Source organism: Actinomyces culturomici (assembly GCF_900499005.1).
GTDB classification, from domain to species: domain Bacteria; phylum Actinomycetota; class Actinomycetes; order Actinomycetales; family Actinomycetaceae; genus Pauljensenia; species Pauljensenia culturomici.
In genome coordinates this window covers 804,547-860,875 of sequence record NZ_LS991316.1, presented here as the reverse complement: position 1 = coordinate 860,875, position 56,329 = coordinate 804,547, and the positions used below count along the sequence as shown (strand labels likewise).

Sequence of the window (56,329 nt, the reverse complement as noted above, 5' to 3'; positions counted from 1 at the left end):
CTGGGTCCGCAGGTCGTCGCGGTACATCGTCGTGTCGATGATCGCGAGGTCGGCTCGCGGTCCGCCGACCTCCTCGATGCGGCGCACGAGCCTGCGCGCGAGTGTGGCGCCGCGCGTCGGGATGCCGGCGATGACGAGGTCGTCTCCCCCGCCGTTGCGCTCGATGATCTCGAAGGCGATGCGGGTGAGGGAGCGGGCGACGTCGTCGGCGCCGAGGACCTCCCTGCCCCGCAGGGCTCGATCGGTGGATGAATGCACTGATCCCATGAGGATCTCCTTCCCCGCCTCTCTGGACGGTCCTTAAAGGAATGCTTCCGCTGCGCAGCCTACCCGCACTCGGTCTCCCGGCGCCCGGGCATCCGCGGTGCGGGATCGTGCACGTGGCCCGTCGCTCCCCTCGACCGACGCCCGCCCCGACCTCGTCGCCCCGCGGCCCGCGGTAGCCTTCGGGGTGAGAGCGAGGAGGACCCATGCCCCTAACCGACGACGTTCCCGTCAAGAGGAAGGTCAACCGCCAGGCGGAGGCGAGCGCGAACCGCCGCGAGCAGATCCTCGACGCCGCGGTGTCCGCCTTCACCGAGCACGGGTTCAACGGGGCGACGATCCGCGATATCGCTGTGCGCGCGGGGATCTCCCACACGGGCCTCCTCCACCACTTCCCCGACAAGAACGCCCTCCTCGAAGCGGTTCTCGATCGTCGACTCGATCGCGGAATGTCGGACACCGTCCTCGATCCGTCCGACGGCGTCGCCCTTCTCCGAGCCCTCGTCGACCTCGCCGTCCACGACATGGAGGATCCCGACGATCTGCGGATGTACCGCATCCTCTCCTCGGAGGCCCTCGCGCCCGGGCACCCCGCGTACGGCTACTTCAGGCGCTGGTACGAGCAGGTCCGCGAATGGGCGCGCCTCGCGCTCGAGGATCTTCGGCGCCGCGGCCTCTACGCCAGGCCCGAGCTCGACGTCGCGACGGCGGCGGTGCAGATCGCGGGGATGCGCGACGGCCTCGATCCGCAGTGGCTCCTCGATCCCGACGCGATCGACCTCGTCGGAGCGGTTCGGGCCCAGCTCCAGATGTACTCGACGGTCGATCTCCTCGAGCCCGCGGCCACGACGCCCGACGCCGACTGAGCACGCGGGAGGGCCGCGCCGCCGGTGGAATCGGCGGCGCGGCCCTCGCGTCTCTCCTGAGCGACTCGGGTCGCCCGAATCCGACTACTTGACGCCGCGGATCGGGATGATGAGGAGCGCGCCGATCGCTCCGGCGACGGCCGCGACGGCGAAGAAGAGCGTGAAGTTCGAGGGCGAGGTCGCGGAGGCTCCGATCGCGAGGAGCGCGGGGGCGACCGCCGGGACGAGGATGTTCGGCAGGGCGCTCGCGAGGTTCATGATCCCGAGGTCCTTCGCCGGATTCGACGGATCCGGCAGCACCTGGGTGATGAGCGCGAAGTCGACGGCGAGGTAGGTGCCCATGCCGATGCCCATGACGGCCGCGCCGACGACGAATGCGGAGAACGCGTGGGCGTGGGCGATGAGCCCGAGCCCGACGGCGAAGACGACGGCGGCGATGATGACGAACAGCTTGCGCCGACCGACCTTGTCGGAGACCTTGCCGAGAATGGTCGCGAAGGCGAGGGCGAGTCCGCCGGAGATGAGGTTGACGAGGAACATCTTGCCGGCGATCTGCTCGGGCGGGATGCCGAGCCCCATGATGAGGTAGACCGCCTGGTAGGCGTTGACGGCGGCGATCGCCCAGAAGACGGCGAAGCGGGAGACGAGCGCGAAGACGAAGTCGGGGTACTGGCGCGGGTTCACCCAGAAGGTGCCGAAGGCTTCGCGCAGGGCGAAGGCGGGGCGGTCCTCGGGGCGGATCGGCTCGTCCTTCACGACGGCGACGAGGGCGAGGTTGCAGACGAGCGCGAGGAGCGCGGGCAGCATGATCATGAGCGCGAGGTTCGGGGAGACGAGGCTCGCGATGAAGAGCCCGAGGATGACGCCGGCCGATCCGGCCACGCCGATGATGCCGGAGACGACGCCGCGCCGTTCGGGATCGTACTGATCGGGGACGATGGCGAAGGTTCCGGCCTGCGCGGCGATCTGGCCGACGGTCATCACGGCCCAGGCGAGGGCGACGAGGGCGAGGTTGGAGGCGCGGAGCATGAGGAACGCGCCGAGAACGATGAGGAGCGAGCCCGCGACGATGTAGGGACGGCGACGTCCGAATCGCCCGAGAGTCCGGTCGGAGAAGCGGCCCATGACGGGGTTGAGGACGAGGGCGACCGCGCCCGCGCAGGCGTTCGCCACCGCGAGGATCGTCGTCGACGTCGCGACGTCGATCTCGGTCGCCTTGAGCGGCATCGTCGTGATGCCGACCGAGAGGAGGGCCGACATCAGGGTGATGGAGGCCGCGCCGATGAGGGCCGTGATCGTGCCTCCGGGGCTCGCGAGCCCCGTGCGCTCCTCGGAGGCGCCCGCTGCCTGCGCGGGGATCTCGTCGAGGGGCGGTTGTTGTGCGGTAGCAGTCATTGTCGAGCTCCTTTGCTTCATCGGGCGCTGCCGTGCCCGTTGGCGACACGGTAGACCTAAGCCGACCGCCTTGACAAGTATTCCCGACCAGTTGTTAACTCGGCGTCACGAACTCGATGATGAGGAAGTGTCGAACGATGAACGCTCAGACGACCCGCGCCGCAGCCCCCGTCGCGTCCCCCGAGGACATCGCCGCCCGCGAAGCCCTCGCGAACGCGACGTGGATCTCGCCGACGGAACCGGAGATCCCCTCGCCCGGCGCCCGACCGGCGTACCTGCTGCGCACGATCTTCGAAGTGAGCGCGGACGTTCGTCGTGCGGTTCTCTCCGCCACCGCCCACGGCGTCGTCGAGTTCTTCCTCAACGGAGCGCGGGTCGGCGACGCGGAGCTCGAGCCGGGCTTCACCGCCTACCGCAAGCGACTCCAGGTCGTCTCGCACGACGTCTCCGATCTCCTCGTGCCGGGCCGCAACGTCCTCGTCGCGCTCCTTGCGGACGGCTGGTTCCGCGGCCGTCACGGCTTCGAGAGGCGCGCCGACGGCTTCGGCGCGCGGACCGCGGTCCTCGCCTCTCTCGCGACCGAGGACGGTCGAGTTCTCGCAGCGACCGACCACTCCTGGGAGACCCGGCGCTCCCACATCCTCGCGGCCGACCTCATGGACGGCGAGCGCGTCGATCTGCGCGAGTACGACCCCGCCTGGTTCACCGGCGGCGGCACCGGGTGGGAGCCCGTCGAGCCCGCCGACGGCCCCCTCGTCGAGAACCGCGCGCGCCTCGTCGCCCCGCTCGCCCCACCGATCCGTCGGATCGAGGAGCTCTCCCCCGTCGCCCTCACGACGCCGCGCCCCGGCACGACCGTCGTCGACTTCGGGCAGGCGATCAACGGTTGGGTGCGTCTGCGCGCGCTCGGCCCGGCCGGCACCCGCCTCCGCCTCGTTCACGGCGAGGCCCTCGACGCGTCCGGATGCGTCACCACCGACCACCTCCGCGCCTTCGTCTTCGCGACCGGCGACCTCCTCCCCGCCGGCCAGATCGACGAGGTCGTGTCCGCTGGCCGACCGGGCGAGGTCTTCGAGCCGCGGTCCACGACGCACGGCTTCCGCTACGTCCAGATCGACGGGTCCGTCGAGATCGGTCCCGAGGACGTGAGCGCCGTCGTCGTTCACACCGACCTCGCCCGCACCGGGGAGTTCGCCTGCTCGAATCCCGAGCTCGAGCGCCTCCACGAGGTCGTGCGATGGAGCCTGCGCGACAACGCCTGCGGCGTTCCCACCGACTGCCCGCAGCGCGAGCGTTCGGGCTTCACCGGGGACTGGCAGATCTTCGTCGAGACCGGCGCGATCCTCGCCGACGTCGAGTCCTTCTCCGAGAGCTGGCTCGCCGACCTCGCCGCCGATCAGTGGGCCGACGGGCGCATTCCGACGATCGTTCCGAACCCGGGAGGCGACGCGCCCTCGGGCATCGCCTTCGAGGACGCCTCGGCGGGCTCCGCCGGTTGGGGAGACGCCGCGGCCATCGTCCCCTGGGAGCTGTGGCGCGCCTACGGCGATCTCGGATCGCTCGGCCGCTCCTATCCGGCGATGCGCCGCTGGGTCGATTACGCCGCGGCCTGCGCCGCCTCGCACCGCCACCCCGATCGCGCGGCGCACCGACCCGAAGCGGCGGAGTGGGAGGAATTCCTCTGGGACACGGGCTTCCACTTCGGCGAATGGCTCGAACCGGACGTGCCGCCGGCCCCCGACGCGAGCGCCGACAACGGGATCGTCGCGACCGCGTACCTCGCGCGCTCGGCGCGGATCGCCGCCGCCACCGCCCGTCTCCTCGACGACCAAGAGGCGTCCGCGCGCTACTCGCGCATCGCCGAGGGCGCGACGCGCGCCTGGACGAACGAATACCTCGTCGACGGCTCCCGCCTCGTCGTGGAGCGCCAGGCCCACTACGTCCGAGCGCTCGCCTTCGACCTCGTCCCCGAAGGAGCCCGCCCCGCCCTCGTCGATCGGCTCGCGCAGCTCGTTCACGAGGCCGGGGACCGCCTCAACACGGGGTTCCTCGCGACGGGAATGCTCCTGCCCGTGCTCGCCGACGGCGGCCGGGCCGACGTCGCCCACCGCCTTCTCATGCGCCGGGGACGTCCCTCGTGGCTCGGGATGCTCGACGCCGGCGCGACGACGATCTGGGAGCGCTGGGACGGCCTCGATGAATCGGGCGAGACCCACGGGTCGCTCAACCACTACTCGAAGGGCGCCGTCGCCGCGTACCTCCACACGCGCCTCGCCGGCCTGCGACTCCCCGAGTTCCCGGACGCCGACGAGGCCGGGTATCGGAAGGTCCTCATCGCGCCCGTCCCGGCGCCCGGGATCACCTCGGCGTCGACCGAGCGCCTCACTCGCCTCGGGCGCGTCTTCTGCGGATGGCGAATCGAGGACGGGCGCTTCCTCCTCGACGTCGAGCTCCCGGAGGGCGCCCGCGCCGACATCGCCCTGCCCGATGGGTCCGCGCGCGCCCTCGACGGCGGCGCAACGCGCCTCCAATGCGACGCGCCCGCCGACCTCACGGCGGTGTCCCTCCCCTGATCGACCGTCCGCTCGAGCCGACGCCCGAGCGAACATCGCGATCGCGATACCGCGATCGAACGCACCTCAATAGACGAGCATTCACACGAAGGAGTACGACATGCCGTTTCCCGAAGGATTCCTCTGGGGCACCGCGACCGCCGCACCGCAAATCGAAGGCGGCGCCCTCGACGAGGGCCGGACCCTCTCGAACTGGGACGTCTTCTCGCTCATGCCCGGGAAGGTATCGAAGGGCTATACGCCCCTCGTCGGTCTCGACCACTACCACCGCTACAAGGAGGACGTTGCACTCCTCGCGGACCTCGGCGTCAACGCCTACCGGTTCTCCTTCTCATGGTCGCGCATTCTCCCCGATGGTACGGGCAGGGTGAACGAGGCCGGCCTTGCCTTCTACGAGTCGCTCCTCGACGAACTCGAGGCGAAGGGCATCGAACCGGTCGCGACGATGTTCCACTGGGACCTCCCCTACGCGCTCCAGGTGAAGGGAGGGTGGGGCAACCGCGATTCCATCGGCTGGTTCGTCGAGTACGCGCGCGTCCTCTTCGATCGCTTCGGAGAGCGCATCAAGTATTGGACGACCCTTAACGAGCCCATCGCGACCTTCGTCGGAAACGCTTTCGGATTCTTCGCGCCGGGCCTCACCGACCGGAAGTACGCCTACCAGGCCCTCCACAACCTCCTCGTCGCCCACGGCGAGGTCGTCAGACTCTTCCGCACGTACGACTTCCAGACCGCGGGCATCGGAATCGTCGTCGACATGTGGCATCACGAGCCGAAGGATCCCGACTCCGAGCTCGACCGCGCCGTCGCGACCCGCGAAGTCGAAGTCGCCGGGTACGGCATGATCCTCGAGCCCCTGTGCAACGGCCGATACTCCGATTACTACCTCGAGCAGCTGGGAGCCGAGGGAATCCTCCCGCGCATCGAGGAGGGCGACCTCGAGACGATGAGTCAGCCCCTCGACTTCCACGGACTCAACTGCTACTCGATGGTCTTCGACTCCGTGAAGGAGGCGCCGAAGGAGAAGGCCGAATTCCTCGGAGGCAATTACCAGGACGTCATCATCGAGTCCGAAGGGGGCTTCGGGACGAGCCTCATCGTCTTCGAGGCCATGCGGGTCAACCTGCGGATCCTCCGCGATCGCTTCCACGTCGAGATCCCGATCCTCATCACGGAGAACGGGTTCCTCGAGACGGGGCTCCCCGACCTCGAGACCGCGCTCCACGACCAAGGGCGCATCGACGCCCTGCGGAACTTCCTCGACGTCCTCGAGACGGCCATCGACGAGGACGCCGCGAACGTTCGCGGCTACTTCGTGTGGACGCTGATGGACGACTTCGAATGGGCGTCCGGATACGACCTCAAGTACGGCCTCTACCACAACGATTTCGAGACTCAGGTCCGCACTCCGAAGGACAGCGCCCGCTGGTATAAGCGCGTCGTCGCGTCGAACGGTGCCGATCGTTGAGGATCGCTCGAACGAAACGGAGGGGCGGCCAGCGATGCTGGCCGCCCCTCCGGCGTTTCGATCGATCGGGAGTCCGGGTCGCTCAGTACTCCCCGAGCAGCTCGTCGAGCTCCTCGAGCTCCTCGGCGCTCAACTCCTCGGAGTCCTTCCGGGAATCGGCGGTCGTTTCCGCCTCGGACTCGTCGTCGGCCTCCTCGACGTCCTTCGGCGCTTCGTCCTCATCGAGGTCGTCGGCGTCCGCGTCGACCGGGAGATCCTCGTCCTCGTCCTTCGGCGCCTGCGCTCCGGCCTCGTCGATCGACGAGCGGCGCGACCACGCCGGCGCCTCGAGGGCGCGGCGAATCGCGTCGAGGACGCCGTTGACGAAGTTCGGAGCGGCGTCGGTCGAGAGCGACTTGACGATCGCGATGGCCTCGTCGATCGCGATGATCGGCGGGACGTCCTCGGAGTTCTCGAGCATCTCCCACACGGCGACGCGCATGACCGCGAGGTCGACGGCCGCGATGCGGTCGAGGCCCGCGACCTTCGCCCGCGCCGAGATGAGGTCGTCGATCCGACGGAGGTTGTCGGCGACGCCCTCGACGATGCGGATCGAGTACTCGGGCAGCGGCGTCTCCGCGGCCGTGATCACGCGGCGCTGGCGCAGGATGTCGCGGAGGACCTCCGGGTTGCGCCCCATGCCGCGCTGGTCGGCCTCGAAGACGACGTCGGCCGCGCGCTTGCGGGCCTTCGTCCGGGAGGTGAAACGATGGGCTTTCGACATCAGTCGGTGACGCGGCCGGAGTAGGAGCCGTCGCGGGTGTCGACCTTCACGCGGGTGCCCTCCTCCATGAAGAGCGGGACCTGGATCTCGTAGCCGGTCTCGAGGGTCGCGGGCTTCGTGCCGGCCGAGGAGCGGTCGCCCTGGAGGCCCGGCTCGGTATGCGTGATCTCGAGGACGACGGTCGCGGGGAGTTCGACGAAGAGGACGGTGCCGTCGTGCTGGGAGACGATGACGTCCTGGTTCTCGACCATGAAGTTGCGGGCGTCGCCGACGGTCTCGGCGGGCACGTTGATCTGCTCGTAGGTCGACTGGTCCATGAAGACGTAGTCGGAGCCGTCCTGGTAGAGGTACGTCATGTCGCGGCGGTCGACCGTGGCGGTCTCGATCTTGAGGCCCGCGTTGAAGGTCTTGTCGACGGTCTTGCCGGAGAGGATGTTCTTGATCTTCGTCCGCACGAAGGCGGGGCCCTTGCCCGGCTTCACGTGCTGGAACTCGACGACCTGCCAGAGCTGTCCGTCGATGACCATGACGAGGCCGTTCTTCAGATCATTCGTCGTTGCCACAGGGGTACCTCAATCTCAAGGGTTCGGGGAATCGCCCGCAAGTCTACACTCCCGGGCGATCTCCTCGGCGATCTCGCGGGGGTCCCGACCCCCGGTCTCCACTGACGAATCCGCCACATCCGCGTACTTCTCGTGGAGCGAGCGGATCATCGTCGCGAGGAGTGCGCGTGGGGCGCCGAGGCCCACCGAGCGCGGCCGGTTGAGCCCCTCGCGCCGGGCGACTTCTGCGGTGTCGGCGACGAGTTCGACGACGCGGGCTCCCGCCTCCTTCGCGGCCCGCAGGCGCGCGGCGGTGTCGGGGTCCTCGATCTGGGACGGGCCGAGCGTCGCGATCGCGCCGGCTTCTGCGAGGACCTCCGCGGCGGCGCTCCTGCGCAGGTCGGGGAGCCTCGGGTCGAGGGCGATGACGAGGTCGGCGACGCTCGCTCCGACCGCGGCCTCGACGCGATCGTCGGCCTCAGCGAGGGGCGCGTCGAGGAGTTCGGCGAGGAGACGGCCGATGGTCGTCTTCCCGGCTCCGGATACTCCGAGGAGGACGAGGGCGGGGGCGGTCATGCGCGCACTCCGATCATGCGGGCCGGCCCCTCGAGCTCGGCCGGATCCACGCGGTGGGTCTTCGGGTTCTGGAGTCCGTCGAGGAGGACGAAGCGCAGCCGCCCGGCGCGCACCTTCTTGTCGGAGAGCATCGCGGCGAGCAGATCGTCGAGCGGCGCGCCGTCGTACGAGGTCGGAAGGCCCATCCTCGAGAAGGCGGCGATGTGACGGGCCGCCGCAGCCTCGTCGAGGAGTCCTCTCGCCTGCGCGAGCCGCGCGGCGAAGACGCAGCCCACGGCGACGGCCTCGCCGTGGCGCCACGTGTAGTGCTCGCACTTCTCGATCGCGTGAGCGAGTGTGTGCCCGTAGTTGAGGATCTCGCGCAGGCCCGACTCCTCGAGGTCGGCGGACACGACGCGCGCCTTGACGGCGACCGCCCGCTCGACGAGCTCCCTCACGGCGGGCGACGCGGGGTCGACGAGTTCGGCGGGATCATGGGTCTCGACGATGCGGAGGATCTCCTCGTCGGCGATGAAGCCGCACTTGACGACCTCGCCCATGCCGGCGCGGAAGTCGGCCTCCGGGAGGCTCGTCAGGCGGTCGAGGTCGCAGATGACGCGGACCGGCGGATGGAAGGAGCCGATGAGATTCTTCCCGGCGGCCGCGTTGATGCCGGTCTTGCCGCCGACGGCCGCGTCGACCATCGCGAGGAGCGTCGTCGGGACGGTGACGAGGTCGAGGCCGCGCAACCACGTGGCGGCGACGAATCCCGCCATGTCGGTCGTCGCGCCCCCGCCGATCGCGACGACGGCGTCGGCGCGTCCGAGGCGCATCTCGCCGGCGAGGTCCCACAGGCCCGACACGACCTCGAGGGTCTTCGCAGACTCCCCGTCGGGGTGGGTGGCGAGGCGGACCTCGAGCCCGACGGATTCGAGTTCGACGGCGAGCGCCCGGGCCGCGTCCTCGAGGGGCGCCGCGTGGACGATGAGGGCCTTCGTCGCCTCGGGACGCAGGGCGCTGCGCACCGCGGAGGCGGGGATCCCGCGTCCGACGAGGACCTCGTAGGGCTTCGCCCCCTCGACGCGGATCGGCGTCCACGGCAGATCGACGAGCGCCGCGATCCGCTCGGCCACCTCCCAGGCGGGGCCGTCGTCGGAGTGGATGCGGACGGACTCGACCTCCGCGTAGTAGGGCTCGCGCTCGGCGCGCAGGCGCCGCAGCGACCCGTCGGGGTCCTCGCGCAGGAGCGGTCGATGGCTCTTGCGAGAGACGCGCCGCACGAGTTCCTCGTGGTCGACGTCGATGCGGACGACGGAGGCGCCGCGCAGGAGCGCGCGAACGGGCTCGCTCGTCACCGCTCCCCCGCCGAGGGACACGACGGCCCTGGACGCGAGCGCCTTCTCGACGGCGCGCACCTCGAGGGCGCGGAAGACCGCCTCGCCCTCGCTCGCGAAGATCTCGGAGACCGGTTTGCCGGCCTCGGCCTCGATGAGGGCGTCGGTGTCGACGTGGTCAACGCCGAGCGAGCGGGCGAGGAGGCGCCCGACCTTCGACTTCCCGGCGCCGGGCAGTCCGACGAGCACGAGGGGAAGGGAGAGCCTCATGCCCGCTCCCCCACTCGCTCGAGGTAGGCGGCGAGGTTCCGGCGCATCTCGGAGACGGAGTTCCCGCCGGCGTGCGCGTCGAGGGCGTCGGCGAGGACGAGGGCGACCTCGGCCTGAGCGATGACGGCGCCGGGGACGACCTGGCACGTGTCGGAGCGCTGATGGAGGGCGACCGATTCCTCGCCGGTCGCGAGGTCGATGCTGCGCAGCGCCCTCGGGACCGTGGAGATCGGCTTGAAGGCGGCGCGCGCGACGATCGGCTCGCCGTTCGAGGCGCCGCCCTCGATTCCGCCGGCGCGGTTGGAGCCGCGGACGAGGCGCCCGTCCGGTCCCTTGAGGATCTCGTCGTGGGCGGCCGATCCCGGCAGCGCCGCCTGGGCGAAGCCGTCGCCGATCTCGACGCCCTTGACGGACTGGATCGACATGAGGGCGGCGGCGAGGCGCGCGTCGAGGCGGCGGTCGGCGGACACGTGGGTGCCGAGTCCGACGGGGACGCCCCAGGCGACGACCTCGACGACGCCGCCGATCGTGTCGCCGTTCCTCTTCGTCTCGTCGACGAGGTCGACGAAGGCGGCGTCGAGCGCGGGGTCGAGGGTCCGCATCGCGGAAGCGTCGAGAGCGGGGCCGTCCTCCGGGCGCGGGAGGACCGGGTCCTGCGCTCGCAGGGAACCGACCTGCACGACGTGGGAGGCGAGGCGGATGCCGGCGACCTGCTCGAGGATCGCCTCTCCGATCGCTCCGAGGGCGACGCGGGCGGCGGTCTCGCGAGCGCTCGCGCGCTCGAGGACGGGACGGGCCTCGGGGAGGTCGTAGGAGAGCATTCCGCCGAGGTCGGCGTGACCGGGACGCGGCCGTGTGAGCGGGCGGTTGCGCGCGATCTCGCGCTCGTCCCCGGTGCCGGCGTCGACCAGGAGGGCGTCGGGGTCGACCGGGTCGGCGGACATCACGACCTCCCACTTCGGCCATTCGGAGTTCGCGATCTCGATCGCGATGGGCGCGCCGGTCGTGAGGCCGTGGCGGACGCCGCCGACGATGCGGACGACGTCCTTCTCGAACTTCTGCCGGGCACCGCGCCCGTGACCGAGGCGCCGTCTGGCGAGGGCCCGCTCGAGGTCGGCGGTCGTGAACTCCAGTCCCGCGGGCGCTCCGTCGAGAACGGCGACGAGGGCGGGGCCGTGGGACTCACCGGCGGTCATCCATCTCAGCATGTCGCCAGTGTCCCACAGGCGGGGCCCGGTCTTCCGGGCGGGTTCACATGCGGACGGGGAATCCCTCGGCCGCGAGGGCCCGCTTGACCTCGGGAATCGCGACCTGCCCGAAGTGGAAGACCGAGGCCGCGAGGACCGCGTCGGCGCCGGTTCGCGCCGCGTCGACGAAGTGGGCGACCTCGCCGGCCCCGCCCGAGGCGATGAGCGGCACGTGGACGTTCGTGCGGAAGAGATCGAGCATCGCGAGGTCGAATCCGCCCCTCACGCCGTCGGCGTCCATCGAGTTGAGGAGGATCTCGCCGGCGCCGAGCGCCTCCGCGCGCACCGCCCAGTCGAGGGCGTCGACCCCCGTCGAGCGCTTACCGCCGTGCGTCGTCACCTCGAAGCCGGAGTCGGTCGAGACCCCCTCCGGGCAGCGGCGCGCGTCGACGGAGAGGACGAGGACCTGATTGCCGAAGCGATCGGCGACGCGGGAGATGAGGTCGGGATCGTGGATCGCCGCGGTGTTGACGCCGACCTTGTCGGCGCCGTGCGCGAGGAGCCGGGCGACGTCCTCGACGGAGCGGACTCCCCCGCCGACGGTGAGGGGGACGAAGACCTGCTCGGCCGTCGCCGAGACGACGTCGAGCATCGTCGCCCGCCCCTGCGAGGAGGCGGACACGTCGAGGAACGTGATCTCGTCGGCGCCCTCGGCGCCGTAACGGGCGGCGAGCTCGACGGGGTCGCCGGCGTCGCGGAGGTTCTCGAAGTTCACGCCCTTGACGACGCGTCCCGCGTCGACGTCGAGGCAGGGGATGATGCGGAGCGCTACGGACATGGGCCGATCCTACTGCGAAGCCCCTGAACCGCTTTGCGCGGCCCGCTCGCCGGATGCCGCGGAGTCGGCGCCGGAGGCGGAGCCGCTCGAGGCGGTCCCCGCACCGGACGTCCCGGACGAGGAGTCGGCGGGTTCGGCGCCGAGCACGTCGATGACGACGCAGAGCGTGTCGTCGCCGGTCGCGAGGTCCGGGGGAATGGAGATCGCGAGGCGCGAGCCGACGCGCCGGTCGACGATCGCCTCGCGGAGGCCCTTCATCGCGCTCGACAGATCGATGAGCTCGGGCATGCCCGTCTCCCAGGTCGAGGAGCGGACGACGCCGTCCGTCCATCCGACGACGGAGAACTGGGCGACCACCCGATCGTCGGAGCCCACCTGCTGCCCGCTCCCCTCGATGAGGGTCTGGACGGTCAGCCCTCCGGGGACCGCGGAGTCGTGCTTGATGACCGGCCCCTCCGGCGTCATCGTCACCTGGAGGGCGCCCGCCTGCCCGAACGTGTTCTCGTCCCCGTAGGCGATGGTGCCGAGCACGTCGACGACGGTGATCTCGGCGCGCGCGCGCGTCGAGCCGTCCGTCCGGGCGACGGGGTGGATCGCGAGGATCCGGGATCCCTCGGTCCGCCCGATGACGAGCGACGCGATGTCGGCGCCGAGAGTGTCGGCGTTCGCGACCCCGACGATGAGGCGGGGGCGCCCGGTCGTCGAGAGCGAGTCGCCGGTGTCCCCGTCGAAGGAGGTGAGGGAGAGGAGGACCGGGGACCCCTCCGTGATGCTCCTGCCGGATCCGGTCGCGAGCTCCTTCGCCTTGACGCCGCCGACCTCGACGGGGGCGGCGAGCGCGACGACGGGGGTCGCTCCGACGCGCCCGGAGACGCTCACCTCGTCGAGCGCGCCGACGATCCCCGACTGCGGCCCGCTCGCCTCGCGGGCGGTGAAGCGCGGAACGAGGACGACGAGCGCGACGAGGGCGAGCGCGAGCACCGCACCGAGGGCCCACACGAGCCACCGGTGCGAACGCGGCGCGCGCCGAGCACGAGATCCGCGCCCGCGCCCGGGTTCGGTGCGGTGGGACGCCCTCCTCGGCGGCGGCGTCATGCGGGCAGGACCGGGGCGGCCCCGGAGATCGCGGCGACGAGGGCGTCGACGCGCGGGTCCTCGTTCGCGAGCGGATCCTGAAGGGAGAGCGGCGCCGCGCTCTGGTCGTCGAGGCGCGCGTGGACCCAGTCGACCGTGAGGTCGGCGCGGGCGTCCTCGGCTGCCGCGATGATGCGCCCGCGCAGGCTCGCGCGCGTGGTCGCCGGGGCCGTGCGGACCGCGCGCCTCACGCCCTCGTCGGTGGTGAGGCGGCGGATGAGGCCGGCCCGCTCCATGCGCGGGGCGAGGCCCTGGGCGGTGATGTCGTGGTAGGAGAGCTCGAGGCGCGCGACGCGCGGGTCGGCGAGGGTCGTCCCCGCCTTCGCGGCGTAGGCGGTGAGGAGCTTCCGCTTGATCGCGATGTCGAGCTCGGTCTCGATGCCGCTCCAATCCCCCGATTCGATCGCGGCGATGCCGCGGCCCCAGAGGTCGGCGACGTACCGGTGGAGATCGTCGAGTTCGGCGTCGTCGAGCGCGCCGAGGACGCGGCCGCGGATCTCCTTCTGGATCGCGACCGCCGTCATGCGCCGACCGCTCGCGAGCTCGACCTCGGCGCGGCCCGTGAGGTCGGTCGAGATCTCGCGGATCGCGCGCATCGGATCGGCGAGGGCGAGGTCCTCGATCCGCAGGCCGTCCTCGATCGCGGTGAGGAGCATCTCGGTCGCTCCGACCTTGAGGGCGGTCGTCGGCTCGGCGACGTTCGTGTCGCCGACGATGACGTGCATGCGCCGGTAGGAGCCGGAGTCGGCGAGCGGCTCGTCGCGCGTGTTGATGATCGGGCGCGAGCGCGTCGTCGCCGAGGACACCGCGTCCCACATCTGCTCGGCGCGCTGGGAGAAGGAGAGCTGCGCGCCGCCCGCCCCGCGCCGGATGAAGCCGTTGCCGACGAGGATCTGGCGGGTGATGAAGAAGGAGACGAGGGCGTCGGCCACCTGGCGGAAGTCGCGGCGCCGGTGGAGGAGGTAGTTCTCGTGGCAGCCGCAGGAGTTCCCCTGCGAGTCGAGGTTGTTGCGGAAGAGGTGGAGGCGCTCGGGGGCGCCGACCTCCATGAACGACTCGTCGGCCTGGAGCGCGAGGTCGGCGAGCATGAGGGCGCCCGCCCGGTCCTGCTCGAGGAGGTCCTCGAGGCGATCGCACTCGGCGGTCGCGTACTCGGGGTGCGCGCCGACGTCGAGGTAGAGGCGCCCGCCGTTGCGGAGGAAGAGGTTCGAGCTCCTCCCCCGCCGCAGCAGCGGGTCGAAGAGCTGGCGCGCCGCGTGCTCGGCGTCCATGGTCGAGGCCCCGCCGTCCGCCGACGCGGCCATGAGCCCGTACTCCGTCTCGATCCCGACGACGCGGCGCCTCACCTCACTGGCCGCCCTTCTGGACGAAGCCCTGGACGAAGGCCTCGGCGTTCGTCTCGAGGACCGAGTCGATCTCGTCGAGGAGGTCGTCGATCGACTGGGTGCGGGCCTGCACCTGCCCGGCCGCGTCGAGGTCGTCGGGCTCGTCGGCCGAGCCGGAGGGCGCGTTGATGCGCGTGCTGTCCATGGTGTCTCCTTGGGTTCTCTCAGAGTGCGTCGGCGACGAGCGCGTCGGCGATCGGGTAGCGGACGAGGTCGCCGGCGCCCGGGTCGACGACGAGGGAGGTCCACGAGGCCTTGACGAGATCGGGGCGGGTGGCGACGGCGCGGCCGCGCGCGTGCGCGCGGGTGTTCGCCGGGGCTCGGTCGGCGGCGGCCTCGACCTCGTCGTCCGTGAAGAGTCGTTCGACGCGGCCGGCCTTCGCGAGCCGGAGGGCGAGCGAGTGGTCGGGCCGCAGGTCGGCCCACTGGAGGTCCATCGCGGCGAGGCGCGGGTCGTCCCATTCGAGGCCCGCGCGTTCCTTCTGCCGCTTGAGGAGGGCGTACTTGCCGACCCACTCGACCTCGGCGGCGACGGAGAAGAGATCGGCGCGCATCCGGTCGAGGACGGACTGCCAGCGCTCGAGGATCATCGCGTCGACCAGATCGGGCGCGACGCCGAGCCGCTCGAAGGTCGCGAGGACGAGGTCGAGGATCACCTGCTGGAATTCGGCGGCCGTGTAGGCGCCGCCCCCGGCGGTCCCGATCCGGTAGTCGAGGTCGGGGTGGTGGGAGACGTTCCACGTCTCCTGGACGGGGTCGTCGAGGGTGAGGGCGTCCCATTCGAGGCCGATCCCCTGCTCGATCGCCCAGAGGACGAGGGAGGTCGTTCCGAGCTTGAGGAGGATCGAGACGTCGAACATGTTGCCGTCGCCGCCGATGACGTGGAGTCGCCGGTGCTTCGCGGGGTTCGCGTGGGGCTCGTCGCGGGTGTTGACGATCGGCCGGTTGAAGGTCGTCTCGAGGCCGACCTCGTTCTCGACGAAGTCGGCGCGCTGGGACATCTGGAAGCCGGGGACCTGCGACTTCTGGCCGAGACCGACGCGTCCGGCGCCGCAGAGGACGGGGCGGGTGACGAAGAAGGGGGTGAGGCCGCGGACGACGTCGTCGAGGTCCGTGTCGCGGCGCATCTGGTAGTTCTCGTGGGTGCCGTAGGCGGCGCCCTTGCCGTCGGTGTTGTTCTTCACGAGGACGAGCGGCTCCCCGGCCTCCTGCGAGGCGGCGATGATCCGCGCGGCGATGACCTCGCCCGCGCGGTCCCACAGGGTCGCGTCGAGAGGGCCGAGGGCCTCGGGCGCCGAGTACTCCGGATGCGCGTGGTCGACGTAGAGGCGCGCGCCGTTCGTGAGGACCGCGGTCGTCTGCGCGGGCAGGGCGAGCTCCTCGGGGGTCGGCCGGGCGATGCGCTCGGAGCCGCCCGAGGGGGCGAGGTGGTAGGGGTCGTCGGTGAGGAGCGAGGGGTCGGCGGCCGCGCGCGACAGGCGCATTCCGCGCAGGTCGTTGAGCGGGTCCTCCGCCGTGTAGTCCCAGCGGACGGGGGCCGCTCCCTCGGCGGGAGTCCCCATGCGGGAACGGTCGGCGTAGAGGCGGACCGCCTGGGAGGAGAGCGCGATGGGGTTCGCCCACGCGTCGCCGGGGCGGTAGACGCCGTACTCGGTCTCGGTTCCGATCACTCGCATGCGGCTCATCCCTCCAGTGGCGCGATCGCCACGATCTCCTCGCGCAGCCCGATGGTGCGCGCCCAGTCGTCCGGCGACGAGGTCGCCGCGAGCTCGATCGACTCGCGCATCTCCTCGTCGACGCCCGCGAGCACGTGCGCGACGGCGAGTCCGTGGTCGCCCCCGCCGAGCGCGTCCTTGATCGCGAGCTTCTTCGCCCGCTCGACGATTCCGGCGATCATCGCGCCGGAGACGACATCGGCGAGGTGGATGCGGCGGGTGCGCCCGGAGGCGAGGGTCGCGTCGAAGAGGGCGGTCGAGGCGTCCTCGCGGAAGAGGCGGTCGACGGCGCCGTCGATCATCGCGTCGATCGCGGCGTCGGTCGAGCCGAAGCGGGCGACCTCGTCGGGGCGGACGGGCAGGTCGGACGTGAGGTACTTCGTGAAGACGTCGCGGGCGCCGGCCCGGTCGGGGCGCTCGACGCGGATGCGGACGTCGAGTCGACCGGGGCGCAGGACCGCCGGGTCGATCATGTCGGCTCGGTTCGACGCGCCGATGATGACGACGTTGTCGAGGGCCTCGACGCCGTCCATCTCGGCGAGGAGCTGGGGGACGATCATCGTCTCGACGTCGGAGGAGACGCCGGTGCCGCGTGTGCGGAAGAGGGCCTCCATCTCGTCGAAGAAGACGACGACGGGGACGTCGCCGGCGGCGAGGGAGCGTGCGCGCGCGAAGATCGCGCGGATCTGCCGCTCGGTCTCGCCGACGAACTTGTTGAGGAGCTCGGGGCCCTTGATCGAGAGGAAGTAGGTCTTCGCCCCGCTCCCCTTGCGCGACAGGGAGTTCGCGACGGCCTTCGCGATGAGGGTCTTTCCCGATCCGGGCGGGCCGTAGAGGAGGATCCCCTTCGGCGGGCGCAGCCCGTAGGCGCGGTAGAGCTCGGGGTGCTTGAACGGGAGCTCGATCGCGTCGCGGACCTGCTGGATCTGCGCGTCGAGGCCGCCGATGTCCGCGTAGGTCGTGTCGGGGGTCTCGGGGGTGAGGAGCTGCTCGACGTCGCGGCGGACGATCCGCTCGACGGCGACGCCCGCGCGCAGGTCGACCATGAGAGAGTCGCCCGGGCGCAGATTCCCGTGGCGGAGGGGGCCGGCGAGGACGAGGTGGTGCTCCTGTCCGGCCTCGCCCGCGACGAGCACGCGGTCGTCGCCGACGAGCTCGAGGATCGAGGCGATCGAGCCGGTCCGCGGGAAGCGGTCGGGGGCGACGGCGACGAACTTGTCGTCGATGCGCACCCACTGCCCGTAGGAGAGCGAGGTGAGATCGAGATTCGGGGCAACCGCGAGGCGCATGTGCCGGCCGTTGACGACTGCTTCGATTTGGCGCATCGCGATGTCGGCGCGGATGAACATCGCGAGGGTCTGCGGGGGCCTGTTGACCTCGAGGAGCTGAGCCTGGACCTTGACGAGCTCGCCGCGGACCTGGGTGAGCGCCTTCGCGAGGCGCTCGTTCTTCTCCTCGAGCGAGACGACGAGGCGCTGCATCTCATCGACCCGGCTCTGGTGGAAGTCCTCACTCATCGTCGCTCCCCCGTCCTTCGACCCAGGTGTCCGCCTTCGCGGTGACGTCCCGGCGCACCTTGCGCAGCTTCTTCTCCGAGGCCGTCCTCGCGCCGACGGCGGCGTCGGTCCAGCCCTCCTCGTCATCCCACTGCCCGCCGAGCCCCTCCGAGGACTTCGCGGGCCGCGTCGAGCGGGCCTGCGGGGCGGTGCCAGGGGCGAGCCTGCGCGTCACGAGGAGGAAGCCGGTGTGAGCGACCATCCGGTGCTCCGGGCGGACGGCGAGGCCGTCGAGGTGCCACTCGCGGCGCATGTCCTCCCACGCGATCGGGTCGGTGAAGCACTGGGCGGCCCGCAGGTCCTCGGTGAGGCGCGAGAGCTGGGTGACGGTCGCGACGTAGCAGACGAGGACGCCGCCGGGCGCGAGCGCGCGCGCGACCGCGTCGATGTTCTCCCAGGGGGCGAGCATGTCGAGGACGACCCGGTCGACTGAGGCCTCCTCCATCGTCGCGAGCTCGTCCGCGAGATCGCCGACGCGCAGGTCCCACGCGGGGTGCGCGGCGCCGAACCACAGCTCGACGTTCGCGCGGGCGATGTCGGCGAATTCCGACCGGCGCTCGATCGAGATGAGGCGTCCGCTCGGGCCGACGGCGTTGAGAAGGGCCATCGAGAGGGCGCCGGAGCCCGCCCCGGCCTCGACGACCGTCGCCCCGGGGAAGACGTCGCCCATATGGAGGATCGTGCCCGCGTCCTTCGGGTAGACGACGGCGGCGCCGCGCGGCATCGCCATCGCGTAGTCGACCATGAGGGGGCGCAGGATCTGGAACTCGCGGCCCTCCTCGGTGCGGATCACCTGGCCGTCGGGCCTCCCGATGACGTCGTCGTGGAGGAATTCCCCGCGACTCGACTGGAACTTCCCGCCGTGCACGAGGATCACCTGGTGGAAGCGGCCCTTGGGGTCGCGCACCTGGACGCGGTCCCCCTCCTTCAGGGGGCCTCGGCGGGTCTGCTGGCCGATCGGCGCGAAGAGGGCCGTGATCTCGGGCGTCGTGTTCATCCCGGCGATTCTATCGCCCGGGCGCCCCGGGGCCGGTGTGAGATCCGCAGACGCCGGTGGTCCGCGCTAGCGTGGACGCATGACGCCCACCGCCCCCGCCCGCTCGCGCACCGCGGGTCTTTCCGGCCCCGCCCTGTCCGCCTCCCGCGCGAAGGAGTACGAGCGCTGCCCGCTGCAGTACCGACTCCACGTCGTCGATCGCATCCAGGAGCCGCCGACGCGGGCGACGGCGCTCGGGACCCTCGTCCATTCGGTACTCGAGCACCTCTTCGACCTCCCGCACCGCGAGCGGACCGCCGAGGCGGCGCTCGATCTCCTCGAGGCCGACTGGCGCGCGACGCGGGAGAAGTCTCCGGAGGTGCTCGACCTCTTCGAGGACGCGTCGGAGGAGGGCGCGTGGCTCGCCTCGGCGCGCGACGTCGTCTCCGCCTACTTCGCGATCGAGGATCCGCAGTGGCTCGCGCCGGCGGCGCGCGAGCGGCTCGTCGACGCGGTGACGCCCGACGGGATCCGTCTGCGCGGATTCATCGATCGGATCGACGCCTCGCCGAGCGGCGAGCTCCGCGTCGTCGACTACAAGACGGGGCGTGCCCCCTCGCCGCGCTTCCAGGACGAGGCGCTCTTCCAGATGCGCTTCTACGCCCTCCTCCTGCGCCTCACGGACAGAATGCCCGCGCGCACGCAGCTCCTCTACCTCAAGGCAGGTCGGGTCCTCACCTTCGACCCGACGCCCGCGGACATCGACCGCTTCGCCGACGAGATCTCGATGCTGTGGGGCCGGATCGAGGCCGACGCGATGCGCGGCGAGTTCGCCCCGCGCCGCAATCCCCTCTGCGACTGGTGCGGGGTACGGGCGATGTGTCCGCTCTTCGAGGGGACGCTCCCCGACATGCCGGAGGACGGTCTCGCCCGTCTCCTCGCGACCCGCGTCTCCGCCTGATCCGCTTCGGGCGAGCGGGCCGCACGAAGACGAGGGGCCCGGCGACAACAAGGGACTAGACGAGGTCGAAGCGCTCGCCGGTCATGAGACGCTCGAGAACCTCGGTGGTCAGTTCATCGAGGTTCGCGAAGCGCGAGTACTCCTCGGACGCCGGGACCTCGACGACGCCGGGGACCACTGCGACGACCGCGCCCGACGCGACTGCGGCGCGGATCCCCGTCGGAGAGTCCTCGACGATGAGGCAGCGCTCGATCGGGGCGCCGAAACGGCGGGCGCCCTCGAGGTAGGCGTCGGGCGCGGGCTTCGGCCGCGCGACGTCGTCACCGGCGACGACCGCGGCGAAGCCGGGGGCCGGGGCGGCGGCCGCCACGACCTCGGTGATCCTCCGCCACGACGAGGTGACGAGCCCGACGGGCACGCCCATTTCCCCCGCGCGGGCGAGGAACCCGGGGGCGGCCTCCATCCACGGGACGTCCTCGCCGACGAGGCGCGCGACCTCGGCGACGAGCCGGTTCTCGATGTCGGCCGGATCGACGTCGGCGCCGGAGAGCTCGAGCATGAGGAGGGCGGTGTCGCGCAGCGGGCCGCCGATCATCTTCTCGCGCGCCTCGGGGGTGAGGACGCCGCCGAGGCTCTCGGTCATCGCGCGCTCGGCGCGCTCCCAGATCGGCTCGGAGTCGATCATCGTCCCGTCCTGGTCGACGAGGATCGCGGCGGGCAGCATCACACCACCGCCGTCGACACGGCCGTGAGGGCGCCGGCGAGAAGGAGGATCGCGACGACGATCGCGAGGCCGATCCGGTACCAGACGAAGGGCATGTACGACTTCGTCGAGACGAGCTTGAGGAACCAGAGGATGACGGCCCAGGCGACGGCGAAGGCGATGACGGTCGCGAGGATCGTCGGGCCGACGTCGACGTGGTCGCCGCCGGAGAACACCTTGTAGACCTTGTAGAGGCCGGACGCGAAGACCGCGGGCATCGCGAGGAGGAACGAGTAGCGGGCCGCGGCCTCGCGCGTGTAGCCGAGCGCGCGCCCCATCGTGATCGTGCCGCCGGAGCGAGAGACGCCGGGGATGAGGGCGAGGGCCTGGGCGAGGCCGTAGAGGATCGCGTCGCGCCAGCTCATCTTCTCGAGAGTGCGGACCTGCGGGGAGAAGCGGTCGGCGAGACCGAGGAGGACGCCGAAGAGCGCGAGCATCGTCACGGTGATCCAGAGGTTGCGGAAGGTCGTGTCGATCCAGTCCTGGAGGAGGAGCCCGAGGATCCCGATCGGGAGCGAGCCGACGATGATCATCCAGCCCATGCGGGCGTCCGGGTCCGAGTTCGGCAGGCGCGTCGCGGCCGGGATGAACGGGAGGGAGCGCCACCAGCGCGAAAGGATCCGCACGATGTCCTTCCAGAACACGATGAGGACGGCCGTCTCCGTGCCGATCTGCGTGATCGCGGTGAAGGCCGCGCCCGGGTCGGCGTCGCCGAAGAGCTCGCCGAAGATCCGCAGGTGCGCCGAGGAGGAGATGGGGAGGAATTCCGTGAGGCCCTGAATGAGACCGAGGAGTATCGCGTCGAACCACGTCATACCGGCACTCTACGAGGTCGCTCCCCTCGCACCTCGGGTCCGCCGCCCCGATCGCGGTGTGGAACCGGACACGGCTAGTGTGGCCGTATGGACATTCGCCAGTGCGGGGCCTCGGGCCTCAGGGTCTCCTCCCTCGGCCTCGGCGCCCTGCTCTGGGGCCGCGACACCGACGCCCCGGAGGCCGCCGAGATGCTCGCCCGCTTCGTCGACGCCGGGGGCACCCTCGTCGAGGGGTCGCCGCTCGACGGAGACGGCCGGGCGACCGATGTCCTCGCGCAGGGACTGCGGGCGATCGGCCGTCACCGGGTCGTCCTCGCCTGGCGCGGAGCCGCCCGCCCACTGCCGGACGGCCGATGGACGGGGTCGGGCGCGCGAGGCGATATGCTCCGCTCGCTCGACGACTCCCTGGCTCGTCTCGACGTCGATGACGTCGACCTGTGGATCGCGCAGTTCGATCCCTCGGTCCCCCTCGAGGAGACGCTCGGCGCCCTCGAAGCCGCCCATCGGTCGGGCCGCGCCCACTACATCGGGCTCGCCGGATTCCCCCTGTGGGACGCGGCGACCGCCCTCGCGATGCTGCGCTCCGACGGTCTGATGCCGGCGGTCCTCCAGCTCCCCTACTCGCTGCTCACCGCCTCCGAGGGGCGCGAGTTCGTCGAGCGGGCGAGCGGCTTGGGGATCGGGGTGATCGCGGCCTCGCCGCTCGCGGGCGGCGTCCTCACGGGCAAGTACCGGCACTCGACTCCCCCGGATTCGCGGGCGGCGTCCCCGCACCTGCGCTCGAGCGTCGACCGCCACCTCGACGCCCCGTCGCGCGCCCTCGTCGAGGGCGTCGCACGCGCGGCCGAGGGCCTCGAGCGCACGACGCTCGACGTCGCGCTCGCGTGGGCGCGCGATGCCGTCGGCGTGTCCTCGGCGCTCACGGGGCCGAGGACGGCGCGTCAGCTCGATCAGATCCTCGACGGGGGCGCGCCGCTGCCCGCCCCGATCCGCTCGGTGCTCGACGAGATCGCGGGCTTGTGAGAAAGCGGATTTCGGTCCTGCTCACGCTACTCAGCTGGGCGCGGCTGAGAAGCACACTCAACGTCGAATGAGATCGGTGACGCGCCCAGGTGGCCGCCCGCCAGGGGTTCGCGGGCGGCCACCTGTTCCGTCGTGTCGGGACCCTCATTCTTTCCGCTTTGACTGCATGAGACGCCCGGCGATGAATACCATGACGCCGAGGGGGATCACGACGTAGGAGGCGATGCCGAGGATTCCGAGGCCGATGTTCGCCCCGGTGTCAGCCGAGAGCACACGCAAGAGGACCTGGACGACGAGAAGCAGGACGAGCCCCGCAGAGCCGAAGAAGATGAGCAGCGAAGCGCAGAAAGCGCTCACCCATGAAAAACGAAAATTTCCACCTCCATCCAGGGGCCGGCACCTTTGCTCGGCCTCCTGGAAACAAGGCTAGTGCCCACAGAAGCGAGGCGATAGTCGACGAATGTCAACACTTCCGCGCCGGAGAAAGGGCATGGGCTCGGCAGGGGCGGGGTTCAGTCGTCAACGTCGACGAACTCGTCGTCGTCCTCGTCGCCCTCCTCGTAGTCGTCGTCGAGGAGATCGAAGGGGAGCTCGACGCCGTAGGTCGTGAAGAGCTCGTCGTCGTAGGTGAAGAAGGCGTCGCGGAGCTTGTCCTCCGCGAACTCCAAGGACTCGACATCCGCTCCCTCGCCCGCACGGGCGATCACGTAGTGCTCGCGGAAGGCGACAATGAGGGCTTCGAGGGCGGCGCCCGGTTCTTCACTCATGCTTGAATCCTACGCGGTCCGGCCCATCGGATCAGGGCAGATTGAGTTGCGACCGGATAACGGAGACCATGAGGTCGGCGCCCTTGATCTCCTTCGTCTGGTCGGCGCCGACGATCCGGGACACGCCCTCGGCGTCGACGAGCTGCGAGGCGCCCATGTTCGGGCCGAGCGGGAGGATCACCCACTCCTTCGTCGGCTCGTAGACGGCCTCGGGGGCCTCACCGGCGATCTGAGAGGAGATGTTCGCGATGACGACGCGGGCCTGCTGGCGGGCGGCGTCGGCGCGCTTCGACTCGCGGACGTCCGTGAGGTCGCCGACCGCATAGGTCGTTTCGTGGCCCGCGACCTGGAGGGTCGGGGCGACCGCGAGGGTCCCGTTCGGGTGGAGCGCGGACTCGTAGTCGGTGCCGGCGAGATATCCGGAGTTGGCGTGCGATCCGTAGCACTGGAACCAGATGTCGCCCTCGACCTCGTCGCCCGCGACCGTCTTCACCTGGAAGTGGCCGAGCTCGCCGACGTTGTGCGGCGGGAGGAACGCGAGCTCCGAGCCGGTGATGACGCGGATGCCGAGCTCGTCGAGCTGCGACGCGATCTCCGCGCGCAGCTCGTCGGAGTAGCCGGGGGTCGCGAGGATCGAATCGCCCTTCTCGACGATCGTGATCGCGAGGTCGGGGTAGGCGTTCGCGAGCTCGCCGGCGAATTCGATGCCGACGGTGCCGCCGCCGACGAGCATCGCCGAGCGGGCGCCCTTGAGGTCCTTGTGGAGCTGGCCGAGGCGTGCCTTCGCGACGACGGACTTCGAGGAGGAGTACTTCGCGGGGAAGGGATAGGTCGCGCCGGTCGCGAGGACGACGTAGTCGGCCTCGATCGGCTCGCGCCCGAAGACGTGGACGGTCGTGCCCTGGACCTGGGCGACGGTGCCGTGGACGAACTCGCCGCGCGAGAGGAGATTCGCGTAGGGCATGAAGATCGCCTGCTCCCACACCTCGTCGACGGCGGCGCGCAGGGCCGCGGCGTGGTGGACGAACTGGTCCTTCTGCTCGACGAGGACGACGTCCGCGATGGGATCGAGCCCCTTGGCGACGGTGACGCCGCCGTATCCTCCGCCGATCACGACAACACGTGCCACTGGTCTTCTCCTTCGTTACGCGAGCTGTTCGTATTGTGTCATCCGAGCGGGCATCGCGCTCGGGACCATCATCACTCCCGGGCGTCGATCCCCAGCGCCCGCGCGACGTTCGGCGGGAAGAAGTCGGGGCCCTTGAGGACCTTCCCGTCCTCGCGGAGTTTGACGGTGCCGTCGGGCATGAGCTTGGAGAGGTTCGACGCCTGAACTTCCGCGAGGACGGCGTCGAGGTCGATGCCCGATTCGATCGCCATCCCGTAGATGACGTAGACGAGGTCGGCGAGCGCGTCGGCGGTCTCGACGAGGTCGCGCTCGTCCTCGTCGGCGGCGACGGCCGCGGCGGTCGCCTCCTCGACGAGGGCGCGCGCCTTCGGCCCGTAGACGGCGCCCATGAGCTCGGCGAACTCCTCGCGGATGAGGCTCATCCGCATGTTGAGCCTCTCGTAGTCGATGGTGGCGGCCTCGCCGGTGCCGAGGCGCACGGGCATCGAGTACGTCCGGTGGAACTGCTCGACGAGCGCCTGCGGGCGCGCGGGGTCGAGGGCGGGGCCGGTGCCCGCGCCGCGTCCCGGCCCGTCCCAGGGGGTCTTCGGTTCGCGCGAATCGGTCTTCAGCAGCCCCGCGCTCCACAGGTCCGGGGCGCCGGCGCGCCGCCGGACGCCCTCGCGGGCGAACCCGTTGCGCCACACGGGCTTCCACGAGCCCCAATTACCGAGGTGGGCGTACCAGTCGACGCGGTCGACGCCCATGACGTCGAAGGCGAAGTCGACGGCGAGGCCGACGGCCTCGGTCATGTAGCCCCTCCCCCATTCGTCGACGCGCATGAGGTAAGCGAGTTCGGCGCTCTTTCCGTCCCGGCCGCCGTGGATGAGCTCGAGGCGCCCGAGGAGGCGCCCGTCGTCCAGAGCCCGGATCGCGAAGTCGGCGGAGCCGGCCTCCCACTTCGCGGCCGAGCCGGCGAGGTTCTCCTCCGCCATCGCGAGCGTGTACGGGTGCGGGACGGTCGTCGTCGCACTGATCCGCTCATCGGCGACGATCTGCGCGAGCGCGGGGGCGTCGGCAGGTCCGATGGGGTCGAGGACGACCCGCGAGCCGGTGAGTTCGCGGGGTTCGAGGGCGTTCATGCGCGGTCCTTTCCGGAGTTCTCCCACGCGGTCGCGAGGATGTTCCCGAGGGCGGTGACGGTCTGGTGGTCCTGGACGACGAAGCGCCGGTCGAAGAGGTACGTGGGCACGAGGTCGATCCCCACCTGGACGCCGATCTGGAAGTCGGAGAAGACGCGCGACGCGTACTCCTCGGAGGCGAGCGCCTCGACGACGCGCTCGGCCGGCAGGCCGATGTCCTGGGCGCATCCGACGAGGACGTCCGGGTCGGAGACGTCGAGCGCCATCTCGAACTGGGCCCTGCCGAGGGCCTCGGCGAGCTTGAGGGCGGTCGTGTCCGGCCCCGCCGTCGTGTCGTTCTCGACGTCGAAGTCCGCGGCGGCGCCGATCGCTCGATGGGCGTTCGAGGTCGGCGCGACGATCGCGTTCTCGAAGTCGAAGGCCACGCCCTCGGCGGCGCCGAGCTTCACGAGGCGCTCGTCGGCGGCGACCGCCTCGGCGACGTCCATGCCGACCTCCTCGATGAGGTAGGCGCGGCGGGGCTTCTCGAGCGGAGAATCGAGTTCGGGGTCGAGGAGGTAGGCGTGGAGGGCGACCTCGACCTCGTCGGCGTGGGGGAAGTCGGCGAGCGCCTCGCGCAGGTGCCGGATCCCGAGGTAGCACCACGGGCAGGCGACGTCGGACCACAGGTCGATGTGGAGCATGGAATCGGCCCTCCTCTCGAGCCGCCGTGTCACGGCGAATACGACGAGAGCCCGGAGCCTTGCGGCCCCGGGCTCTCCCCTTGTGCGCGGAGGGGGACTTGAACCCCCACCCCCTAAAACGGGGACTAGCACCTCAAGCTAGCGCGTCTGCCTATTCCGCCACCCGCGCAGGTGACTCTTTCATTCCCGGCTCGGTTTCCCTCGCTGCGAACGAGGAAGACTCTAACCGATATCGCAGGTGCTCGCCAAATCGGCCCCGCCTCGGGCGGATCGCACCCCCGGTTTTCGGCGCGACCGCGCGGAAAATCCGCCCTCGTCCCCAGATTACGGGTCTCAGGCGCCCTCGTGGCGGAGACGATCGCCGACGGCGGAGAAGATCCGCACGATCTGGCCGATCTCCTCGTCCGTCATGCCGTCGAGGAGGTACTCGCGGACCGTCTCCTCGTGCGCGGCGGTCGCCGCCTCGACAGTCTCGACCCCCTGTGAGGTGAGACACGCGTCCGAGCTGCGACGATCCCGCGTCGAGGCGACCCTGCGAACCCACCCGTCGCGCTCGAGATGGGCGACGAGGTACGTGAGGCGCGAGGGCGAGTAGACGACCCGCTCCGCGAGCTCCCCCATCCGCAGGCACCGCCCCGGCGCCTCCCAGAGGGCGAGGAGGATGTTGTAGTCGGGAAGAGTGAGGCCGAACATCCGCTTGAGGCGAGTCTCGAGGACCCCCTGGAGCCGCCCGGAGGCCTCGAAGAAGATCCGCCACGCGCGCCTGCGCGCCTCGGCCGACTCGTGCGCGCGCTTGGCGGCCGCCCGGCGCGCCTCCTCGAGTTCCTTCATGATGTGAATCATATCGGTCGGGTGCCCGTCTCCCCCGCCGGAACCGGCGCGCCGCCCCGACCTCGTCGATCCGACCGGCGGCGGTCGACGCGCCGAGCGGCGCGAGGGCGCTGAAAAGGTGCGGGAGGAGCGCGAGGACGGGCGCTCGTGCGACGATGGGGCGAACCGAAGCGAGGAGAAGGAATCCCATGACCGGCCGTTCCCAGTGGACCTGCGTGCTCTTCGACGTTGACGGGACGCTCGTCGACTCCGCCCCTCAGGTGACCCACTCCTTCGAAGTGGCCCTCGCGAAGCGCGGCCTCCCCGTCCCCGAGCGCGCGTCCCTGCGCAAGTACGTCGGCCCGCCGCTGTGGTGGTCCTTCTCCGACCTCGGCTACTCGGGCGACGAGCTCCCCGACCTCGTCGAGGGGTACCGCGAGGTCTACCACGAGATCTTCCTCGAGCCGCTCCCCTTCCCCGGCGTCGGCGACCTCGTCCGGGCGGTGCGCGCCTCCGGCACGCCGGTCGCGACGGCGACCTCGAAGCAGCAGTACATGGCGGAGGCCCAGCTCGCCCACCTCGGCCTCATCGACGCCTTCGACGTCGTCGCGGGAGCCCCGGCGGGCCCGTCCTCGAAGGCGCTCGTCATCGCGGACGCTCTCGAGCGCCTCTCCGCGCTCGGGCACGACGTCTCGCGCCCGGTACTCGTCGGCGACTCGATCTGGGACGTCGAGGGCGGAACGGAGGCCGGCGTCGACGTCATCGGCGTCGGCTGGGGCTACGCGAAGGACGGCGACCTCGACGCCTGCGCCGCCCGCGCGGGAACCGTCGAGGAGCTCGGAGCGCTCCTCGGCCTCTGACGCCGGCCGTCACCGGAAGTCGCGCGAACGCACGCCCACGGGCAGGGCGACCGGGCGCATCCGGTACGCCTCGATGTTCACCGCGCCGTCCCCGTACTCGACGCGGCCGCGGATCTCGAGCGCGCGCGAGGAGAGGGCGACGAGCCGGTGCACCTCCCACATCCCCTTCTGGCACGAGACGTTGAGGAGCCCCGTCTCGTCCTCGAGGGTGAGGAAGGTGATCCCCTTCGCCGTGTGCGGGCGCTGGCGGTGGGTGACGATCCCGGCGACGGTGACGAGCTCGCCGTCGAGCCCCTCGCCCACCTCGGAGGCCGAGAGGACCCCGCGGCCCGCGAGTTCGGGGCGCAGGAGGTCGAAGGGGTGGCGGCTCGTCGACAGCCCCGTCGCCTCGTAGTCCGATTGAAGGGCCTCGACCTCGGTCATCTCCGGGAGGGCGGGCGCCCGCGCCCCGACCTCGGTGCCCGGGAGGTAGGGCTGGCCCCAGGAAGCGCGCCCGACCGCGCCCGCCGCCCACACGCCCTCGCGCCGCGAGACGCCGAGGGAGGCGAGGGCGTCGGCCTTCGCGAGGCGGACGATCTCCGATTCGGAGAGCTCGGCCCGCGCGGCGAGCGAGGCGAGAGAGTCGAAGGGCCCGTCGATGCGCGCCTCGACGATCCGCTCGGCCGCCTCCGACAGGCCGCGGACCTCGTCGAGCCCGAGTCGCAGGGCGGCACTGGGATCGACGTCGAGCGGGACGGGCGCGGAGGCGAGCGGGGCGGGCCCAAGATGCTTCGCGGAGGGGAACTCGACCGAGGCGGAGACCCCCGAGTGGGAGACGTCGGGTCCGAGAACGCGGAGGCCGTGCCTGCGCGCGTCGTGGACGAGCGAGGCGGGCGAGTAGAAGCCCATCGGCTGGGCGGCGAGGAGTCCCGCGTAGAAGTCCTCCGGGTGGTGGATCTTCAGCCAGGCAGAGGCGTAGACGATGTGCGCGAAGGAGAAGGCGTGCGACTCGGGGAAGCCGAAGTCGGCGAAGCCCTTGAGCTGCTCGAAGATCCTCTCGCGCGCCTCGACGCCGACGCCGCGCGCCGCCATCCCTTCCATGAGGGCGGGGCGCAGCTCCTCCATCCGCTCCGGCGAGCGCTTCGCCCCCATCGCCCGGCGGAGCCGGTCGGCCTGCGAGGGCGAGAACCCGGCGACGTCGATGGCGATCTGCATGAGCTGCTCCTGGAAGAGCGGCACGCCGAGCGTCTTCTCGAGGGCCGGGCGCATGAGCGGGTGGAGGTAGGAGACCTCCTCGCGGCCCCGCCGCCTCCGCAGGTAGGGGTTGACCGCCCGACCCTGGATGGGGCCGGGCCGGATGAGGGCGACCTCGACGACGATGTCGTAGAAGCAGCGAGGCGCGAGCCGCGGGAGCGTGTTCATCTGCGCGCGCGACTCGACCTGGAAGACGCCGACCGTGTCGGCGGCGCAGAGGAGGTCGTAGACGCGCGGGTCCTCCTCCGGGAGGTTGTGGAGCCCGAGCGGGCGTCCGTTGCGCCCGAGGACCCCGCGCGCGGCGAGGGCGTCGAAGGCGGTCCGCAGTGCGGTGAGCATCCCGAGGCCGAGGAGGTCGAACTTCACGAGGCCGGCGTCCGCGCAGTCCTCCTTGTCCCATTGGAGGACGGTGCGCCCCTCCTTCGCCGACCACACGACCGGGCAGATCCCCGCGACCGGCTGGTCGGTGAGGACCATGCCGCCCGAGTGGATGCCCATGTGGCGCGGCAGCTTCTGGAGGGCGACGGCGACCGAGCGGACGAGGGGCGGCATCTCGCCGACGACCGAGGAGCCCGGCGAAGCGGCGCCGCCGCTCGGAGTCGCCTCCCCCTTCCGGCGCGCGACCTCGGCCTCGTCCGCCTCGAAGCGGCGGCCGGTCCCCTTCGCCCAGGCGGTCGCGAGCCCGACGGGGTAGCCGAGGGCGCGGGCGGCGTCGCGGATGGCGGAGCGGGGGCGATAGGTGATGACGTTCGCGACCTGCGCGGCGCGCTCGCGGCCGTAGAGGGAGTAGACGTGCTGGATGACCTCCTCGCGGCGCCCGGCTTCGATGTCGACGTCGATGTCGGGCGGCCCGGAGCGGCCGGTCGAGAGGAAGCGCTCGAAGAGGAGGCGGTGGCGGACGGCGTCGACGGCGGTGATGCCGAGCGCGTAGCAGACCGCGGAGTTCGCGGCCGAGCCCCTCCCCTGGCAGAGGATCCCGGCCTCGGCGCAGAAGTCGACGATCTCCTTGACGATGAGGAAGTAGCCGGGGAAGTCGAGCGCCTCGATGACCTCGAGCTCATGGTCGATCGTCTCCCAGGCGCGCGGGTGCTCCGCGCGGGTCCCGTAGCGCTCGAGGGCGCCGCGGCGCGTGAGCTCGCGCAGCCAGGAGGCGTCGTCGTGGTCGGCGGGGACGGCGGTGCGCGGGAGGCGCGGAGCGAGCAGGCGCAGGTCGAAGGCCGCGCGCGCGGCGATGTCGACGGTGTGCACGACCGCGTCGGGGCGCCGGGAGTGGAGGGCGGCCATCTCCTCCCCGGTCCGCAGGAAGGCGCGGAGGGCGGGCAGGTGGGATTCGGCGGCCGCGAGGGGCTCGCCGAGGCGGGTCGCGGCGAGGACGTCGCCGAGCGCCTGGGAGGCGGGGGTCGCGCAGCGGACGGCGCCGGTCGCGACGAGGGGGAGGGAGCGCTCGTCGGCGAGGAGGGCGAGGGCGTCGGCGAGGTCCTCGGGGTCGGTCGGCGACAGGGCCGATTCGACGAGGACGGAGCCGGCGCCGAATCGGTCGAGGAGGAGGTCACGCACGCGCCGGGCGGCCCCGAGCCCGCTGTTCCTCAGGGCGCGCCTCAGCGGGCCGCGGCGCGAGCCGGTGAGGATCAGCCAGTCCTCGCCCGCCTCCGCGAGCTCGTCGAGGACGTGGGCGGCGGTCCGGACTCCGGGTCGGGCGAGGGCGTGGGCGCTCATCGCCGAGCAGAGGGCGGTGTAGCCGCGCGGCGAGGAGACGAGGACCGGGAGGCGGACGCCGGGCTCCTCGGCGCCCGTCGCGAGCCCCCATCCGGGCGCGAGGGCGTCGGGGTCGGCGCCGAGGAGGCCCGCCGGATCGAGGGTGAGTTCGGCGCCGTGGACGATGGGGAGCCCGGCCTCGCGCGCGGCCGAGGTCGTCTGGACGGCCGAGTGCATGCCGTCGACGTCGAGGACCGCGAGCGCCTCGAGTCCGAGGTCCGAGGCTGCGGCGACGAGGGCGCCGGGGAGGTCGGCCCCGTCGAGGAGCGTGAAGGCCGAATGGGCGTGGAGCTCGGCGTACGGAGTGCGCGCGATCCTCTCCGCGGCCCCCTCGAGGAGGCGGCGGGAACGGTCGACGTCCGGGGCGCTCACCGGAGCAGTCTATCGAACAGGTGTTCTATTTTCATACGTCGATTCCCCCTCCGTCGTCCGCGCCCGGCCCCGTCCTCGTCGATTCCTACGAGGGCGGGGCCGCGCGTTCGCCGGACGGAGGACGGACGCGCTCCCGCCATTCGGGGGCGACGCCGCGCGCAGCTCAGTCGAGGAGCTCGGCGAGGTCGGCGAGGTCGAGGCCGGCACCGGCCCCCGCGCCCTCGACGACGGAGGTGACGAGGCGCCGCTTGCGCTCCTGGAGGGCGACGACCTTCTCCTCGATCGTGCCCGCGGCGACGAGCCGGTAGACGTTGACCTTCTTCGTCTGCCCGATCCGGTGGGCCCGGTCGACCGCTTGCGCCTCGGCGGCGGGGTTCCACCACGGGTCCATGACGTAGACGTAGTCGGCCTCGGTGAGCGTGAGGCCGGTGCCGCCGGCCTTGAGGGAGATGAGGAAGACGGGAGCCTTGCCGACGCGGAACCGCTCGACGACCTCGTCGCGGCGGGTCGTCGACCCGTCGAGCTGGACGACCGCGATGCCGCGGCGCTCGAGGACCTCCCGGATACGGGCGAGGAACGACGTGAACTGGCTGAAGACGAGGGCGCGGTGGCCGCGCGGGACGATCTCGTCGAGGCGGTCGGCGAGGTACTCGACCTTCGCCGACCCGATCTGCGCGTAGTCGGGCTCGACGAGCGCCGGATCGAGGGCGAGCTGTCGCAGCCGCGTGATCGACGCGAGGACGTCGATCCTCCGCTTCGCGTCGTCGACGAGGGAGAGGACGCGGGCGCGCTCGCGCATGAGGCGCTCGTCGTAGATCCTCCGGTGCTCGGCCCCGAGGTCGACGGCGACGACGGTCTCCACCTTGTCGGGGAGGTCCGCGGCGACGTCCTCCTTCGTCCGGCGGAGCATGAACGGGCCGATGAGCCGGTGGAGGCGGTCGAGCGCCGCCTCGTCGCCGTCGTTCTCGATCGGACGGCGTATCCGTTCGGCGAAGACGCTCCACTTCGGGAGGAGCCCCGGCGTCGTGAGCGCGAGGACCGCCCACAGGTCCGACAGGGAGTTCTCGACGGGAGTGCCGGTGACTGCGAACGCCCAGGGGGCGCGCAGGGCCCGCAGCGCCTTGTGGATCGCGGTGCGCGGGTTCTTCGCCGCCTGCGCCTCGTCGACGACGAGGCCGGAGAACTCCGCGGCCGCCCACTCCTCGGCCTCGAGCCGCAGGATCGTGTAGGAGGTGACGACGAGGTCGGCGCCCGCGAGGACCTCGTCGAGTCCGCGCTCGCGGCGCCGCGCGGTCTCGGAGACGACCTCGACGGCCAGGTCGGGGTAGAAGTGTGCGGCCTCCCGCTTCCAGATCGACAGGACGGAGGTGGGGGCGACGACGAGGACGGGGCCGTCGGTCCTGCCCGCCGCCCTCAAGGCGGCGAGGGCGGCGAGGATCTGGAGCGTCTTGCCGAGCCCCATGTCGTCGGCGAGGATCCCGCCGAGTCCGAGCGCCGCCCGGGCGACGAGCCAGGCCGCGCCCTCGCGCTGGTAGGGGCGCAGCTGCGCGCCCTCGGGGTCGACGAGCGGAATCTCGGGGACCTCGTCGAGGGAGCGGGCGCGCTCGCGCCAGGCCGCGGCCGCGCGGACCTCGTCGGCGGTCTCCTCGATCTCCTCCCACAGCCCCCGGTGGAGGGCGGCGAGGCGCGGCTCCTCGGAGTCGGCGAGAAGGCGGGCCTCCTCGAGGAGGACGGCGAGGCGGGCGAAGCGATCGGCGTCGAGGCTCACCCAGTGCCCGTCGACGAGGAGGTGGCGCTCGCCCGCGGCGAGGGCCTCGAGGACGTCGGCGAGTCGGACGGGGACGCCGTCGACGTCGAGGGAGATCGCGAGGTCGAACCAGTCGGAGTCGCCGTCGGCGGGCTCGAGCCCGGCGCGCACGCGCAGGGGGACCTCGTCGAGCCCGAGGGCCGCGGCCTCGTCGGACAGATCCCAGTGGAGCGCGGGGTCGGCGACCGCGGCGACGACGCGCTCGCGGAACTCCGGGGTCCGCCAGGCGGGCAGACGGATCGTCGCCGGGCCCGGGCGCCAGAGCTCGGCGGGCGCGCGCGCGGCTCCGAGCGCGTCGATCCTCCGGGCGAGGTCGGCGACGCCGGGCGCGTCGAGGGCGCGGGCGAGCGGGACGCGCGAGGGGGAGCCCGCGTAGTCGAACTCGGCCCACCAGCGGACGACGAGCGTCGAGTTCGCCTCGATGCGGGCCGTCGCGACGAGGGCCGCCGACGGCGGCGCGTCGAGGTCGACGGACTCGTCGGTCGAGGTGAGGGCGTACTGGCGCTTGAGGCGCGGGAGGAAGGACGTCGTGAATTCGGCGAGGTCCGAGGCCGGGATCGCGAGCGACCGTTCGGGTAGGGCGGCCGCGAGCTCTGAGCCCGACAGGCGCGCGAGGCGGGTGCCGCCGTCGAGGACGAGGAGCCCGGTGCCCGCGTCGATCCGCGGTTCGCGCTTCGTCTCCTCGCCGTTGCGGGCGAGGAGGGAGAGGACGAGTCCGTCGTCGGCGCCCCGCACGTCGATGCCGAGGTCCCAGGTCGCCGTGTCGAGGACGAGTGGCGTGAGCGGATCGAGGGAGGCGAAGAGGGCGACGCCGTCGCGCTCGAGGCGGCGCAGCCAGGCGAGTGCGTCCTCCCCGAGGGAGGAGAGCGGAACCTCGTGCCGGGAGTGCCAGGACGAGTCGTCGTGAGCGAGGCGGTAGCCCTCGCGCAGGAGCGCGAGGTGGACGGGGTCGAGCCCGTCGGTCACCGACGCCCACTGGGTCGATACGAGGTCGGGCCATCCCGCCCTCTTGCGGGTCCACGGGACGGAGTGCCCGCGGCGCAGCGGCTCGAGGAGGATCGGGGCGCGCGGGTCGTGCGCGTCGACGAGGAGTCCGAGCGGCTCGCCGCCGGTCGCCCGCTCCCCGACGAGCGAGACGAGGCGCGCGCGCCAGGGGGAGGCGGGGGGCCGCGCCGACGCGACCTCCTCGCGCAGGGCGAGGAGGAGGGCGACGGAGTGGAAGCAGTCGGTACCCTCGGGGCACGCGCAGGTGAGGGAGAGTCCGCCGCCCGCGGTCGAGACCCAGGTCTTGTAGGAGAGCCCCCGATCGCGCACCCTCCCGGTGAAGGCGCCCGGCTCGACGTCGTTCTCGAGGGAGACGACGCGCCCCGACCTGTAGGCCGCGATGCCCTGCGCCCAGGCCGCGGGCCCCACGCGCGCCATGAGCGCGTCGTCGTCGGATTCGACGAGGACGAGGGCGGACTCCTCCGGGATGCGCATCCCCTCACTCTATGCCCGCGCGCCCGCCCGCGCCCCCGCGCGGTCCCCGCCGATCGATTGCCGCCGCGCGCTCGTCGCTCCGTTCCCGCGACTCCGCTGCCTTTCCTCGGTTCTCGCCGACAGTCCCGTCGCTCGCTCCTCCCCCGGCGGGCCCTTCACGCGTAGATCCCGTCGATCGACCACTCCCCGAGCCTCTCGACGAGGAGGAGGTCCCCACCCTCGGCACGACGCGCCCGCGCGTAGACGCGCGCCCCCTGGAGGGCGTCGTCCTCCCACCAGCGCCCCCGGATCGCCCACGGGCCGCCGACGAGCTCGACCGCGAGCACGGCAGAGGCGGAGAAGACGCCGTAGGGGTCGGCCCCCTCCCCCCGCCGGCGGATCCGGGTCGGCCGCGCGGTGAGGAGCCCGCGCGCGGTCGCCGCGACCGGTTCGAGCCCCATCGGCCCGCCGAGGAGGTCGACGCCGAGCGGATGGTCGAGGAGGGTCGCGGGCGCGGAATCGACCCCGCCCTCCCACTCCCCCTCGAGGGGGACGAGCCGGGCGCCCGCGTCCGCCCACGGGAGGAGGCGCACCCGCGTCCTCGGATCCCATCCGCCCTGGAGGCGCGGGACGCGCAGCCCCTCGTCGCCGAGGAGGGACTGGAGGCGCTCGGCCGCCCGTTCGACGCCGGCGCGCGCCGAGTCCGGCCCCCACAGGGGCGCGGAGGACCCGCCCGCGAAGGGGCTCTTCGCGACGAGGATGACGGCGCGCGCACCGCCCGCGGGCCCCTCTTCCGTCCCGAGGAGGTCCGCCCACCCCTTGAGTTGCCAGCGAACCCGTTCGACGACCGCGTCCGGATCCCCCGCGTCGACCCCCGACCACGTGCGCGTCCGGGCCCTCCCGCCGCCCGCCTCGATCGAGGCCTCGAGGACGTCGGAGGACAGTCCCGCGTGCGCGAGCTCCTCGGCGAGGGCGACCGCCGCCTTCCGAACCGGGAGGAGGATGAGGTCGATCGATGTCGCCGACTCGTCGATCTCGACCTCGGCGCTGCGATCCCCGACGACGCGCGCCCGAGCGGGCAGCGCGAGCTCGCGCCCCTCGGCGAGGGCGTGGAGGGGCTCGGCGATCGCGCCGAACCGGGCGAGGAGAGCGCCGCGTCCGAGGGCGAGGAGATCCGCGCAGGTCGCGACCCCGAGCGTGCGCAGAAGATCGACGCCCCGCGCGCCCTCGTCCCTCAGACGGGCCGGAAGGTGGGGGATGCACACGGCGAGCGGCAGGGCTCCGAGGAACTCGCCCGTCCCCTCGGGCGGGACGATCCGCGAGGCGCGGGCGGCGGCGGCCGCGGCGACCGGCCCCTCGGCGATCCCGACGAAGCACTCGACCCCCGTCGCGTCGCTGACCTCCTCGACGAGGGCGCGCGCCGCCTCCTCCTCTCCCCCGTGCCAGCGGGCGGCGGACAGGGCCGGCGCCCACGCCGCGCCGGGGCGCGCGCAAACGACCCCGGCGGCGACGCGGTCGAAGGCGTCGAGGACCGCCTCGAAGGCGCAGCCCTCCCGATCCTCGTCGCGCGGAAGGAGGATGAGCTCGGGGCAGAGGTACTGCGCCGTCGCGAGGCGCATCCCGGCGCGCACCCCCGCCGACCGGGCGCGCATCGACGCGCAGACGATCCTCTCGCGCTCGACGACGGCGCCGGCCGCTCCGGGCGGAAGGTCGACGACGAGGGACGCGACGGGCCAGTCGGGGACCCAGAGGGCGAGGCGCCTCATGAGGCCGCCTCCGCGAGTCGGAGCGCCCGCCAGGGGCGCGAGACCCCCGGCCATGGCTCGGTCGCGACGAGGACGCGCCGATGGGTTCTCGCGAGCGCGGCGAGGCGGCGCCGCGAGCGCGCGGGCACGAGCCCGCCCCCGACGCAGACGACGTCGACCGCCTCGAGGAGGAGCCCGCAGACGCGCGCCGGATCGGCGCCCGGGTCGGGGACGGCGAGGACGCGGGAGAGGTCGACGCCCGCGCGGGCGACCGCCTCCCACCCGAGGTCGGGGACGCCGACGACGCCCGCCCATCCCCCCTCGGGGAGGAGGGAGCGCAGGGCGGCGACGAGCTCGGCGCGCCCGCCGTCGACGTGGAGGACGCCGGAGGCTCCCTCGCGCGACTCGATCCCCTCGGTCGCGCCGTGGACGAGGCCCGAGCCGAGCTCCGCCGCGCGCAGGACCTCCCGGGCGCGGAGCAGTCGCTCCTGGGCGCTCAGCGCCATCCCCCCACCTCCCATCGAACAGATGTTCGATAGTGTAGGACTCCCCCGCGGCATCTGCGTCCCCTCCACGACTCCCCCGCCCGCCCCGGACCGGAACCGGCGAAAAGGCGCGGGAGAAGGAGGACACTGGGAGGAGACTCGACGAAGGAGACGCCATGGACCTGCGCGACCGCCCGACCGCACCCGACCCCTACGGCTCCCTCCCGCCCGTCCCCTCCTTCACCCTCTCCTCCGCCGACCTCGTCGACGGAGCCCCGATGCCGGCCTCGGCGACCGAGGCCGGCGGTTCGACCTCGCCCCAGCTCCACTGGGAGGGCTTCCCGCCCGAGACGCGCTCCTTCGTCGTCACCTGCTTCGACCCCGACGCGCCGATCCCCTCGGGCTGGTGGCACTGGATGGTCGTCGACCTCGCGCCCCACCAGACGACCCTGCCGCGCGGGGCGGGTCGCTCCGACCTCGAACTCGACGGCGCCGCCTTCCACATCCGCGTCGACCACGGCGACCCCGATTACTTCGGGGCGGCCCCGCCCAGGGGCGATCGCCCCCATCGCTACATCTTCGCCGTCCACGCCCTCGACCTCGACACGCTCGGGCTCGACGACGAGGCGACGCCCGCGCAGTGCGCGTTCCGCATGCTCGGCCACACGATCGCCCGCGCGCGGCTCACCGTCACCCACGAGATCCCCGCCGCGCCCTCGCCCTTCGACTGAGGCCGGTTCGACCCGGCGCGCGACCGGGGTGCAGGATGGGGCCCATGCTCCACGTGATCTTCCTCGAACCGGAGATCCCCGGGAACTCGGGGGCGGCCATCCGCCTCTCGGCCTGCACGGGATCGATGCTCCACCTCGTCGAGCCGCTCGGCTTCGACATGGACGACGCCAAGCTGCGCCGGGCGGGGCTCGACTACCACGACCTCGCCCACGTCGAGGTCCACCCCGACCTCGACTCAGCGCTCGCGGCCGTGCCCGGGCGAATCTGGGCCTTCACCGGCCACACGACGACGATGTACACCGACGTCGCCTACGCCGACGGCGACGGGCTCCTCTTCGGCCGCGAGTCGGTCGGTCTTCCGGAGGAGGCGATGCGCCACCCGCGCGTCGAATCGCGCGTCCGCATCCACATGCGCGAGGGGGTCCGCTCCCTCAATCTCGCGAACTCGGCGTCGATCGCCCTCTACGAGGCCTGGCGCCAGCTCGGATTCCCAGAGGGCGTCTGAGACGCCCTCCCGACCCGGGCGCGCCCTCAGCGGCGGTGCGAGGGGCGCTCGACCTGCTCGGCGAGCTCGACGATGCGGCGAGGATTCGACATCCACATCCACACCGCGCCGATGAGCGAGACGACGAGCGGAAGATAGTAGAAGTCGACTCCGAGTCCGGTCCACGCCGAACGGGCCGCCGAGAGCTCGGGCAGTCCGAAGCCCGCGAGCCAGAGGACGAGGGGCGCGCCAATGCTCGTTCCGATGGACGCCCACCCGATCATCCGCATGCGCCTGCCGTTGTGCGTGAGTCCGGCGGCGGCGAGGAGGTAGACGAGGCCGGCGAGGAGCGCGACGATCTCCGGGCCCCATGGCCCGTCGCGGTGGCCGAAGAGGTCGATGACCGCCTGGACGGTCGTCCACGCGCCGAGCGCCCAGAAGAGCGCCATGACGATCCGCCCGAGGCCGAGGGCGGGCGGTCGATCGTCGACGACGCCGCTCGGCTCCCCCATCGGGTCGAGGGGCTCGGGCTGCGCGTCGGCGGGGACTTCGGTCATGACGGCGATCCTAGTGCCCGATCGCCGCGCATTCGCGGTCCGATCGCGCGATGATGCGCGGGGCGGGCGATGTGGGCCGTTGCACCCGACGACCTCGTCCGCCGCGACGACACCGGGGGACGCGAGTGGGACAATAGGCCTAATCGGACTCACGAGGACCGATCGCACAAGAGCTTCACAAGGAGTGGATACGTGAGCGAGCCAGCATACGACGTCGTTGTTCTGGGAGCGGGTTCCGGCGGTTACGCCACCGCGCTGCGGGCATCTCAACTGGGCATGAAGGTCGCCCTCATCGATGGGGATAAGGTCGGCGGAACGTGCCTCCACCGCGGGTGCATCCCGACGAAGGCCTACCTCCACGCCGCCGAGACCGCCGACGCGGTCCGCGAGTCGGAGAACTTCGGCGTTCTCTCGTCCTTCCAGGGCATCGACATGGCGAAGGTCGCGACCTACCGCGACTCCGTCATCACGAAGCTCTACAAGGGCCTCCAGGGACTCCTCTCCTCGCGCAACGTCGAGGTCATTCAGGGATGGGGCCGCCTCGCCTCCGCCGACTCCGTCGAGGTGAACGGGCGCGTTCTCACCGGCCGCCACATCGTCCTCGCCACCGGCTCCTACTCCCGCTCGATCCCCGGGCTCGAGATCGGCGGCCGCGTCATCACTTCCGATCAGGCCCTCCAGATGGACTGGGTGCCGCGCTCGGCCGTCATCCTCGGCGGCGGCGTCATCGGCCTCGAGTTCGCGTCCGTGTGGAAGTCCTTCGGCGCCGAAGTGACGATCATCGAGGCTCTCCCGCACCTCGCGAACAACGAGGACGAGTCCGTCTCCAAGCAGCTCGAGCGCGCCTACCGCAAGCGCGGCATCGCCTTCCACACGAACACCCGTTTCTCCGGCGCGACGCAGGACGAGGGCGGGGTGCACGTGTCGACCGAGACCGGCAAGACCTTCGACGCCGACGTCCTCCTCGTCGCCGTCGGCCGCGGACCGGTCACCCAGGGACTCGGGTACGAGGAGGCCGGCATCCGCATGGATCGCGGCTTCGTCCTCACCGACGAGCGCCTTCATACCGGCGTCGGCAACATCCACGCCGTCGGCGACATCGTCCCCGGTCTTCAGCTCGCGCACCGCGGCTTCCTCCAGGGCATCTTCGTCGCCGAGGAGATCGCGGGCCTCAACCCGGCCGTCATCGACGAGTCCGGCATCCCGCGCGTCACCTTCTGCGATCCGGAGATCGCGTCGGTCGGCCTTACGGAGAAGAAGGCGCGCGAGAAGTACGGCGACGCGGTCCGCACCGTCGAGTACAACCTCGCGGGCAACGGCAAGTCGAACATCCTCGGCACGCAGGGCTTCATCAAGCTCGTGAGCGTCGAGAACGGCCCGATCGTCGGCTTCCACGGCATCGGCGCCCGCATCGGCGAGCAGATCGGCGAGGGCGAGCTCATGGTGAACTGGGAGGCCTACCCCTCCGACGTCGCCGCTCTCATCCACGCGCACCCGAGCCAGAACGAGTCGATCGGCGAGGCCGCGATGGCCCTCGCCGGTAAGCCCCTCCACGCCCACAACTGATCGAGAAGACTTCCGAACCTCCAAGGAGAAGAACACCATGGCAACCGCTGTGACCATGCCCGCCCTGGGCGAATCGGTGACCGAGGGAACCGTCACCACCTGGCTGAAGGCCGTCGGCGACACCGTCGCCGCCGATGAGCCGATCGTCGAGGTCTCAACCGACAAGGTCGACTCCGAGGTCCCCTCCCCCGTCGCCGGCGTCCTCCTCGAGATCCTCGTCCCCGAGGACGAGACCGTCGAGGTCGGCACCCAGATCGCCCTCATCGGCGAGGCCTCCGAGGCTGCGGCGGCCCCGGCCGCCGCAGAGGCTCCCGCTGCTCCGGCGCCCGGGGCCGAGGCCCCGGCCCCGGAGGCCGCCCCCGGTCCGGCACCGAGGTCCTCATGCCCGCGCTCGGCGAGTCCGTCACCGAGGGCACCGTCACGACGTGGCTGAAGTCCGTCGGCGACACCGTCGAGGCCGACGAGCCGCTCCTCGAGGTCTCGACCGACAAGGTCGACTCCGAGGTCCCGGCCCCCGTCGCGGGCTATCTCGCCCAGATCCTCGTCGAGGAGGACGCCACCGTCGAGGTCGGCACCGTCGTCGCGATCATCTCCGACTCGGCCCCCTCGGCCGCGCCGGCCCCCGCCGCCGCTGAAGCCCCGGCCCCGGCTGCTCCGGCCGCCCCCGCGGCTCCTGCGGCTCCTGCGACTCCTGCGGCACCCGCCGCTCCGGTCGCCCCGTCGACCGCCGCTCCGGTCGCCCCCGCGCCGAGCGCCGTCGCCGCCACCGGCTACGTCACGCCGATCGTCCGCAAGCTCGCCCGTGAGGCCGGCGTCGATCTCGCGTCGATCACCGGCACCGGCGTCGGTGGCCGCATCCGCCGCGAGGACGTCGAGGAGGCCGCCAAGGCGCTCGCCGCCGCCCAGGCCCCCGAGACCCCCGCCGCTCCCGCGGCCGCGGCGCCGAAGGCCGCCGAGACCCGCGAGCCGTCTCCGCTGCGCGGCACGACCGAGAAGATGACGCGCCTGCGCCAGACGATCGCCCGCCGCATGGTCGAGTCGCTCCAGACCGCCGCCCAGCTGACGACGGTCGTCGAGGTCGATGTCACGAAGGTCGCGGCCCTGCGCGCCCGCTCGAAGGACGCCTTCCTCGCGAAGCACGGCACGAAGCTCACCTTCCTCCCGTTCTTCGTCAAGGCGGCCACCGAGGCCCTCCAGTACCACCCGAAGCTCAACGCGACGATCGACGACAAGCAGGTCACCTACTTCGATCACGAGCACATCGGCATCGCGGTCGACACGCCGCGCGGCCTCCTCGTCCCGGTCATCAAGAACGCGGGCGAGAAGGACATCCCGGGCCTCGCCGCCTCGATCAACGACCTCGCGGCCCGCACCCGCGACGCGAAGGTCGCCCCCGAGGAGCTCTCCGGCTCGACCTTCACGATCACGAACACCGGTTCGGGCGGCGCGCTCTTCGATACCCCGGTCCTCAACATGCCGGAGACCGGCATCATGGGCGTCGGCACGATCGTCAAGCGCCCGATGGTCGTCAAGGGCGCCGACGGCTCCGAGGCGATCGCCATCCGCTCGATGGTCTACCTCTCGATCTCCTACGATCACCGTCTCGTCGACGGCGCCGACGCGTCCCGCTACCTCATGGACGTGAAGAAGCGCCTCGAGGAGGGCGACTTCGCCGCCGATCTCGCGCTCTGAAGCGAATCGCTCGACGACCCGGGGGCCGCGCCGCTTGGCGCGGCCCCCGGCCGTTTCCCGCGCGCGATTCTCCTCCCGCCCCTGGAATCGGCGCTCACCCGTCGATCGCGCGCGCCTCGAGGGCGATCCACCGCCCGAGGGGGAAGGTGAGCTCGAGCGCGACGGGAGAGGGCGCGGGCAGCTCGCGGCACGAACCCGCCGCGCAGATCGACGCCGCCGACTGGACGAGCCGCGCCCTCACCCCGACGATCTCCCCCGTGCAGGACGGCTCCCCGAGGACCTCGGCGCTCGTCGCGAGTCCGGCGACGCTCTGTCCCGCCTCGACGAGCGCGGCGATCCTCGCGCGGTCCTGCTCCCCGAGCGCTCCGCCGACTCTTCCCTCGAGTGCGCGCGCATCGCGGGACGCGATCGCGGCATCACGGGCGGCGAGGAGGTCCCGCAGCCCCTCGGCCGCCTCCTTCGCGCTCGGACACGTCGCTCCGGGGGCCGCGACCTCCGCCCGCGCGGGCGCCGCGCCGACGCCCCGAAGCGCGACTCCGGCTCCGGCCGCGAGAAGGACGAGGGCGCAAGCCGCGGCGACGAGGCCGCCGCGGGGCGTCCGCTTGCGGGGAACTCGCAACGTCTCGGCCCGCGCGGCCGCGCGCCGCAGGTCCGCGCCGGGCGTCTCATCGGACCGGGCGGAGCCGGACTCCGTACCGCGGTCGACTTCAGGGCTGATCTCGACCGGGCTCATCCCGCACGCCCCTTCAAGGCCCAGTGCCTCTGCGAGGCGCGCGAGCGCCTCCCAGTCGGAGGTCTCATCCTTCGCCTCGGAGAGCGACCACCCCTCGGTGCCCTCGCCGGGTCCCACGGGCCGCACGAGGTCGATGAGGACCGCGCGCCCGTCCTCGTCGACGAGGATGTTCGCCGGGGCGACGTCGGTGTGGACGAGGCCCGCGCGATGGAGGGCGAGGACCGCGTCGGACACGTCGGCGAGGATCCGCTCGCGCACGGCGCGCGGCCGAAGCGCGGGCGAGCCGAGGAGCAGGTCGAGGGGACGCCCGGAGACGCGCTCCTGGACGAGCGCCCAGCGCCCGTCCTCGTGGCGGACGACGTCGAGGAGTCGGGCGATCCCCGGATGGGAGACGCCCGCCCACGCCCTCCACCGGTCTTCGAGCGCCTCGCCCTCGTCGGACGAGTGGAGCGAGAGGAGGGCCTCCTCGCCGTCCGGACCGACGGTCGACCACAGCGGTCCGCCCGAGGTCATCGCGACGATCCGTCCCAGTTCGTATCCATGGATCTCCATACGGGCAGTATCGTGTCGATTCCCGGCGACCTCAAGACTCCGCGTATCCTTGTGGACGCCCCATGACGGCGCGGGCCGAACCGCGCCCGCGACAGGTAGGATCGATCCGCTATGAGTGAGAACAACGCCCCGAAGAAGCGCCGCTGGTACCACAACCTCGCGGACGCCTACCGCATCACGCAGCGGACCTACCCGCGGATCGGCTGGCTCCTCGCGGGAGCCTGGATCCTCGTACTCTGCCTCGCCCTCGTCATCGCCGCGGTGACGAAGGGGAACTGGATCGTCTGGTCGATCCTCGGCATCGTCATGGGCGCGACGGTCGCGATGGCCGTCCTCTCACTGCTCGTCCGTCGCGCGATGTACGCGCAGATCGACGGCACGGTCGGCTCCGTGTACGCGGTGCTCTCGCAGATCAAGTCCGGCTGGATCATCCCCGAGCAGCCGCTCACCGTCACCCGTGAGCAGGACGTCGTCTGGCGCGTCATCGGGCGCCCGGGCGTCGTCCTCATCTCAGAGGGCCCCTCGAGCCGCATCCAGCCGCTCCTGGCGTCCGAGCGCAAGAAGGTGAATCGCGTCGCGAAGAACGTCCCCGTCCACGTCCTCCAGGTCGGTCACGGCGAGGGGCAGATCGAGCTCGCGAAGCTCCAGGGGCGACTCCGCTCCCTCAAGAAGGTCCTGACGAAGGAGGAGGTCCCGGCCGTTTCCGCGCGACTCGCCGCCCTCCAGTCCTCGCAGCCGCCGATCCCCAAGGGCGTCGATCCGACGAAGGTCCGCCCGAATCGGCGGGCGATGCGCGGCCGCTGAGTCGCGACTCGCATACTGAGACACCCCTCTGCATATTATGCAGAGGGGTGCATACTTGTTGGCGTAGAGAGATTCCCATCCGGAAGGCCCATCATGCGCACGCTTCCCGCCGCACTCGTCCTCGCCGCGACCGCCTCAGTCGCCCTCGCCGCCTGCTCCGACCCGACGACCTCAAGCTCGTCGTCCTCCGAGTCCGGCTCGTCCGCGTCCTCGTCGACCGTGATCACCCCCTTCGACGTCTCCACGCTCGAGACCGTCGACTCCGTCGCCGCCCTCGTCCCCGATGCCGTCAAGCAGCGCGGCACCCTGCGCAACGGCGCCTCCACCGACTACGCCCCCGGCGAGTTCCTCGCCGACGACGGCCAGACCCCCGTCGGCTACGACGTCGACCTCATCAAGGCGCTCGCCAAGGTCATGGGCCTCAAGGAGGGCACGACCGAGACCGCCGGCTTCGACACGATCCTCCCCCAGCTCGGCACGAAGTTCGACGTCGGCGCCTCGTCCTTCACGATCACCTCGGAGCGCGAAGAGGCGACGAACATGATCTCCTACGTCGAGGTCGGCTCCGCCTACGCCGTCGCCAAGGGCAACCCGAAGAACTTCGATCCGGCGAACCCCTGCGGCGCGACGATCGGCGTCCAGACCGGCACCTACCAGCAGGACTACGCCCAGGAGCTCTCCGACAAGTGCGTCGCCGACGGCAAGGAGAAGATCCAGGTCATGCCGCTCGACCTCCAGACCGACATCTCGACGAAGGTCATCGGCGGCCAGTACGACGCGACCCTCGCCGACTCCACGGTCGTCGGCTACACCGTCGAACTCGCCGGCGGCCAGCTCGAGCAGGCCGGAGACGTCATCGAGTCCGCCCCGCAGGGCATCGCCGTCGCGAAGGACGACGAGCAGCTCGCCAAGGCCGTCCAGGCCGGCCTCCAGTACCTCATGGACAACGGCTACCTCGACAAGATCCTCGGCGCCTACGGCGCCCAGGACGCGGCCCTGAAGACGGCCGAACTCAACCCGGCGCTCTGACGCGCACCTGCGGGCCGGTACCCTAGTGGTACCGGCCCGCAGTCAGTGAGGAACACATGGCACACGTGAAAGACGGCGTCGATCTCATCGACGCGAAACCCGTCCCGAGGCCCGGGAGGTGGGCGAGCGCCGTCGTCGTCGCCCTCATCGCCCTCCTCATGGCCCACGGCCTCGTGACGAACCCGAACTTCCAGTGGGGCGTCGTCGCCCAGTGGCTCTTCTCGAAGACGATCGTGTCGGGCGTCCTCTACACGCTCCTCCTCACGGTGATCGCGATGGCGATGGGCACGGTCCTCGCGATCACGATGGCGATCATGCGCCAGTCGGTGAATCCGATCCTGCGCTGGGTCGCGACCTTCTACATCTGGTTCTTCCGCGGGACCCCGATCTACACGCAGCTGATCTTCTGGTCGCTGCTCCCCACGCTCTACCCGCAGATCTCCCTCGGCATCCCCTTCGCGCCGCCCTTCATCACCTTCGAGACGGCGACGCACTTCACCCGGTTCTGGATGGCGATCATCGGCCTCGGCCTCAACGAGGGCGCCTACCTCGCCGAGATCATCCGCGCCGGCCTGCTCTCGGTCGACAAGGGCCAGTGGGAGGCGGCCACCGCCCTCGGCATGCCGCGCTCGATGATCTTCCGCCGAATCGTCCTCCCCCAGGCGATGCGCGTCATCGTCCCTCCGATCGGCAACGAGACGATCTCGATGCTGAAGACGACCTCGCTCGTCTCCGCGATCCCCTACACGCTCGAGCTCACCTTCGTCGCCTCGACGAAGGGCCAGAACCTCTTCAAGCCGGTCCCGCTCCTCATCACCGCGGCGATCTGGTACCTCGTCATCACGACGATCCTCATGTGGGTTCAGTCGCACATCGAGCGCTACTTCGGCAAGGGCTTCGACCGCCGCGAGAACGCCAATGCCAAGGGCTCGGACGCGGCCCCCGATACTCGATTCCTGGATGTGACCCCGTGACCCCCTCCGCTCCCATGGTCTCCGTCGAGGGAGTCCACAAGTTCTTCGGCGACCTCCACGTCCTCAAGGGCGTCGACCTCTCGATCGCCCCCGGCGAGGTCTGCGTGATCCTCGGCCCGTCCGGCTCGGGCAAGTCGACCCTCCTGCGCTGCCTCAATCAGCTCGAGGAGATCAGCGCGGGCCGCGTGCGCGTCGACGGCGAGCTCCTCGGGTATCGCGAGGACGCGGCCGGGCGCCTCCACGACCTCCCCGACAAGGAGATCGCCCGCCAGCGCTCCCGCATCGGTATGGTCTTCCAGCGCTTCAACCTCTTCCCCCACAAGACGGCCCTCGAGAACGTCATGGAGGCGCCCGTGCACGTCGCCGGTGTCGACAAGGCGACGGCGAAGAAGCGCGCCTTCGAGCTCCTCGACCGGGTGGGGCTGGCTGATCGGGCCGACCACTACCCCTCGGAGCTCTCCGGCGGGCAGCAGCAGCGCGTCGCGATCGCCCGCGCGCTCGCGATGGATCCGGAGATCATGCTGTTCGACGAGCCGACCAGTGCCCTCGACCCCGAACTCGTCGGCGAGGTGCTCCAGGTGATGAAGGACCTCGCGGCGTCGGGAATGACGATGGCCGTCGTCACCCACGAGATCGGCTTCGCCCGCGAGGTCGCCGACACCGTCGTCTTCATGGACGAAGGCGTCATCGTCGAGATGGGCTCTCCCGCCGAGGTCATCGACCACCCGAAGTCCGATCGGACGAAGGAGTTCTTCTCCAAGGTCCTCTGAGCGCGTTTCACGACGAAGGGGGCCTCGGATCGGTTGATCCGGGCCCCCTTCGCGCGCGGCGCGGAACCGAGAGGCGCGAGCCTCAGGTCAGCGTGACGAGATCGAGGTAGGAGTCGTCCCACAGGTCCTCGTCCGCATCGGGCAGGAGGAGCACACGATCGGGGTTGAGCGCGGTGACGGCGCCCGGGTCGTGGGTGACGAGGACGACGGCGCCCTCATAGGAGTCGAGGGCGTTCAGCACCTCCTCGCGCGAAGCGGGGTCGAGGTTGTTCGTCGGCTCGTCGAGGAGCAGGACGTTCGCCCCGGAAACCACGAGCGTCGCGAGCGCGAGCCGCGTTTTCTCGCCGCCGGAGAGCACCGAGGTCGGCTTCTCGACGTCGTCCCCGGAGAAGAGGAACTGGCCGAGGACGTTGCGCACGTGCGTGTCGTCGAGGTCGGGGGCGGCGTGCGCCATGTTCTCCCGGACCGTCGCCGTATCGTCGAGGGTCTCGTGCTCCTGCGCGTAGTACCCGAGCTTGAGACCGTGACCGGGGACCACCTCGCCCGTATCCGGCGCCTCAATGCCCGAAAGGAGGCGCAGCAGGGTCGTCTTGCCCGCACCGTTGAGGCCGAGGACCACGACCTTCGCGCCGCGGTCGATCGCGAGGTCGACGCCGGTGAAGACCTCGAGCGAGCCGTAGGACTTCGAGAGGCCGGAGGCCGTCAGGGGGACGCGTCCGCAGGGAGACGGCTCGGGGAATCTCAGGCGCGCGACCTTCTCCTGGGCGATCTCGGCGCCGGCCGAAGCGAGGAGCTCGTCGGCGCGGCGGAGCATCTGCTGGGCGGCGACGGCCTTCGTCGCCTTCGCGCGCATCTTCTCGCCCTGGGCGCGCAGCTGCTCGGCCTTCTTCACGGCGTTCGCGCGCTCCTTGCGCCGCCGCCGCTCGTCCTCCTCGCGCTGCTTGAGATAGGCGTCCCAGCCGAGGTGGTAGACGTCGACCTCGGCGCGCGTCGCGTCGAGGTAGAAGACCTGGTTGACGGTCTCCCCGAGGAGCTTGACGTCGTGGGAGATCATCATGACGCCGCCGGGGAAGGTCTTGATCCAGTCGCGCAGCCAGATGATCGAGTCGTGGTCGAGGTGGTTCGTCGGCTCGTCGAGGAGGAGGACGTCCGCCCCTGAGAAGAGGACGCGCGCGAGCTCGACGCGGCGGCGCTGGCCGCCCGAGAGCGTGTCGAGGGTCTGCTCGAGGACGCGGTCCTCGAGTCCGAGGGAGTGGGCGATCTGCGCGGCCTCGGCGTTCGCGGCCCATCCGCCCTGGTTGGTGAACTCCTGATCGAGGCGGACGTACCGCTCCATGGCCTTTTGCTGCCGAGCGCCCTCGGTCGTCGCCATCTCGTGCTCGGCCTTGCGGATCCGCGCGATGATCGCGTCGATGCCGCGCACGGAGATGATCCGTTCGCGCGCGGTCGAGTGCTGGTCGCCGATGTGGGTGTCCTGAGCGAGATAGCCGATCGTCCCGTTCGAGGAGATCGTCCCCGTGTACTCGGCGGCACCGTGGTCGGACTCGCCGGCGAGGAGCCGCATCGTCGTCGTCTTTCCCGCGCCGTTGCGACCAACGAGACCGATCCGCATCCCCTTGTCGATGCGGAAGGAGACGTTGCGGACGAGTTCGCGGGCGCCGATGCGCAAGGAGAAGTCGGAAACGTTGATCACCCGTAAATCCTACGGGCTGTGCGCCGTTCCACCCCGGTCCGATGACGCGAACGGGCCGGTCGAACGGCACAATGGGAGGGACTTCACCTCCAGGAAGGCCGACATGACCGACACCCCCGACCAGTCCGCGCGCGCGCCGAGGATCTTCGACGTCGTCGCGGTGATGTTCGTCGCGTTCCTCCTCATCTCGAACATCGCGGCCACGAAGGTCACCGCCCTCGACGCGGGACCGATCCACCTCGTCTTCGACGGCGGCGCGATCCTCTTCCCGCTCACCTACGTCCTCGGCGACGTCCTCTCCGAGGTCTACGGCTTCGCCCGCGCGCGCCGGGTCATCATCCTCGGATTCGTCGCCTCGATCCTCGCCTCCCTCACCTTCCTCGTCGTCCAAGTGGCGCCGGTCGGTCCCGGCTACGAGAATCAGGCGGCCTTCGAGGCGGTCCTCGGGTTCGTTCCGCGCATCGTCGCGGCCTCGGTCATCGGCTACCTCGTCGGCCAGCTGATGAACTCCCTCGTCCTCGTGAAGATCCGTGAGCGCTGGGGAGCCGACCACATGTGGGCGCGGCTCGTCGGCTCGACCGTCGTCGGCGAGCTCTTCGACACGGTCCTCTTCTGCACGATCGCCTTTATCGGCGTGATCCCCGGGCTCGACTTCCTCAACTACGTCGTCACCGGCTACGTCTACAAGGTCGGCGTCGAGGTCGTCCTCCTCCCGATCACGTACCGCGTCATCGCCCTCGTCCGCGCGCGCGAGGGCCTGGCCCCCCAGGAGGTCCTCGCCGCATGAGCGACTGGCTCGCCGCCCCCGCCTCCCCGCTGCCCGCACCGGGCTCGAACCACTCGGGACGCGACCGTGGTTTCGACATCCGCACCCGGCTCGAGGCCGGCCCCGGCCTCGGGCGCACGGGGGTCGTCCACACCGCGCATGGCGAGATCCGCACGCCCGCCTTCATCCCCGTCGGCACGAAGGCGAACGTCAAGGCGCTCGTCCCCGAGATGGTCGCCGGCCTCGGCGGCCAGGCGGTCCTCGCGAACGCCTACCACCTCTACCTCCAGCCCGGCTCCGACGTCGTCGACGAGGCCGGGGGCCTCGGCGCGTTCATGAACTGGCCCGGCCCCACGTACACGGACTCGGGCGGCTTCCAGGTCCTCTCCCTCGGGGCGGGCTTCAAGAAGGTCCTCTCACAGGAGTTCTCCGGCAAGGCGGATCCGAACGACCCGAAGCTCCACATGCAGGCGGTGAAGGCCTCGACCGCGGTCGTCGACGAGGACGGGGTCGTGTTCCGCTCGCACATCGACGGCACGAAGCACCGCTTCACCGCCAAGGTGTCGATGGGGATCCAGCACGAGCTCGGCAGCGACATCATGTTCGCCTTCGACGAGCTCACCTCGCTCCTCCACCCCCGCTCCTACCAGGAGACCTCGCTCGAGCGCACGCACGCGTGGGCCAGGCGCTGCCTCGCCGAGCACGCGAGGCTCACCGAGGCGCGCGCCGGCAAGCCCTACCAGCAGCTCTGGGGCGTCATCCAGGGCGCGCAGTACGAGGACCTGCGCCGCAGGGCCGCCCGGACGATGGCCGCGATGGACGAGGGCGGACAGCGCTTCGACGGCTTCGGCGTCGGCGGGGCGCTCGAGAAGGAGAACCTCGGGACGATCGTCTCCTGGGTGTGCGAGGAGCTCGGCGAGGACCGGCCCCGTCACCTCCTCGGGATCTCCGAGCCCGACGACTTCTTCCGCGCCGTCGAAGCGGGCGCCGATACCTTCGACTGCGTCAACCCCTCGCGCGTCGCCCGCAATGCGGCGATCTACGCGCCGGACGGGCGCTTCAACATCACGAACGCGCGATTCAAGCGCGACTTCTCCCCGCTCGTCGAGGGATGCGGCTGCTACACGTGCACGCACTACACCGCCGCCTACGTCCACCATCTGTTCAAGGCGAAGGAGATCCTCGCGGCGACCCTCGCGACGATCCATAATGAGTGGTTCACGGTCCGTCTGGTCGACGCGATCCGCGATTCCATCGACAACGGGGACTACGAGGCGTTCCGCGACGACATGCTCGGCCGCTTCACCCATCCCACGACGAAGGGCGTCCACTCATGAGCTTCAACGAACAGGTGAGGTCGGACTCTTCGCGCGTCCGCTCCTCCAGGGGACGGCGCGCCGCGGGGATCGGCGGCGGCAACGCGACCTCCGCCTCGGGCCCCTTCTACTGCCCGACCGATCGGACCGTCTACCTCGACCTCGGATTCTTCCAGCAGATGGAATCCGACTTCGGGGCGGCCAACGCGCCGCTCGCCCAGGAGTACGTCGTCGCCCACGAGTGGGGCCACCACATCCAGAACCTCGAGGGGGTCTTCCAGCAGTACGATCTGCGCCAGACCGGTGAGCAGGGCGCGGGCGTCCGCTCCGAGCTCCAGGCCGACTGCTACGCGGGCGTGTGGATGCACTGGGCCTCGAAGACGGTCGACTCCGACTCCGGCGTCGCCTTCCTCAAGACGCCGACGACGCAGCAGATCTCGGACGCCCTCCAGACCGCCCAGGCGATCGGCGACGACCGGCTCCAGGAGAAGTACCAGGGCGTGTCGAACGCCGACACGTGGACGCACGGCTCCTCCGAGCAGCGACAGCGCTGGCTGATGACCGGCCTGAAGTCCGGCTCGATCCAGACCTGCGACACCTGGTCGGCTCCGACGGTCTGAACCGAGCACGCAATCGTCCTTTCGCCCCCGCCCTCCCCGGGCGGGGGCGTCGTACGGGTCCGGGTGAGCCGGACCGGAGGGAGGCCCCATGGCCACGACGGTCGTCGAGAAGGCCCGCGAGTTCTACGATCCGGGGTGTCCCTACGAGATCCCGGTACCCGACACCTCCCTCTTCGAGATCCTTCGAACCGCCGCGTCCTTCTACCCCGATCGGGTCGCGGTCGACTACTTCGGCAAGGAGATCACCTACTCCGATCTTCTCGATCGGGCGCTGCGCGCCGCCGGCGTCCTCGTCGCCGCCGGGGTGAGGAAGGGCGACGCCGTCGCCGTCGCGCTCCCCAACTGCCCGCAGGCGATCGTCGTCTTCTACGCGTGCATGCGCATCGGCGCGGTCGTCGCCGAGCACAACCCCCTCGCTCCCGCCGCCGAGATCGCCGGCCAGCTCGAGCGCCACCGCGCGCGCGTCGCCGTCGTCTGGGAGAAGTGCGCCGATTCCTTCCCGACCGCCTCGACGCCCCTCGAGAAGGTCTTCACCGTCGACATCACCGCCTCCATGCCGTCGAGCAAGCGAATCCTCCTCGCCGCGCCCCTCGCCCGCGCGCGGGCGACGCGCTCGCAGATGCGGGGGACGAGGCCGGAGGGGGCGTTCGGCTGGGACGAGATCAACGCGCGCGCCGCCCTCGTCGACCCGAGGATCCCCGGTGCGACCGGCGCGGATCGGGCGGTGATCCTCCACACGGGCGGGACGAACGGCGTCCCGAAGTCCGTTCCGCTCACGCATTCGAACATCGGCGCGAACGTCCACCAGTGCCTCTTCTGGGTGTGGAAGCTCCACGAGGGCGCCGAGACCTTCTGGTCGCTCCTCCCCTACTTCCATGCCTTCGGCCTCACCTTCTTCCTCTGCGCGGCGGTCGCGAAGGCGGCGACCCAGGTCGTCCTCCCGAAGTTCGACGTCGACCTCGCCCTCGAGGCCCACCGTCGCCGGCCCGTCACCTTCTTCGTCGGCGTTCCCCCGATGTTCGAGCGCATCGAGAGGCGGGCCGCCGAAACCGGCGACTCGTTGACATCGATCCGCTTCGGCGTCGCCGGTGCCATGCCGCTGTCGAAGGCGTCGGCGAAGCGCTGGGAGGACGCGACGGGCGGGATGATCGTCGAGGGCTACGGCCTGTCGGAGACCTCCCCGGTTCTCATGGGCGCGCCCCTGTCCGACAAGCGGCGCCACGGCGTCCTCGGCCTTCCCTTCGCGTCGACGCAGGTCCGCCTCGCCGACCTCGAGGATCCCTCGATCGACGTCCCCGACGGCGAGCCCGGGGAGATCCTCGTCAAGGGCCCGCAAGTCTTCGACGGCTACCTCGACGCTCCCGAGGAGACGGCGCGCGTCTTCACGGAGGACGGGTGGTTCCGCACCGGCGACGTCGGCGTCCTCGAGGACGGGTTCATCCGTATGGCGGACCGGAAGAAGGAGCTCATTCTGTCCGGCGGATTCAACGTCTACCCGAGTCAGGTCGAGGCCGCGATCCGCGGTCTGCCCGGCGTCAAGGACGTCGCGGTCGTCGGTCTCCCTTCGGGCGACGCGACCGAGGAGGTCGCGGCCGCCCTCGTCCTCGAGGAGGGCGCGGGCGCGATCGACCTCGAGCAGGTGAGGCTGTGGGCCGAGCGCAACGTCGCCCACTACGCGCTCCCCCGCATCGTCGCCGTTCTCGCCGACCTTCCCCGCAATCCGTTGGGGAAGGTGATGCGCCGCAAGGTCCGCGAGCAGCTCCTCGACCCGGCGACCGAGCTCATCGGACGCGCGCAGGCGATCGTCCGCGAGGCGCGAGCGGAGGAGCGTTCCGTCGCAGGCGAGGTCGCGACCGACGAGGCCGGGGACGGCGCGCGCACCGAGACGGCGAAGACGGAGCCCCCGACCGCGTAGCCCCGATGCCGAGACGACGAAGGGCGGGACCCCGCGGGGTCCCGCCCTTCCTCTCCTCGACGGAGAAGCCTCAGACGTTGAAGCCGATCGCGCGCAGCTGCTCGCGCCCGTCCGGCGTGATGCGGTCGGGGCCCCACGGCGGCATCCACACCCACGAGATCGCGACCTCGGGGGTGAGCGCCGAGAGGACCATCTGGGCCTGGCGCTCGATGACGTCCGTGAGGGGGCACGCCGCCGAGGTGAGCGTCATGTCGAGGACGATCGTGTCGTTCTCGGCGATGTTCACCCCGTAGACGAGTCCGAGGTCGACGATGTTGATGCCGAGCTCGGGGTCGATAACGTCCTTGAGGGCCTCGAGGACGTCCTCGCCCTTGAGGGTGCCGTTCTCGACGATGTCCGTGCCGTCGATGTTCTTCAGGCTCGCGTTCGGGGCGATGGGCCCGAAGCGCTGCTCCACGGGCTCCGACTGGGCCATGGGGTTGCTCATGCTCTCTCTCCTGCGATATCGGTTCCGAGCTTGGCGAGCGCGTCGCGCAGGGCGTACCAGCCGAGCAGCGCGCACTTCACGCGATTGGCGAATTGGGACGTCGACTCGAGCGAGGCGGCGTCGCCGAGACGGTCGAGGATCTCGTCGTCGACTCCCCGGTTCCTCGAGTGCATCATCTCCTCCATCGCCGCGTAGGCGGCGCGCGTCTCCTCGAGGGACGAGCCGGCGACGAGGTCGGAGAGCATCGAGAGGGAGGCCTGGGAGATCGAGCATCCGTCTCCGTCCCAGACGAGCCGGGCGATCGTCCCGTCGTCGGCGAGGTCGACGCCGAGCGTCACCTCGTCGCCGCAGGTGGGGTTCACCTGGTGCGAGGACGCGGCGACGCCCTCGACCTCGCCGGAGCCGTGACGGGCCCGGGCGTGATCGAGGATCACCTGTTGGTAGAGCTGGTCGAGACTCGACATCAGCGGCCTCCGAAATAGGTGCGGACGCGCCCGAGGGACGCGATGAGACGGTCGATCTCCTCGTGCGAGGTCATCGGCGCGACGGACGCCCGCGCGGACGAGCGCACGCCGAAGAAGGTGTGGAGCGGGATCGCGCAGTGGTGGCCGACGCGGATCGCGACGTCGTCGGCGTCGAGGACCTGCCCGACGTCGTGGGGGTGGACGCCGTCGACGGCGAAGGCGACGACGCCGATCCGGTCGACGTCATCGGCCGGTCCGAGGACCCGCACTCCGTCGAGTCCCTCGACGCCCTCGAGGAGGTGGCGCGTGAGCGCGGCCTCGTGGACGTGAACGCGGCGCATGTCGAGCCGCGTGAGGTACTCGAGGGCAGCCGTCCACCCGGCGATCTGCGCGACGGGCTGGGAGCCCGCCTCGAAGCGCTCGGGCGGCGGCATGTACGTCGTCCCCTCCATCGCGACGTGCTCGATCATCGAGCCGCCGGTGAGGACCGGGGGCATCGTCTCGAGGATCTCGCGCCGGCCCCACAGGGCGCCGACCCCGGTGGGGCCGAGCATCTTGTGGGAGCTCATCACCGCGAAGTCGACGCCGAGCGCGCGGACGTCGATCGCCATGTGGGCGCTCGACTGGCAGGTGTCGAGGAGGACCATCGCGCCGACGCTCCGGGCGGCCGCGACGATCGCGTCGACCGGCGAGATCGCGCCGGTGACGTTCGAGACGTGCGTGAAGGCGACGAGGCGCGTGTTCGGCGTGATGACGCTCAGGGTCTCGAGGTCGATGCGCCCGGACGGGTCGAGGTCGAGCCAGGCGAGCTCGGCGCCTGTGCGGGCGCACAGCTCCTGCCACGGGACGAAGTTCGCGTGGTGCTCCGCCCTCGTCGTGACGATCCGGTCCCCCGGGCCGATGCGCAGGCCTGCCGCCTCGGCGCCGCCGCGACCTGCGGAGGCGTGGCCGATGGAGAGCGCGACGAGGTTGATCGCCTCGGTCGCGTTCTTCGTCCACACGATCTCATCGGGGCGCCCGTTGATGAACGCGGCGAGCGCGTCGCGCCCGTCCTCGAAGGCGGCGGTCGACTCGTCGCCGAGGAGGTGCGTCCCCCGGTGGACGGCGGCGTTGCGGCGGCGGTAGAACTCGGCCTCCGCCTCGATCACGGACTCGGGCTTCTGCGAGGTCGCGGAGGCGTCGAGGTACGCGATCGGGCTCCCGCCCCGCCCGATGCGGGCGAGGATCGGGAAGTCCGACCGGATGGCCGCGAGTTCGGCCCCGGTGAAGTCGGCGGCCGGTTCCACCCCGTTCACAGGTCGAGGTACTTGTCGTAGCCCTCGTCCTCGAGCTGATCGGCGAGCTCGGGACCGCCCTCGGCGACGACCTTGCCGTTGGCGAAGACGTGGACGTGGCTCGGCTTGATGTAGCGGAGGATGCGCGTGTAGTGGGTGATGAGCATGACGCCGCAGCCCGTCGTGTCGTGGACGCGGTTGACGCCCTCGGAGACGATGCGCAGCGCGTCGACGTCGAGGCCGGAGTCGGTCTCGTCGAGGACGGCGAAGGACGGCTGAAGGAGTTCCATCTGGAGGATCTCGAGGCGCTTCTTCTCGCCGCCGGAGAAGCCGACGTTGACGTCGCGCTCGGCGAAGTCGGAATCCATGCGGAGGTTCTCCATGGACGCCTTGACGTCCTTCACCCACTTCCGGATCTGCGGGGCCTCGCCGGCGATCGCGGTCTTCGCGGTGCGCAGGAAGTTCGAGACGGAGACGCCGGCGACCTCGACGGGGTACTGCATCGCGAGGAAGAGGCCCGCCTTCGCGCGCTCGTCGACGCTCATCTCGGTGATGAGCTTGTCGTCGAGCCACGCCTCGCCCTGCGTGATCGTGTAGTCGGGGTGCCCGGCGAGCGAGTACGCGAGCGTGGACTTGCCCGAGCCGTTCGGACCCATGATCGCGTGGACCTCGCCGGAGTTGATCGTGAGGTTGACGCCCTTGAGGATCTCCTTGGGGCCGTCGGCGGTTTCGACGGTGACGTGCAGATCCTTGATGATGAGAGTCGACATTGTTCCTCCTGTCGGCGCGCGCCGACTGGTCGTTGGGTGCCCGCGCGGGCCTCAGATGGTTCGGGACTTGGCGAGTTCGGCCTCGACGGACTCCATGAGGTGGTCGACCACCTCGGGGACGCCGATCTGGTTGATGAGCTCGGCGAAGAATCCGCGGACGACGAGCCGACGGGCGTCGTGCTCGGAGATGCCGCGGCTCATGAGGTAGAAGAGCTGCTCGTCGTCGAATCGGCCGGTTGCCGAGGCGTGGCCGGCGCCCTTGATCTCGCCGTTCTCGATTTCGAGGTTCGGCACGGAGTCCGCCTTCGCGCCCTCGGTGAGGACGAGGTTGCGGTTGAGCTCGTAGGTGTCGGTGTCGTCGGCGGCCTCGCGGATCAGGCAGTCCCCGATCCACACCGAGTGCGCGTCCGCGCCCTGAAGGGCGCCCTTGTAGGTGACGCGCGAGTAGCAGTTCGGCTGCGAGTGGTCGACGAAGACGCGGTGCTCGAGGTGCTGGCCGCCGTCGACGAAGTAGAGGCCGAGC

General features: G+C 71.3%; 50 protein-coding genes, 1 tRNA gene and 2 pseudogenes (2 of these 53 running past the window's edge). 18 read left to right on the top strand and 35 right to left on the bottom strand.

What is annotated here, in order from left to right; translation table 11 throughout:
• Positions 1-267: the start of a bifunctional pyr operon transcriptional regulator/uracil phosphoribosyltransferase PyrR gene (gene pyrR / locus DY157_RS03710; RefSeq protein ID WP_115727278.1), read on the bottom strand. Its footprint begins 303 nt before the window's first position; only the first 267 of its 570 coding nucleotides appear in the window; it begins with the start codon at positions 265-267; the stop codon falls past the left edge of the window.
• A 203-nt stretch (positions 268-470) separates the two neighbouring features.
• Here pyrR and DY157_RS03705 point away from each other — a divergent pair, with 203 nt between their 5' ends.
• Positions 471-1,130 carry a TetR/AcrR family transcriptional regulator gene (locus tag DY157_RS03705; protein WP_115727277.1) on the top strand — a complete coding sequence of 220 codons (660 nt, stop codon included), beginning with the start codon at positions 471-473 and terminating at the stop codon, positions 1,128-1,130.
• An 84-nt stretch (positions 1,131-1,214) separates the two neighbouring features.
• Here DY157_RS03705 and DY157_RS03700 read toward each other — a convergent pair whose 3' ends face one another.
• Entirely contained in the window at positions 1,215-2,525 is a 1,311-nt protein-coding gene (locus DY157_RS03700; protein ID WP_160159439.1) for an MFS transporter, read from the bottom strand.
• Between the two features lie 137 nt (positions 2,526-2,662).
• On the opposite strand from DY157_RS03700, the gene DY157_RS03695 reads away from it, so the two are divergent.
• Both DY157_RS03695 and DY157_RS03690 read left to right on the top strand, forming a co-directional pair.
• Positions 2,663-5,098 carry an alpha-L-rhamnosidase gene (locus DY157_RS03695; RefSeq protein WP_115727275.1) on the top strand — a complete coding sequence of 812 codons (2,436 nt, stop codon included), beginning with the start codon at positions 2,663-2,665 and terminating at the stop codon, positions 5,096-5,098.
• 100 nt (positions 5,099-5,198) lie between these two features.
• On the top strand, positions 5,199-6,566 hold the full coding sequence (locus DY157_RS03690) for a glycoside hydrolase family 1 protein (RefSeq protein WP_115727274.1): 1,368 nt from the start codon (positions 5,199-5,201) through the stop codon (positions 6,564-6,566).
• Positions 6,567-6,648: 82 nt separating this feature from the next.
• Here DY157_RS03690 and nusB read toward each other — a convergent pair whose 3' ends face one another.
• From nusB to DY157_RS03630, 12 genes are all read right to left on the bottom strand, one after another.
• A complete protein-coding gene (nusB, locus tag DY157_RS03685) occupies positions 6,649-7,329 on the bottom strand; it encodes a transcription antitermination factor NusB (RefSeq protein ID WP_115727273.1) in 681 nt (226 codons plus the stop codon).
• Positions 7,329-7,892, bottom strand: a complete 564-nt coding sequence (gene efp / locus DY157_RS03680; protein WP_115727272.1) for an elongation factor P — start codon at positions 7,890-7,892, stop codon at positions 7,329-7,331. The genes nusB and efp overlap by 1 nt, the downstream gene beginning before the upstream one ends.
• 15 nt (positions 7,893-7,907) lie before the next feature.
• Positions 7,908-8,447, bottom strand: coding sequence for a shikimate kinase (locus DY157_RS03675; protein ID WP_115727271.1), 540 nt, complete (start codon positions 8,445-8,447; stop codon positions 7,908-7,910).
• Positions 8,444-10,030 (bottom strand): 3-dehydroquinate synthase, encoded by a 1,587-nt coding sequence (gene aroB / locus DY157_RS03670; RefSeq protein WP_115727270.1) that lies wholly within the window; start codon positions 10,028-10,030, stop codon positions 8,444-8,446. The genes DY157_RS03675 and aroB overlap by 4 nt, the downstream gene beginning before the upstream one ends.
• Entirely contained in the window at positions 10,027-11,238 is a 1,212-nt protein-coding gene (gene aroC, locus DY157_RS03665) for a chorismate synthase (protein WP_115727269.1), read from the bottom strand. The genes aroB and aroC overlap by 4 nt, the downstream gene beginning before the upstream one ends.
• 43 nt (positions 11,239-11,281) lie before the next feature.
• A complete protein-coding gene (gene hisF / locus DY157_RS03660) occupies positions 11,282-12,055 on the bottom strand; it encodes an imidazole glycerol phosphate synthase subunit HisF (RefSeq protein ID WP_115727268.1) in 774 nt (257 codons plus the stop codon).
• A 9-nt stretch (positions 12,056-12,064) separates the two neighbouring features.
• Entirely contained in the window at positions 12,065-13,054 is a 990-nt protein-coding gene (locus DY157_RS03655) for an FKBP-type peptidyl-prolyl cis-trans isomerase (RefSeq protein ID WP_175578448.1), read from the bottom strand.
• A gap of 92 nt (positions 13,055-13,146) precedes the next feature.
• Complete coding sequence (gene pafA / locus DY157_RS03650) at positions 13,147-14,535, bottom strand: Pup--protein ligase (RefSeq protein ID WP_115727267.1); 1,389 nt, start codon at positions 14,533-14,535, stop codon at positions 13,147-13,149.
• Between the two features lies 1 nt (position 14,536).
• Positions 14,537-14,719: a ubiquitin-like protein Pup gene (locus DY157_RS03645; RefSeq protein WP_115727266.1), complete on the bottom strand. Its 183-nt coding sequence runs from the start codon at positions 14,717-14,719 to the stop codon at positions 14,537-14,539.
• A gap of 19 nt (positions 14,720-14,738) precedes the next feature.
• A complete protein-coding gene (gene dop, locus DY157_RS03640; protein ID WP_115727265.1) occupies positions 14,739-16,259 on the bottom strand; it encodes a depupylase/deamidase Dop in 1,521 nt (506 codons plus the stop codon).
• Positions 16,256-17,806 (bottom strand): proteasome ATPase, encoded by a 1,551-nt coding sequence (arc, locus tag DY157_RS03635; RefSeq protein WP_115727264.1) that lies wholly within the window; start codon positions 17,804-17,806, stop codon positions 16,256-16,258. Before arc ends, dop begins: the two co-directional genes overlap by 4 nt.
• Positions 17,799-18,842: a tRNA (adenine-N1)-methyltransferase gene (locus DY157_RS03630; RefSeq protein ID WP_115727263.1), complete on the bottom strand. Its 1,044-nt coding sequence runs from the start codon at positions 18,840-18,842 to the stop codon at positions 17,799-17,801. The genes arc and DY157_RS03630 overlap by 8 nt, the downstream gene beginning before the upstream one ends.
• Positions 18,843-18,921: 79 nt before the next feature.
• On the opposite strand from DY157_RS03630, the gene DY157_RS03625 reads away from it, so the two are divergent.
• Positions 18,922-19,782, top strand: coding sequence for a RecB family exonuclease (locus tag DY157_RS03625; protein ID WP_115727262.1), 861 nt, complete (start codon positions 18,922-18,924; stop codon positions 19,780-19,782).
• A gap of 55 nt (positions 19,783-19,837) precedes the next feature.
• Here the strand turns inward: DY157_RS03625 and DY157_RS03620 are convergent, their stop codons facing one another.
• Positions 19,838-20,506: an HAD family hydrolase gene (locus DY157_RS03620; protein WP_115727261.1), complete on the bottom strand. Its 669-nt coding sequence runs from the start codon at positions 20,504-20,506 to the stop codon at positions 19,838-19,840.
• A complete protein-coding gene (locus DY157_RS03615; RefSeq protein WP_115727260.1) occupies positions 20,506-21,360 on the bottom strand; it encodes an undecaprenyl-diphosphate phosphatase in 855 nt (284 codons plus the stop codon). The genes DY157_RS03620 and DY157_RS03615 overlap by 1 nt, the downstream gene beginning before the upstream one ends.
• Before the next feature lie 87 nt (positions 21,361-21,447).
• Here DY157_RS03615 and DY157_RS03610 point away from each other — a divergent pair, with 87 nt between their 5' ends.
• Positions 21,448-22,383, top strand: a complete 936-nt coding sequence (locus DY157_RS03610) for an aldo/keto reductase (RefSeq protein ID WP_115727259.1) — start codon at positions 21,448-21,450, stop codon at positions 22,381-22,383.
• Between the two features lie 144 nt (positions 22,384-22,527).
• On the opposite strand, the gene DY157_RS03605 is transcribed toward DY157_RS03610, so the two are convergent.
• The 7 genes from DY157_RS03605 to DY157_RS03575 form a co-directional block, all read right to left on the bottom strand.
• Positions 22,528-22,740, bottom strand: coding sequence for a hypothetical protein (locus tag DY157_RS03605; RefSeq protein WP_115727258.1), 213 nt, complete (start codon positions 22,738-22,740; stop codon positions 22,528-22,530).
• Positions 22,741-22,895: 155 nt separating this feature from the next.
• Positions 22,896-23,150 carry a DNA primase gene (locus DY157_RS03600; RefSeq protein WP_115727257.1) on the bottom strand — a complete coding sequence of 85 codons (255 nt, stop codon included), beginning with the start codon at positions 23,148-23,150 and terminating at the stop codon, positions 22,896-22,898.
• A 31-nt stretch (positions 23,151-23,181) separates the two neighbouring features.
• Positions 23,182-24,279 (bottom strand): FAD-dependent oxidoreductase, encoded by a 1,098-nt coding sequence (locus tag DY157_RS03595; RefSeq protein WP_115727256.1) that lies wholly within the window; start codon positions 24,277-24,279, stop codon positions 23,182-23,184.
• Between the two features lie 71 nt (positions 24,280-24,350).
• Positions 24,351-25,400, bottom strand: a complete 1,050-nt coding sequence (locus DY157_RS03590; RefSeq protein WP_115727255.1) for a GNAT family N-acetyltransferase — start codon at positions 25,398-25,400, stop codon at positions 24,351-24,353.
• Positions 25,397-26,083 carry a DsbA family oxidoreductase gene (locus DY157_RS03585; protein WP_115727254.1) on the bottom strand — a complete coding sequence of 229 codons (687 nt, stop codon included), beginning with the start codon at positions 26,081-26,083 and terminating at the stop codon, positions 25,397-25,399. The genes DY157_RS03590 and DY157_RS03585 overlap by 4 nt, the downstream gene beginning before the upstream one ends.
• Before the next feature lie 83 nt (positions 26,084-26,166).
• Positions 26,167-26,252 (bottom strand) — tRNA-Leu (locus tag DY157_RS03580).
• A gap of 164 nt (positions 26,253-26,416) precedes the next feature.
• Positions 26,417-26,914 carry a MarR family winged helix-turn-helix transcriptional regulator gene (locus tag DY157_RS03575; RefSeq protein WP_174232126.1) on the bottom strand — a complete coding sequence of 166 codons (498 nt, stop codon included), beginning with the start codon at positions 26,912-26,914 and terminating at the stop codon, positions 26,417-26,419.
• 188 nt (positions 26,915-27,102) lie between these two features.
• Between DY157_RS03575 and DY157_RS03570 the strand changes: the two genes are divergently transcribed.
• The gene (locus tag DY157_RS03570; RefSeq protein WP_115727252.1) at positions 27,103-27,753 is read left to right on the top strand and encodes an HAD family hydrolase; all 651 of its coding nucleotides are present in this window, start codon (positions 27,103-27,105) and stop codon (positions 27,751-27,753) included.
• Between the two features lie 9 nt (positions 27,754-27,762).
• Here the strand turns inward: DY157_RS03570 and DY157_RS03565 are convergent, their stop codons facing one another.
• The 4 genes from DY157_RS03565 to DY157_RS11325 all read right to left on the bottom strand — a co-directional run bounded on the left by DY157_RS03565 (position 27,763) and on the right by DY157_RS11325 (position 36,629).
• A complete protein-coding gene (locus DY157_RS03565) occupies positions 27,763-31,056 on the bottom strand; it encodes an error-prone DNA polymerase (RefSeq protein ID WP_115727916.1) in 3,294 nt (1,097 codons plus the stop codon).
• A gap of 220 nt (positions 31,057-31,276) precedes the next feature.
• Entirely contained in the window at positions 31,277-34,399 is a 3,123-nt protein-coding gene (locus DY157_RS03560) for a DEAD/DEAH box helicase (RefSeq protein ID WP_115727251.1), read from the bottom strand.
• Between the two features lie 155 nt (positions 34,400-34,554).
• Positions 34,555-36,144, bottom strand: a complete 1,590-nt coding sequence (locus DY157_RS03555; RefSeq protein ID WP_160159438.1) for a Y-family DNA polymerase — start codon at positions 36,142-36,144, stop codon at positions 34,555-34,557.
• The gene (locus tag DY157_RS11325; protein WP_160159437.1) at positions 36,141-36,629 is read right to left on the bottom strand and encodes a hypothetical protein; all 489 of its coding nucleotides are present in this window, start codon (positions 36,627-36,629) and stop codon (positions 36,141-36,143) included. Before DY157_RS11325 ends, DY157_RS03555 begins: the two co-directional genes overlap by 4 nt.
• Positions 36,630-36,784: 155 nt before the next feature.
• Between DY157_RS11325 and DY157_RS03550 the strand changes: the two genes are divergently transcribed.
• Positions 36,785-37,339 (top strand): YbhB/YbcL family Raf kinase inhibitor-like protein, encoded by a 555-nt coding sequence (locus tag DY157_RS03550; RefSeq protein WP_115727249.1) that lies wholly within the window; start codon positions 36,785-36,787, stop codon positions 37,337-37,339.
• 44 nt (positions 37,340-37,383) lie between these two features.
• Positions 37,384-37,845, top strand: coding sequence for a tRNA (cytidine(34)-2'-O)-methyltransferase (locus tag DY157_RS03545; protein WP_115727248.1), 462 nt, complete (start codon positions 37,384-37,386; stop codon positions 37,843-37,845).
• Between the two features lie 26 nt (positions 37,846-37,871).
• Here DY157_RS03545 and DY157_RS03540 read toward each other — a convergent pair whose 3' ends face one another.
• Positions 37,872-38,336, bottom strand: a complete 465-nt coding sequence (locus DY157_RS03540) for a hypothetical protein (protein ID WP_115727915.1) — start codon at positions 38,334-38,336, stop codon at positions 37,872-37,874.
• Between the two features lie 237 nt (positions 38,337-38,573).
• On the opposite strand from DY157_RS03540, the gene lpdA reads away from it, so the two are divergent.
• Both lpdA and sucB read left to right on the top strand, forming a co-directional pair.
• Complete coding sequence (lpdA, locus tag DY157_RS03535) at positions 38,574-39,947, top strand: dihydrolipoyl dehydrogenase (protein ID WP_115727247.1); 1,374 nt, start codon at positions 38,574-38,576, stop codon at positions 39,945-39,947.
• A gap of 37 nt (positions 39,948-39,984) precedes the next feature.
• Positions 39,985-41,639, top strand: a pseudogene (gene sucB, locus DY157_RS03530) (2-oxoglutarate dehydrogenase, E2 component, dihydrolipoamide succinyltransferase).
• Between the two features lie 94 nt (positions 41,640-41,733).
• On the opposite strand, the gene DY157_RS03525 reads toward sucB, so the two are convergent.
• On the bottom strand, positions 41,734-42,924 hold the full coding sequence (locus DY157_RS03525) for a protein kinase domain-containing protein (RefSeq protein WP_115727246.1): 1,191 nt from the start codon (positions 42,922-42,924) through the stop codon (positions 41,734-41,736).
• Positions 42,925-43,035: 111 nt separating this feature from the next.
• On the opposite strand from DY157_RS03525, the gene DY157_RS03520 reads away from it, so the two are divergent.
• The 4 genes from DY157_RS03520 to DY157_RS03505 all read left to right on the top strand — a co-directional run bounded on the left by DY157_RS03520 (position 43,036) and on the right by DY157_RS03505 (position 46,501).
• The gene (locus DY157_RS03520) at positions 43,036-43,728 is read left to right on the top strand and encodes a DUF4191 domain-containing protein (protein ID WP_115727245.1); all 693 of its coding nucleotides are present in this window, start codon (positions 43,036-43,038) and stop codon (positions 43,726-43,728) included.
• Between the two features lie 93 nt (positions 43,729-43,821).
• Entirely contained in the window at positions 43,822-44,757 is a 936-nt protein-coding gene (locus DY157_RS03515; protein WP_115727244.1) for an ABC transporter substrate-binding protein, read from the top strand.
• A gap of 56 nt (positions 44,758-44,813) precedes the next feature.
• The gene (locus DY157_RS03510; RefSeq protein WP_115727243.1) at positions 44,814-45,731 is read left to right on the top strand and encodes an amino acid ABC transporter permease; all 918 of its coding nucleotides are present in this window, start codon (positions 44,814-44,816) and stop codon (positions 45,729-45,731) included.
• Positions 45,728-46,501: an amino acid ABC transporter ATP-binding protein gene (locus tag DY157_RS03505; RefSeq protein WP_328587397.1), complete on the top strand. Its 774-nt coding sequence runs from the start codon at positions 45,728-45,730 to the stop codon at positions 46,499-46,501. The genes DY157_RS03510 and DY157_RS03505 overlap by 4 nt, the downstream gene beginning before the upstream one ends.
• Before the next feature lie 82 nt (positions 46,502-46,583).
• On the opposite strand, the gene DY157_RS03500 is transcribed toward DY157_RS03505, so the two are convergent.
• Positions 46,584-48,194 (bottom strand): ABC-F family ATP-binding cassette domain-containing protein, encoded by a 1,611-nt coding sequence (locus DY157_RS03500; protein WP_115727241.1) that lies wholly within the window; start codon positions 48,192-48,194, stop codon positions 46,584-46,586.
• Positions 48,195-48,297: 103 nt separating this feature from the next.
• Between DY157_RS03500 and DY157_RS03495 the strand changes: the two genes are divergently transcribed.
• The 4 genes and pseudogenes from DY157_RS03495 (at position 48,298) to DY157_RS03480 (ending at position 52,811) form a co-directional block, all read left to right on the top strand.
• Positions 48,298-48,981, top strand: a complete 684-nt coding sequence (locus DY157_RS03495; RefSeq protein WP_115727240.1) for a queuosine precursor transporter — start codon at positions 48,298-48,300, stop codon at positions 48,979-48,981.
• Positions 48,978-50,297 carry a tRNA guanosine(34) transglycosylase Tgt gene (tgt, locus tag DY157_RS03490; RefSeq protein ID WP_115727239.1) on the top strand — a complete coding sequence of 440 codons (1,320 nt, stop codon included), beginning with the start codon at positions 48,978-48,980 and terminating at the stop codon, positions 50,295-50,297. The genes DY157_RS03495 and tgt overlap by 4 nt, the downstream gene beginning before the upstream one ends.
• A gap of 77 nt (positions 50,298-50,374) precedes the next feature.
• Positions 50,375-50,896, top strand: a pseudogene (locus DY157_RS03485) (neutral zinc metallopeptidase); the annotation flags it as partial.
• 88 nt (positions 50,897-50,984) lie between these two features.
• Entirely contained in the window at positions 50,985-52,811 is a 1,827-nt protein-coding gene (locus tag DY157_RS03480) for an AMP-binding protein (protein WP_115727237.1), read from the top strand.
• Between the two features lie 70 nt (positions 52,812-52,881).
• Here the strand turns inward: DY157_RS03480 and DY157_RS03475 are convergent, their stop codons facing one another.
• The 5 genes in view from DY157_RS03475 to sufD are tightly spaced (at most 51 nt apart) and all read right to left on the bottom strand, a layout consistent with a single transcriptional unit that may run on beyond the window.
• Positions 52,882-53,298 (bottom strand): metal-sulfur cluster assembly factor, encoded by a 417-nt coding sequence (locus tag DY157_RS03475; protein ID WP_115727236.1) that lies wholly within the window; start codon positions 53,296-53,298, stop codon positions 52,882-52,884.
• Positions 53,295-53,762 carry a Fe-S cluster assembly sulfur transfer protein SufU gene (gene sufU, locus DY157_RS03470; protein ID WP_115727235.1) on the bottom strand — a complete coding sequence of 156 codons (468 nt, stop codon included), beginning with the start codon at positions 53,760-53,762 and terminating at the stop codon, positions 53,295-53,297. The genes DY157_RS03475 and sufU overlap by 4 nt, the downstream gene beginning before the upstream one ends.
• The gene (locus tag DY157_RS03465; protein WP_235827058.1) at positions 53,762-55,057 is read right to left on the bottom strand and encodes a SufS family cysteine desulfurase; all 1,296 of its coding nucleotides are present in this window, start codon (positions 55,055-55,057) and stop codon (positions 53,762-53,764) included. Before DY157_RS03465 ends, sufU begins: the two co-directional genes overlap by 1 nt.
• Positions 55,054-55,806, bottom strand: a complete 753-nt coding sequence (gene sufC / locus DY157_RS03460; RefSeq protein WP_115727233.1) for a Fe-S cluster assembly ATPase SufC — start codon at positions 55,804-55,806, stop codon at positions 55,054-55,056. The genes DY157_RS03465 and sufC overlap by 4 nt, the downstream gene beginning before the upstream one ends.
• A 51-nt stretch (positions 55,807-55,857) precedes the next feature.
• Positions 55,858-56,329: the 3' portion of a Fe-S cluster assembly protein SufD gene (gene sufD / locus DY157_RS03455; protein ID WP_115727232.1), read on the bottom strand. It continues 707 nt past the right edge of the window; 472 of the gene's 1,179 nt are visible here — the last part of the coding sequence; its start codon lies off the right edge, out of view; its stop codon occupies positions 55,858-55,860.

Coding starts and splice junctions, on each gene's coding strand:
- DY157_RS03475 (WP_115727236.1), bottom strand. CDS start 53,298: ATGAGCAACCCCATGGCCCAGTCGGAGCCCGTGGAGCAGCGCTTCGGG.
- DY157_RS03610 (WP_115727259.1), top strand. CDS start 21,448: ATGGACATTCGCCAGTGCGGGGCCTCGGGCCTCAGGGTCTCCTCCCTC.
- DY157_RS03495 (WP_115727240.1), top strand. CDS start 48,298: ATGACCGACACCCCCGACCAGTCCGCGCGCGCGCCGAGGATCTTCGAC.
- DY157_RS03570 (WP_115727252.1), top strand. CDS start 27,103: ATGACCGGCCGTTCCCAGTGGACCTGCGTGCTCTTCGACGTTGACGGG.
- aroB (WP_115727270.1), bottom strand. CDS start 10,030: ATGAGGCTCTCCCTTCCCCTCGTGCTCGTCGGACTGCCCGGCGCCGGG.
- sufC (WP_115727233.1), bottom strand. CDS start 55,806: ATGTCGACTCTCATCATCAAGGATCTGCACGTCACCGTCGAAACCGCC.
- DY157_RS03600 (WP_115727257.1), bottom strand. CDS start 23,150: ATGAGTGAAGAACCGGGCGCCGCCCTCGAAGCCCTCATTGTCGCCTTC.
- DY157_RS03480 (WP_115727237.1), top strand. CDS start 50,985: ATGGCCACGACGGTCGTCGAGAAGGCCCGCGAGTTCTACGATCCGGGG.
- hisF (WP_115727268.1), bottom strand. CDS start 12,055: ATGTCCGTAGCGCTCCGCATCATCCCCTGCCTCGACGTCGACGCGGGA.
- DY157_RS03615 (WP_115727260.1), bottom strand. CDS start 21,360: ATGACGTGGTTCGACGCGATACTCCTCGGTCTCATTCAGGGCCTCACG.
- DY157_RS03695 (WP_115727275.1), top strand. CDS start 2,663: ATGAACGCTCAGACGACCCGCGCCGCAGCCCCCGTCGCGTCCCCCGAG.
- DY157_RS03545 (WP_115727248.1), top strand. CDS start 37,384: ATGCTCCACGTGATCTTCCTCGAACCGGAGATCCCCGGGAACTCGGGG.
- tgt (WP_115727239.1), top strand. CDS start 48,978: ATGAGCGACTGGCTCGCCGCCCCCGCCTCCCCGCTGCCCGCACCGGGC.
- DY157_RS03620 (WP_115727261.1), bottom strand. CDS start 20,506: ATGCTGCCCGCCGCGATCCTCGTCGACCAGGACGGGACGATGATCGAC.
- sufU (WP_115727235.1), bottom strand. CDS start 53,762: ATGTCGAGTCTCGACCAGCTCTACCAACAGGTGATCCTCGATCACGCC.
- DY157_RS03550 (WP_115727249.1), top strand. CDS start 36,785: ATGGACCTGCGCGACCGCCCGACCGCACCCGACCCCTACGGCTCCCTC.
- DY157_RS03540 (WP_115727915.1), bottom strand. CDS start 38,336: ATGGGGGAGCCGAGCGGCGTCGTCGACGATCGACCGCCCGCCCTCGGC.
- DY157_RS03590 (WP_115727255.1), bottom strand. CDS start 25,400: ATGAACGCCCTCGAACCCCGCGAACTCACCGGCTCGCGGGTCGTCCTC.
- DY157_RS03630 (WP_115727263.1), bottom strand. CDS start 18,842: ATGAACACGACGCCCGAGATCACGGCCCTCTTCGCGCCGATCGGCCAG.
- DY157_RS03625 (WP_115727262.1), top strand. CDS start 18,922: ATGACGCCCACCGCCCCCGCCCGCTCGCGCACCGCGGGTCTTTCCGGC.
- DY157_RS03675 (WP_115727271.1), bottom strand. CDS start 8,447: ATGACCGCCCCCGCCCTCGTCCTCCTCGGAGTATCCGGAGCCGGGAAG.
- DY157_RS03560 (WP_115727251.1), bottom strand. CDS start 34,399: ATGCGCATCCCGGAGGAGTCCGCCCTCGTCCTCGTCGAATCCGACGAC.
- arc (WP_115727264.1), bottom strand. CDS start 17,806: ATGAGTGAGGACTTCCACCAGAGCCGGGTCGATGAGATGCAGCGCCTC.
- DY157_RS03705 (WP_115727277.1), top strand. CDS start 471: ATGCCCCTAACCGACGACGTTCCCGTCAAGAGGAAGGTCAACCGCCAG.
- DY157_RS03520 (WP_115727245.1), top strand. CDS start 43,036: ATGAGTGAGAACAACGCCCCGAAGAAGCGCCGCTGGTACCACAACCTC.
- nusB (WP_115727273.1), bottom strand. CDS start 7,329: ATGTCGAAAGCCCATCGTTTCACCTCCCGGACGAAGGCCCGCAAGCGC.
- DY157_RS03575 (WP_174232126.1), bottom strand. CDS start 26,914: ATGAAGGAACTCGAGGAGGCGCGCCGGGCGGCCGCCAAGCGCGCGCAC.
- dop (WP_115727265.1), bottom strand. CDS start 16,259: ATGAGCCGCATGCGAGTGATCGGAACCGAGACCGAGTACGGCGTCTAC.
- DY157_RS11325 (WP_160159437.1), bottom strand. CDS start 36,629: ATGGCGCTGAGCGCCCAGGAGCGACTGCTCCGCGCCCGGGAGGTCCTG.
- aroC (WP_115727269.1), bottom strand. CDS start 11,238: ATGCTGAGATGGATGACCGCCGGTGAGTCCCACGGCCCCGCCCTCGTC.
- DY157_RS03585 (WP_115727254.1), bottom strand. CDS start 26,083: ATGCTCCACATCGACCTGTGGTCCGACGTCGCCTGCCCGTGGTGCTAC.
- DY157_RS03515 (WP_115727244.1), top strand. CDS start 43,822: ATGCGCACGCTTCCCGCCGCACTCGTCCTCGCCGCGACCGCCTCAGTC.
- DY157_RS03690 (WP_115727274.1), top strand. CDS start 5,199: ATGCCGTTTCCCGAAGGATTCCTCTGGGGCACCGCGACCGCCGCACCG.
- DY157_RS03555 (WP_160159438.1), bottom strand. CDS start 36,144: ATGAGGCGCCTCGCCCTCTGGGTCCCCGACTGGCCCGTCGCGTCCCTC.
- DY157_RS03510 (WP_115727243.1), top strand. CDS start 44,814: ATGGCACACGTGAAAGACGGCGTCGATCTCATCGACGCGAAACCCGTC.
- DY157_RS03525 (WP_115727246.1), bottom strand. CDS start 42,924: ATGGAGATCCATGGATACGAACTGGGACGGATCGTCGCGATGACCTCG.
- DY157_RS03700 (WP_160159439.1), bottom strand. CDS start 2,525: ATGACTGCTACCGCACAACAACCGCCCCTCGACGAGATCCCCGCGCAG.
- DY157_RS03645 (WP_115727266.1), bottom strand. CDS start 14,719: ATGGACAGCACGCGCATCAACGCGCCCTCCGGCTCGGCCGACGAGCCC.